Source organism: Lactobacillus sp. UMNPBX12, assembly GCF_002553955.1.
Classification (GTDB): domain Bacteria; phylum Bacillota; class Bacilli; order Lactobacillales; family Lactobacillaceae; genus Lactobacillus; species Lactobacillus crispatus.
This window is the reverse complement of record NZ_PCYY01000006.1, coordinates 1-57,671: the sequence shown is the minus strand read 5'-3', so window position 1 is coordinate 57,671 and position 57,671 is coordinate 1. Positions and strand designations below refer to the sequence as shown.

General features: G+C 36.8%; 53 protein-coding genes, 1 riboswitch and 1 other annotated feature (1 of these 55 running past the window's edge). Of the genes, 18 read left to right on the top strand and 35 right to left on the bottom strand.

Annotation, left to right across the window (positions count from 1 at the left end; translation table 11 throughout):
- Positions 1–596: the 5' portion of a MurR/RpiR family transcriptional regulator gene (locus CP363_RS03780; RefSeq protein WP_089143544.1), read on the bottom strand. It extends 214 nt beyond the left edge of the window; the window shows 596 of its 810 coding nt (coding positions 1–596); its start codon is at positions 594–596; its stop codon lies off the left edge, out of view.
- A 61-nt stretch (positions 597–657) separates the two neighbouring features.
- Complete coding sequence (locus tag CP363_RS03775; RefSeq protein WP_005724271.1) at positions 658–2,538, bottom strand: alpha-glucoside-specific PTS transporter subunit IIBC; 1,881 nt, start codon at positions 2,536–2,538, stop codon at positions 658–660.
- A 609-nt stretch (positions 2,539–3,147) separates the two neighbouring features.
- Here CP363_RS03775 and CP363_RS03770 point away from each other — a divergent pair.
- The gene (locus CP363_RS03770; protein ID WP_098035862.1) at positions 3,148–3,954 is read left to right on the top strand and encodes a Cof-type HAD-IIB family hydrolase; all 807 of its coding nucleotides are present in this window, start codon (positions 3,148–3,150) and stop codon (positions 3,952–3,954) included.
- 55 nt (positions 3,955–4,009) lie between these two features.
- Here the strand turns inward: CP363_RS03770 and CP363_RS03765 are convergent, their stop codons facing one another.
- Both CP363_RS03765 and CP363_RS03760 read right to left on the bottom strand, forming a co-directional pair.
- Entirely contained in the window at positions 4,010–4,858 is an 849-nt protein-coding gene (locus CP363_RS03765) for a patatin family protein (RefSeq protein WP_098035861.1), read from the bottom strand.
- Between the two features lie 67 nt (positions 4,859–4,925).
- Positions 4,926–7,325 carry a phosphoketolase family protein gene (locus CP363_RS03760; RefSeq protein WP_098035860.1) on the bottom strand — a complete coding sequence of 800 codons (2,400 nt, stop codon included), beginning with the start codon at positions 7,323–7,325 and terminating at the stop codon, positions 4,926–4,928.
- 300 nt (positions 7,326–7,625) lie between these two features.
- On the opposite strand from CP363_RS03760, the gene CP363_RS03755 reads away from it, so the two are divergent.
- The 3 genes from CP363_RS03755 to CP363_RS03745 all read left to right on the top strand — a co-directional run bounded on the left by CP363_RS03755 (position 7,626) and on the right by CP363_RS03745 (position 9,704).
- Complete coding sequence (locus tag CP363_RS03755; protein WP_023487972.1) at positions 7,626–8,390, top strand: DeoR/GlpR family DNA-binding transcription regulator; 765 nt, start codon at positions 7,626–7,628, stop codon at positions 8,388–8,390.
- 5 nt (positions 8,391–8,395) lie between these two features.
- The gene (locus tag CP363_RS03750) at positions 8,396–8,755 is read left to right on the top strand and encodes a bacteriocin immunity protein (protein ID WP_005721528.1); all 360 of its coding nucleotides are present in this window, start codon (positions 8,396–8,398) and stop codon (positions 8,753–8,755) included.
- A gap of 121 nt (positions 8,756–8,876) precedes the next feature.
- Positions 8,877–9,704, top strand: coding sequence for a Cof-type HAD-IIB family hydrolase (locus CP363_RS03745; RefSeq protein ID WP_098035859.1), 828 nt, complete (start codon positions 8,877–8,879; stop codon positions 9,702–9,704).
- A gap of 93 nt (positions 9,705–9,797) precedes the next feature.
- On the opposite strand, the gene CP363_RS03740 is transcribed toward CP363_RS03745, so the two are convergent.
- The 6 genes from CP363_RS03740 to CP363_RS03715 all read right to left on the bottom strand — a co-directional run bounded on the left by CP363_RS03740 (position 9,798) and on the right by CP363_RS03715 (position 16,183).
- Complete coding sequence (locus CP363_RS03740) at positions 9,798–10,523, bottom strand: GntR family transcriptional regulator (protein WP_089143549.1); 726 nt, start codon at positions 10,521–10,523, stop codon at positions 9,798–9,800.
- Positions 10,523–11,449, bottom strand: coding sequence for a nucleoside hydrolase (locus CP363_RS03735; protein ID WP_098035858.1), 927 nt, complete (start codon positions 11,447–11,449; stop codon positions 10,523–10,525). Before CP363_RS03735 ends, CP363_RS03740 begins: the two co-directional genes overlap by 1 nt.
- Positions 11,450–11,530: 81 nt before the next feature.
- On the bottom strand, positions 11,531–13,540 hold the full coding sequence (locus tag CP363_RS03730) for a KUP/HAK/KT family potassium transporter (RefSeq protein ID WP_023487970.1): 2,010 nt from the start codon (positions 13,538–13,540) through the stop codon (positions 11,531–11,533).
- A gap of 131 nt (positions 13,541–13,671) precedes the next feature.
- Entirely contained in the window at positions 13,672–14,364 is a 693-nt protein-coding gene (gene rpiA / locus CP363_RS03725) for a ribose-5-phosphate isomerase RpiA (protein WP_023487969.1), read from the bottom strand.
- Positions 14,364–15,290, bottom strand: coding sequence for a ribokinase (gene rbsK, locus CP363_RS03720; protein ID WP_089145883.1), 927 nt, complete (start codon positions 15,288–15,290; stop codon positions 14,364–14,366). The genes rpiA and rbsK overlap by 1 nt, the downstream gene beginning before the upstream one ends.
- A gap of 89 nt (positions 15,291–15,379) precedes the next feature.
- Positions 15,380–16,183, bottom strand: coding sequence for a DUF4931 domain-containing protein (locus CP363_RS03715; RefSeq protein ID WP_098035857.1), 804 nt, complete (start codon positions 16,181–16,183; stop codon positions 15,380–15,382).
- A 163-nt stretch (positions 16,184–16,346) separates the two neighbouring features.
- Here CP363_RS03715 and CP363_RS03710 point away from each other — a divergent pair, with 163 nt between their 5' ends.
- The gene (locus CP363_RS03710; RefSeq protein WP_065989025.1) at positions 16,347–17,651 is read left to right on the top strand and encodes an extracellular solute-binding protein; all 1,305 of its coding nucleotides are present in this window, start codon (positions 16,347–16,349) and stop codon (positions 17,649–17,651) included.
- 62 nt (positions 17,652–17,713) lie between these two features.
- Here the strand turns inward: CP363_RS03710 and CP363_RS03705 are convergent, their stop codons facing one another.
- Positions 17,714–19,114: a hypothetical protein gene (locus CP363_RS03705; RefSeq protein WP_098035856.1), complete on the bottom strand. Its 1,401-nt coding sequence runs from the start codon at positions 19,112–19,114 to the stop codon at positions 17,714–17,716.
- 151 nt (positions 19,115–19,265) lie between these two features.
- Here CP363_RS03705 and CP363_RS03700 point away from each other — a divergent pair, with 151 nt between their 5' ends.
- Positions 19,266–19,763, top strand: a complete 498-nt coding sequence (locus CP363_RS03700) for a hypothetical protein (RefSeq protein WP_013085996.1) — start codon at positions 19,266–19,268, stop codon at positions 19,761–19,763.
- A gap of 259 nt (positions 19,764–20,022) precedes the next feature.
- On the opposite strand, the gene CP363_RS03695 is transcribed toward CP363_RS03700, so the two are convergent.
- From CP363_RS03695 to CP363_RS03665, 7 genes are all read right to left on the bottom strand, one after another.
- The gene (locus CP363_RS03695) at positions 20,023–21,306 is read right to left on the bottom strand and encodes an RNA-guided endonuclease TnpB family protein (protein WP_023488285.1); all 1,284 of its coding nucleotides are present in this window, start codon (positions 21,304–21,306) and stop codon (positions 20,023–20,025) included.
- Complete coding sequence (locus CP363_RS03690) at positions 21,303–21,917, bottom strand: IS607 family transposase (RefSeq protein ID WP_098035855.1); 615 nt, start codon at positions 21,915–21,917, stop codon at positions 21,303–21,305. Before CP363_RS03690 ends, CP363_RS03695 begins: the two co-directional genes overlap by 4 nt.
- Before the next feature lie 69 nt (positions 21,918–21,986).
- Positions 21,987–22,916 (bottom strand): DUF2974 domain-containing protein, encoded by a 930-nt coding sequence (locus CP363_RS03685; protein WP_057726756.1) that lies wholly within the window; start codon positions 22,914–22,916, stop codon positions 21,987–21,989.
- 75 nt (positions 22,917–22,991) lie between these two features.
- A complete protein-coding gene (locus tag CP363_RS03680; RefSeq protein WP_005724282.1) occupies positions 22,992–23,645 on the bottom strand; it encodes an amino acid ABC transporter permease in 654 nt (217 codons plus the stop codon).
- Positions 23,646–23,662: 17 nt separating this feature from the next.
- The gene (locus CP363_RS03675) at positions 23,663–24,304 is read right to left on the bottom strand and encodes an amino acid ABC transporter permease (protein WP_005720819.1); all 642 of its coding nucleotides are present in this window, start codon (positions 24,302–24,304) and stop codon (positions 23,663–23,665) included.
- A complete protein-coding gene (locus CP363_RS03670; RefSeq protein WP_013085992.1) occupies positions 24,304–25,122 on the bottom strand; it encodes a transporter substrate-binding domain-containing protein in 819 nt (272 codons plus the stop codon). Before CP363_RS03670 ends, CP363_RS03675 begins: the two co-directional genes overlap by 1 nt.
- Positions 25,123–25,133: 11 nt before the next feature.
- Entirely contained in the window at positions 25,134–25,874 is a 741-nt protein-coding gene (locus CP363_RS03665) for an amino acid ABC transporter ATP-binding protein (protein WP_005720821.1), read from the bottom strand.
- Positions 25,875–26,107: 233 nt separating this feature from the next.
- Positions 26,108–26,355 (bottom strand) — a binding site (T-box leader).
- Between the two features lie 157 nt (positions 26,356–26,512).
- On the opposite strand from CP363_RS03665, the gene udk reads away from it, so the two are divergent.
- The 3 genes from udk (at position 26,513) to CP363_RS03650 (ending at position 27,999) form a co-directional block, all read left to right on the top strand.
- The gene (gene udk / locus CP363_RS03660; RefSeq protein ID WP_013085991.1) at positions 26,513–27,142 is read left to right on the top strand and encodes a uridine kinase; all 630 of its coding nucleotides are present in this window, start codon (positions 26,513–26,515) and stop codon (positions 27,140–27,142) included.
- Positions 27,143–27,304: 162 nt separating this feature from the next.
- Positions 27,305–27,598, top strand: coding sequence for a type II toxin-antitoxin system MqsR family toxin (locus CP363_RS03655; protein WP_068813670.1), 294 nt, complete (start codon positions 27,305–27,307; stop codon positions 27,596–27,598).
- A 17-nt stretch (positions 27,599–27,615) separates the two neighbouring features.
- Positions 27,616–27,999, top strand: a complete 384-nt coding sequence (locus CP363_RS03650) for a helix-turn-helix domain-containing protein (protein WP_068813671.1) — start codon at positions 27,616–27,618, stop codon at positions 27,997–27,999.
- 60 nt (positions 28,000–28,059) lie between these two features.
- Here CP363_RS03650 and CP363_RS03645 read toward each other — a convergent pair whose 3' ends face one another.
- From CP363_RS03645 to CP363_RS03625, 5 genes are all read right to left on the bottom strand, one after another.
- Positions 28,060–29,451 (bottom strand): MFS transporter, encoded by a 1,392-nt coding sequence (locus tag CP363_RS03645; protein WP_098035854.1) that lies wholly within the window; start codon positions 29,449–29,451, stop codon positions 28,060–28,062.
- Positions 29,452–29,557: 106 nt separating this feature from the next.
- Positions 29,558–30,136 (bottom strand): ECF transporter S component, encoded by a 579-nt coding sequence (locus CP363_RS03640; protein WP_057726755.1) that lies wholly within the window; start codon positions 30,134–30,136, stop codon positions 29,558–29,560.
- Between the two features lie 53 nt (positions 30,137–30,189).
- Positions 30,190–30,280, bottom strand: a riboswitch (TPP riboswitch).
- Positions 30,281–30,316: 36 nt separating this feature from the next.
- A complete protein-coding gene (locus CP363_RS03635) occupies positions 30,317–32,086 on the bottom strand; it encodes an ABC transporter ATP-binding protein (protein WP_098035853.1) in 1,770 nt (589 codons plus the stop codon).
- Positions 32,087–33,820, bottom strand: a complete 1,734-nt coding sequence (locus CP363_RS03630) for an ABC transporter ATP-binding protein (protein WP_098035852.1) — start codon at positions 33,818–33,820, stop codon at positions 32,087–32,089.
- Positions 33,807–34,259 (bottom strand): MarR family winged helix-turn-helix transcriptional regulator, encoded by a 453-nt coding sequence (locus CP363_RS03625; protein WP_005720830.1) that lies wholly within the window; start codon positions 34,257–34,259, stop codon positions 33,807–33,809. The genes CP363_RS03630 and CP363_RS03625 overlap by 14 nt, the downstream gene beginning before the upstream one ends.
- A gap of 177 nt (positions 34,260–34,436) precedes the next feature.
- Here CP363_RS03625 and CP363_RS03620 point away from each other — a divergent pair, with 177 nt between their 5' ends.
- Complete coding sequence (locus tag CP363_RS03620; protein WP_005724289.1) at positions 34,437–35,255, top strand: transporter substrate-binding domain-containing protein; 819 nt, start codon at positions 34,437–34,439, stop codon at positions 35,253–35,255.
- 41 nt (positions 35,256–35,296) lie between these two features.
- Here CP363_RS03620 and CP363_RS03615 read toward each other — a convergent pair whose 3' ends face one another.
- Positions 35,297–35,965 carry a type 1 glutamine amidotransferase gene (locus CP363_RS03615; RefSeq protein ID WP_005720832.1) on the bottom strand — a complete coding sequence of 223 codons (669 nt, stop codon included), beginning with the start codon at positions 35,963–35,965 and terminating at the stop codon, positions 35,297–35,299.
- 160 nt (positions 35,966–36,125) lie between these two features.
- On the opposite strand from CP363_RS03615, the gene CP363_RS03610 reads away from it, so the two are divergent.
- Both CP363_RS03610 and CP363_RS03605 read left to right on the top strand, forming a co-directional pair.
- Positions 36,126–37,457 (top strand): APC family permease, encoded by a 1,332-nt coding sequence (locus CP363_RS03610; protein WP_061204516.1) that lies wholly within the window; start codon positions 36,126–36,128, stop codon positions 37,455–37,457.
- Between the two features lie 226 nt (positions 37,458–37,683).
- Positions 37,684–39,003, top strand: a complete 1,320-nt coding sequence (locus CP363_RS03605) for an APC family permease (protein ID WP_061204515.1) — start codon at positions 37,684–37,686, stop codon at positions 39,001–39,003.
- Here the strand turns inward: CP363_RS03605 and CP363_RS03600 are convergent.
- From CP363_RS03600 to CP363_RS03585, 4 genes are all read right to left on the bottom strand, one after another.
- Positions 39,000–39,803: a helix-turn-helix transcriptional regulator gene (locus tag CP363_RS03600; RefSeq protein WP_061204514.1), complete on the bottom strand. Its 804-nt coding sequence runs from the start codon at positions 39,801–39,803 to the stop codon at positions 39,000–39,002. The genes CP363_RS03605 and CP363_RS03600 overlap by 4 nt on opposite strands.
- Before the next feature lie 94 nt (positions 39,804–39,897).
- The gene (locus CP363_RS03595) at positions 39,898–40,818 is read right to left on the bottom strand and encodes an aldo/keto reductase family oxidoreductase (RefSeq protein WP_005720836.1); all 921 of its coding nucleotides are present in this window, start codon (positions 40,816–40,818) and stop codon (positions 39,898–39,900) included.
- Positions 40,819–40,905: 87 nt separating this feature from the next.
- Positions 40,906–42,528 (bottom strand): ABC-F family ATP-binding cassette domain-containing protein, encoded by a 1,623-nt coding sequence (locus tag CP363_RS03590; protein WP_068813824.1) that lies wholly within the window; start codon positions 42,526–42,528, stop codon positions 40,906–40,908.
- A 93-nt stretch (positions 42,529–42,621) separates the two neighbouring features.
- The gene (locus tag CP363_RS03585; protein ID WP_065990494.1) at positions 42,622–43,704 is read right to left on the bottom strand and encodes a M42 family metallopeptidase; all 1,083 of its coding nucleotides are present in this window, start codon (positions 43,702–43,704) and stop codon (positions 42,622–42,624) included.
- 101 nt (positions 43,705–43,805) lie between these two features.
- Here CP363_RS03585 and CP363_RS10920 point away from each other — a divergent pair, with 101 nt between their 5' ends.
- The 3 genes from CP363_RS10920 (at position 43,806) to CP363_RS03570 (ending at position 46,883) form a co-directional block, all read left to right on the top strand.
- On the top strand, positions 43,806–44,390 hold the full coding sequence (locus tag CP363_RS10920; RefSeq protein ID WP_202401247.1) for a hypothetical protein: 585 nt from the start codon (positions 43,806–43,808) through the stop codon (positions 44,388–44,390).
- A 164-nt stretch (positions 44,391–44,554) separates the two neighbouring features.
- On the top strand, positions 44,555–45,691 hold the full coding sequence (locus CP363_RS03575) for a hypothetical protein (RefSeq protein WP_233187128.1): 1,137 nt from the start codon (positions 44,555–44,557) through the stop codon (positions 45,689–45,691).
- Positions 45,684–46,883 (top strand): multidrug efflux MFS transporter, encoded by a 1,200-nt coding sequence (locus CP363_RS03570; protein ID WP_098035851.1) that lies wholly within the window; start codon positions 45,684–45,686, stop codon positions 46,881–46,883. The genes CP363_RS03575 and CP363_RS03570 overlap by 8 nt, the downstream gene beginning before the upstream one ends.
- 35 nt (positions 46,884–46,918) lie before the next feature.
- Here CP363_RS03570 and CP363_RS03565 read toward each other — a convergent pair whose 3' ends face one another.
- Positions 46,919–48,388 carry an MFS transporter gene (locus CP363_RS03565; RefSeq protein ID WP_089145942.1) on the bottom strand — a complete coding sequence of 490 codons (1,470 nt, stop codon included), beginning with the start codon at positions 48,386–48,388 and terminating at the stop codon, positions 46,919–46,921.
- A gap of 285 nt (positions 48,389–48,673) precedes the next feature.
- On the opposite strand from CP363_RS03565, the gene pyrR reads away from it, so the two are divergent.
- The 3 genes from pyrR to CP363_RS03550 all read left to right on the top strand — a co-directional run bounded on the left by pyrR (position 48,674) and on the right by CP363_RS03550 (position 52,263).
- On the top strand, positions 48,674–49,201 hold the full coding sequence (gene pyrR / locus CP363_RS03560; protein WP_065990500.1) for a bifunctional pyr operon transcriptional regulator/uracil phosphoribosyltransferase PyrR: 528 nt from the start codon (positions 48,674–48,676) through the stop codon (positions 49,199–49,201).
- An 11-nt stretch (positions 49,202–49,212) separates the two neighbouring features.
- Positions 49,213–50,544 (top strand): solute carrier family 23 protein, encoded by a 1,332-nt coding sequence (locus CP363_RS03555; protein ID WP_005720845.1) that lies wholly within the window; start codon positions 49,213–49,215, stop codon positions 50,542–50,544.
- Between the two features lie 186 nt (positions 50,545–50,730).
- Positions 50,731–52,263 carry an RNA-binding domain-containing protein gene (locus CP363_RS03550; RefSeq protein WP_098035850.1) on the top strand — a complete coding sequence of 511 codons (1,533 nt, stop codon included), beginning with the start codon at positions 50,731–50,733 and terminating at the stop codon, positions 52,261–52,263.
- A gap of 52 nt (positions 52,264–52,315) precedes the next feature.
- On the opposite strand, the gene CP363_RS03545 is transcribed toward CP363_RS03550, so the two are convergent.
- The 6 genes from CP363_RS03545 to CP363_RS03520 form a co-directional block, all read right to left on the bottom strand.
- Positions 52,316–52,588: a hypothetical protein gene (locus CP363_RS03545; RefSeq protein WP_005728568.1), complete on the bottom strand. Its 273-nt coding sequence runs from the start codon at positions 52,586–52,588 to the stop codon at positions 52,316–52,318.
- 81 nt (positions 52,589–52,669) lie between these two features.
- Positions 52,670–53,506, bottom strand: a complete 837-nt coding sequence (locus CP363_RS03540) for an aldo/keto reductase (protein WP_098035849.1) — start codon at positions 53,504–53,506, stop codon at positions 52,670–52,672.
- A gap of 128 nt (positions 53,507–53,634) precedes the next feature.
- Complete coding sequence (locus CP363_RS03535) at positions 53,635–54,366, bottom strand: hypothetical protein (protein WP_057726171.1); 732 nt, start codon at positions 54,364–54,366, stop codon at positions 53,635–53,637.
- On the bottom strand, positions 54,366–55,964 hold the full coding sequence (locus CP363_RS03530) for an ABC transporter ATP-binding protein (protein WP_098035848.1): 1,599 nt from the start codon (positions 55,962–55,964) through the stop codon (positions 54,366–54,368). The genes CP363_RS03535 and CP363_RS03530 overlap by 1 nt, the downstream gene beginning before the upstream one ends.
- Before the next feature lie 81 nt (positions 55,965–56,045).
- On the bottom strand, positions 56,046–56,867 hold the full coding sequence (locus tag CP363_RS03525; RefSeq protein WP_089145938.1) for a helix-turn-helix domain-containing protein: 822 nt from the start codon (positions 56,865–56,867) through the stop codon (positions 56,046–56,048).
- A gap of 88 nt (positions 56,868–56,955) precedes the next feature.
- The gene (locus CP363_RS03520; protein WP_005720850.1) at positions 56,956–57,426 is read right to left on the bottom strand and encodes a GNAT family N-acetyltransferase; all 471 of its coding nucleotides are present in this window, start codon (positions 57,424–57,426) and stop codon (positions 56,956–56,958) included.
- Positions 57,427–57,671 lie beyond the last annotated feature (245 nt).

The following is a 57,671-nucleotide window of genomic DNA, read 5'->3' as shown; positions in this document are numbered from 1 at the left end:
TATTTGAATTTATCATTCACTAGTTCCAACTTAGTGATTTCCTCATTGATCGTTTTATTATCACCCGTAAACGAGATAATAAACAAAACATCGCCTTTTTGAGCAAAGCGTCCCGCAGCTTTTAACTCCTCTAATGCTGATGGCAAAACAGTTGCATGCTTGCCAACTACAAACAATTCATGAGCCAAATATTGTGCGATTAACTCTTGTTGCCAACCAGTAGAGTAAATGTAAATTGTCTCTGCATTATCTAAATCGCGATACAAGCTATTGAAATCACGTTGTTTGAAATACTTCAACACGTCTGAATTTACTTTACTAAGTTCCCGCGCAAAATTATTTTCAATTTTGATTGGTTTTTGCTTCGATTCGGCTAATTCAACCAAATCAAATTTAAGCTCACTGTAGCCACTTAGTCCTAGCTTTTTACATAACCGGAAAATTGCGGATTCGGATACATAAAGCTTTTTAGCTAATTTGGCTAAGCTTAATTTGCTACAGTCTCTCGGATTATTTAGAACATATTGAACTATCTGTTTTTCAGAATCGTTCAATTTATGACTATTGTCATAGACCATTGATCTCAAATTTGCCATAATACCTGTGCCCTTATCAATATATAATTTATATATTAATGATAACACAAGCGCTTTCAGATTATAGCAATTGTTTCATTTGATCAACAACTTGATCGGCATCCAATCCGACAACGATGTCAACCTCGTTGTTATCTTTATGTTGTACTTCGTAAGAATCTGCGATCTTCTTGAATTCTGAATCTGGAGCGACCTTCTTAGGATCAACGACATGAGTTCTTACTCTAGTTGAGCAAGCAATGACATCTTGAATGTTGGAGTCACCACCAAGCAAGTCAACGATACCAGTAGCTCTTTCAATATAAGGATTATCTTGTTCAGTTGATACCTTAGCGTCGCCACCTTGTTGTTGCATTAAAGTGTTCATTTCATCAAGAACTTGAGGTACGTCCAAACCTACGATAACTTGGATAGCCTTACCGTGGTGTACGACATTGACAGCCTTGTTTGCTTTAAATGCGGCATCTGAAGCAACTTTATTTGGATCGGCAACAGATACACGTAATCTAGTAGCACATGAACTCAATTCTGTAATGTTTGAAGGACCACCTAATAATTCAAGGTAAGCAGTTGCTCTTTCAATGTAAGGGTCATTAGCGTCCTTACCAGCAGCTTCTGCAGCTTTCTTAGCCTTGTATTCTTTCTTTGAAAGAAGGTGAACATCTTGATCATCGGCTTCACGACCTGGAGTAATGTAGTTGAACTTCTCGATCATGATCTTGAAGACGAAGTAAGTGATAATACCGAAAATAATACCAACGATAAATTCCATGACGTAGGTCTTCCAGTGGTTTTGCCAAAGTGGAATCCAGTTCATTGAAGCGATACCGATCGCACCATCTGACATGAATCCTCTTAAACCAAAGGCCCACATAACTGTGTTCATCGTGGCTGACAATACTGAGTAAACTACCCAAAGAACTGGAGCAGCAAACAAATAAGTAAAGTCGATAGGTTCAGTAATACCAGCTAATACTGAGGTTAAAGCAGCTGGGATAAGCAAAGCTGAAGTTTGCTTCTTCTTGTTCTTCTTAGCAGTTGCGTAGAAGGCAAGACAGATAAATGGTACTAAGAATACCTTTTCGTTACCGTAAAGTTGGAATCCTTCAACTGAAGCGATTTGTGAAAGTGGTTTAGTACTTGCAGCGTATTCAGCAAGGTGTTTCAACCAGTATGGTTGCAAACCGCCGGCAACAACGGCTGGACCGAATTGGAATGGAATGTATACCAAGTGGTGAAGACCAGTAGGAATCAATACACGGTTCAAGAATTGGTAAATCCAAACACCGATAAATCCACTATCTACGATGAAGTGTTGCATGCTGGTGATACCCATTTGAACTTTTGGCCAGCCCCAGCAGGTAATGAGTGCTAAAGGAATCATTACGAAGAATGCTAAAGCGTAGACATAAGTTGAACCTTGGAAAGTACCAAGCCAGTCTGGCAACTTCTTGTCAAAGTACTTGTTGTGTAGCCATACAACAATCAAAGCAACAACCAAGGCACCTAAGATACTAGTGTCAAGAGTCTTGATACCAGCAATGTTAGTTAAACCGTGGTTAGTAGCGTTAGCAACAATTTGAATCTTGTCAAAGTTAGGAATACCAAATGCTGCACCCCAGTGGGTAAGCATTGCACCGATGAAGTAGTTGTAAGTCAAGTAAGCAATAACTGCTTCCATGGCTGCTCTACCTCTAGCCTTGTTGGCTAAACCGATTGGCAAACCTACAGTAAACAAAATACCTTCTTGGTTGAATACTGTCCAACCACCAGCTGAAATTGTGTCCCAAACTGAGTTCCATGTAGTTCCCGGGTTGGCAATTGAACCAAACAGAGTCGGGTTATTGAACAAACTACCTAAAGCTACGACAATACCCGCAAACGAGAACAGCATAACTGGGACGAACATAGCGGCCCCAAACCGCTGTATTTTCTGCATCATAATCGTTTACCTCTGAAGAAAAAAATTAAATCAATAACTTATTCTTACATCTACACCTGCATCTACATCTTTATTTCATCAGATCAAGTCAACCGCAAGGTGCTCATACAATTGACTTTTGCCATTTGTGCTTCACACAAATATTTACTCCTCAAAAATGTTTTAAGATAAAACGTCCAGTTGATATCAAATTCTGAACTTAACTCTATCTTAGTAGCTAGCTTACATTTTTATTTATACCATAGTTTTAAGCTAATGTAAGCGCTTTTTAAAACTATGACTTATTGTTTCATAAAGTTAAGATAGTATTTCATTCGCTGAAATTTATTTCAGCCCTTCAATGATGTATATACCAATATTTATACCCCTTTATTTTGCTTGTCGCGCCTATGTTTAATCATTTACTTTACATACAAAAATAACATGTCAAGAAATATGCTATAGACATTCTCTATTTATACACATAAAATCCTCTGCAATATATTTCATTTCATGAAACGAAACAAGTGATAAAACCTTTTTCCTTTCCAAGATGAACTACTTTGCTTACTGAAATAACACAAAGTCTGGCATAATTAACGGTAAGTTAAATGCACAGGAGGAATTATCATGACAATCAAATATATTGCACTTGATACCGACGGTACCTTGCTTAATTCAACAGGTAAGATTTTGCCCAGTACAAAAAAGGTAGTTAAAACAGCTTTAGACCAAGGAATAAAAGTTGCTTTATGTTCTGGTCGGCCAATCGCAGGATTAAAACATTTTATGGACGAATTAGGAATTATTGGACCTGATCAATATGCTATCACTCTTAATGGCGCAATTACCCGCACAGCAGATGGCAAGATAATGACTAAAGATCTAGTTTCTAATCGACTTTATCGTAAAATGTATGCTTTTGCTAACGAGCATCATTTACCTTTTAACGTTGTTTCCCCTGATTCAAAAATAATTACAGGAGATCATGATGTTGATTTAATGGTTTATACTCAAGCTTACGAAAATAGTGCGACTTTATACATTAGAGAGCCAGATGAATTGCCTAGTGATTTTGAAATTGCTAAAGGTTGTTTTGCCACTAAAGCTAAGTTGTTAGACCAATGGGAGGATAAAATTCGCCAAGAATTTGGTCAAGAGCTTTATATTGTTCGAGCTGATGATTGTTTCCTAGAATTACTTCATCCTAATGTTAATAAAGGAACCGGATTAAAAGAATTAACTGAAAAATTAGGTATTAAGCCTGATGAAGTCATGGCAATTGGTGATGAACGGAATGATATTTCCATGTTCGACTTTGCTGGAACGACTGTCTGCATGGGTAATGGCTCCGAAGAAGCGAAAAAGCATGCTGATTATGTTACCACTTCAAATGACGAAGATGGCATCAGCAATGCTTTTGAGAAATTTTTATAATCAACCTAAAACAAGTATCTGAGAAGTGATTAATCTTTCCTAGATACTTGTTTTATTATTTGTTCAAATATTCACGCAAAGCTGGCAAAACTTTCTCCGCCTCAACTCGTCCGACCTCATACACTCGTCGCATCTCTTTTTTATCTGTTTCTAAAGTGCCAATTTCAAGCGGAAACGGTGGACGAATAATAAAAGCTTGGTCAGCAGCTTCATCTTTTACCATCTGATCAAGCACCGCATTATAATCCTCAGCTCTAGTAGCCAATTTTTTTACTACTGCGGGGTATTTCCTTAAAATTACTTTTTCCAGTGGATAGAGCTTACTCTGCTTTTTGCGATAAGACTTCGGCTGTGTAGCAATGACTACCTTTTTATCACAGTTTTGCTGCTCTAAAAAATCATACGGAATTGAATCAGATACACCGCCATCAAAGTAATAATGCCCTTGAATTGCAACTGGATGAGCAAAAAATGGAATCGACGACGAGGCTCTAATCCACTCTAAGTCAACATAACCTGCATCATGTAATTGATGATAAACCGACTCACCTGTTGCAGCATCAGTTGCAACACACCAAAAGTCCATTGGATTAGTCATAAATTTTTCTTTATCAAAAACATCCAACTTATCAGGCAAAATATGGTAACAAAAGTTAGCCGCATACAAATTGCCTGACCGCCGCCATGACTTCCAACTAGCATAATATGGTTTCCCCGCAAAGCGCATGTTGTAGCGCAATACTCTTCCCTTTTGCTCCGACTTCAAGTTTACGCCAAAGGCAGCACCGGCTGAAACGCCAATTGCTAAATCAAAGGTTATGTCATTTTCTAAAAACACATCAATTACGCCAGCTGTAAACAGCCCACGCATTGCTCCACCTTCAAGTACTAACCCACTTTTCATATTTTCCCTCTTTATCAAAAAAAGACCTACGCTTTTCGCATAGGTCTAATTTATTCTTATTTTAATTTTACTTCAAGCCCGACCATTGCCATTCAGTTACTTCTGGCATATCCTTACCATTGTCACGAATGTATTGATGGTGCTTTTCAAGCAAGTCATCCATGTGACTGATGAAGTCCGCATTCTTGCCCTTCAAAGCTGGGATGCTTTCTACGGCATCCTTAGCTAGGTCAAAGCGATCAAGATGATTCAATACCCGCATGTCAAATGGGGTAGTAATATCACCATTTTCTTCATAGCAGTGAATATGAACATTGTAGCGCTTGCGAGCAAACCAGATGGATTCCATCATGCTCTTGTAGCCATGCCATGCAAAGATTACTGGCACATCCTTAGGGAATAATCTGTCAAATTCTTCAGTTGAAAGACCATTCTTGTTGTCCTTAGGATCCATTAACTTCATAACATCAACTACGTTAATGTAGCGAATCTTGAGATCTGGGAACTTCTTGTGCAAGATATCGATTGCGGCTAAAGTTTCAATAGTTGGTTCAGTTTCAGTTGAAGCAAAGACAACGTCTGGCTTAACGCCCTTGTCAGTTGAAGCCCAATCAATGTAGCCTAAGCCCTTGTCTACCAACTTCTTGGCTTCTTCAATTGAGAACCATTGTGGACGAGGCTGCTTAGAAGTTACCAAGACATTGATGCATTCTCTATCTTTCAAGGCCTTATCGCCAACTGCTAAAAGCGTATTAGTATCTGATGGCAAGTATTCATGAACAAGATCTGGACGGTTCTTTTCATACAAGTGAGTCAAGATACCTGGATCTTGGTGAGTGTAACCATTGTGGTCTTGTTGGAATACAGTTGAAGTTGCGACAAAGTTAAGTGATGGATAATCATGACGCCAGTATTGTTCCTTAGCTTTTCTTAACCACTTCATGTGTTGCGTGAGCATGGAGTCAACTACTCGGCCAAAGGCTTCATAAGTAGCGAAGAAGCCATGACGACCAGTCAAAACATAGCCTTCAAGGAAGCCCTCATCTTGGTGTTCTGACAATTGTGAGTCAATCACACGGCCACTTGGAGCCAGGTTTTCATCATTTGGTTCATGAACTTCTGGTTCCCATTGGCGCTTTTGATCATCAAGTAATTGGAACAAGCGGTTTGATTTAGATTCATCTGGACCAAAGCCGCGGAAAGTAGTTGGGTTGAGCTTAGCAACTTCATCTAAGTACTTAGCCCATTCAACCATGTCTTGGGCTTCAACTGAACCTGGCTTGTCAAACTTCAAAGCAAATTTGCGGTAGTCTGGCAAGTTAAGCCGCTTAGGATCAAGACCACCGTTAGTAATTGGGTTCATTGCCATTCTATGGTCGCCCTTGGCAGTGTTTTCAGTTACGATTTCCTTAGGTGAACCGTCTTCATTAAACAATTCTTCTGGCTTGTAGCTTTCCAGCCAATCAGTAAGCATATCAGCGTGTTCCATATTGCCTTGAGCAACTGGAATTGGAATTTGGTGAGCCCGGAATGAATTTTCAATTGGGTTGCCATCCAAGTCCTTCTTTGGACCAGTCCAGCCCTTAGGGCATTGGAAAATAATCATTGGCCAATGTGGCAAGGTAGCATCATTGTTTTCACGGGCATGCTTTTGAATAGCCTTGATTTCTTCAATGACTTCATCCATGGTCTTAGCCATTTCTTCGTGAACCTGCATTGGGTCCTTTTCACCGTCAAAACGGCCACCCTTAAAGACTGAAACAAAGTGAGGATCCCAGCCCATGCCGCGGAAGTATTCGGTTAATTCTTGATCGCTCATGCGAGAAACAATGGTTGGGTTAGAAATCTTAAAGCCGTTGATTTGCAAGATTGGCAGAACTGCACCATCTTTAATTGGGTTAATGAACTTGTCACTAAACCATGAAGCAGCTAAGGGACCAGTTTCAGCTTCACCATCACCAATTTCAACAGCGGCAATAACATCTGGATTATCCAAAACAGCACCAGTACCGTGTGAAAGTGAGTAGCCTAATTCCCCACCTTCATGAATTGAACCTGGAGTTTCAGGAGCAGCGTGAGAAGCAACACCACCTGGGAAACTAAAGCGCTTGAATAGCTTAGCCATCCCCTTTTCGTCCTGGGTAATCTCTGGGTAACGTTCAGTATATGAACCATCAAGATATGAGTTAGAAACCATTACCTGACCACCGTGACCTGAACCCTCAATATAAAACATGTTCAAGTCATACTTCTTAAGCACACGATTCAAGTGAGCATAAATAAAGTTTTGTGGTGCAATCGTGCCCCAGTGACCAATTGGCTTAGGCTTAACGTCTTCTGCCACCAACGGAGTCTTGAGAAGCGGATTCTTCATCAAGAACAATTGACCAACTGACAAGTAGTTGGCTGCGCGCCAATATGCATCAACGCTCTTTAAATAGTCTTTTGAGTCATAATCAACTGCCATCTTATTCTCCTTTGAGCATTTAAGAGTGCTCTTGTTCATTTGTTCTTTTGTTTACACTTATATCATACCAAATTATCTAAAAAGTTCAACTATTTTTATAATTGGATCCTACCAATTTAAAAAATAAGTATTTAATTTAAAATTGCATCCCTTTTTTGTTGCTATATCAACCTTTTAATGCTTTGATATAAGTATTTAGCTGCTTAAATACTGATAAGTACAGATAAACAAATATCAAATACTGACATAATCAGTGCAAAATTATTCATTCATGTTAGATTACTAAATGGAGGGCATGAGATGACCCAAGAAGAAAGATTAATACAAATTAAACAGTTACTTGAAAAAAAGCACCAATTATCAACTAGACAGATTGCAGCTCACTTCAATGTATCATTTGATACGGCAAGACGAGATGTAATTCATCTAACTGAAACTGGTCAAGCAATTAGAGTTCATGGTGGTTTGATGGAAATTAATTGCAACAGCGTACCTGATTTTTTAGCAAGAAATCAAGTACAATCACCGGTTAAGATGAAAATGGCTAGAATGGCAAAGAGATTTGTTCATCCAGGTCAATGTGATTTCATCGGTTCATCAACTACGTTAAAGCAGCTCTGTCCAATGCTTAATGGTATTGACATGCAGATCGTCACGAATTCAATCGACAACGCATTAAGCTTATTAGCAACAGAAATCCCATCAGTCAGATTGTTGGGCGGCGTTATCAACAAAAAGCAGCGTTTCATTTATTCTGAAACAGCATTAGAAACATTGCGTCAAATCCATTTCAATACTGCATTTATTGGTGGATCTCGAATCAGAGATGACGGCGTATATACACCAAGCATGGCTGATTCCAAAATTGTCGAAACCGCCGCTAGTCGCGCTAATCAAGTTGTATTAGTTGCCGAAAAATATAAATTTACTAATCAATCCTCTTCGCCATACATGTCTGTCCCCCTCAATCAGATCGATGTCCTTATTACCGACACCCCATTGCCTGAGGAATTAAAGCATCATTTTAATCCAAAAACGCAAATTATACCTGTTTTAAAGGAGTGATAGTTATGTTCAGTCTCTTTAACCAAAAGAAACAAAGCGAAAGTCGTGAAGTATACCAAGATTTGAAGAATTTTTATAATAGTTTTTTTAGCAATATCTACAATGAAATGAATATTGGTCGCTATCGGCAGATTCGCGATGCAATTGGGCTTGTTCTTAATAAGTTCGACAGTGGTGATCATCCTCTTGAATACACTAGCAAATTGGTCATGTATATTCAGGCTCGAATTGCCATGAATCACCTGCATCTAACTCATGAACAGCAAGACCTAATGAAAAAGCTAAGTGACGCTACCAAATATGTAAATCTTTCTTATGTTTATCTGAGTCCGCTCACTTCGGTAGAACAATTTGTTAATATTTAAGTGTATCTAGAACCTGCTCTAGATGAAAAAATGAATCCAAAAAGACCGAGTAGCTGATCTGCTCGGCCTTTTTATGCAATAATATTGTTAAAAGATATAGATTTTTTCAAAGGAAATAATTATGACAAAATTACCATTCAAAGTTGTTGCTGTCGATATGGATGGCACTTTCATGCATGATGATCAAACTTTCGATCACAAGCGCTTTAACCGCATCTTAACAGAATTACACAAAAAGGGGATTCACTTTATCGTTTCAAGTGGGCGCCCTTATACCAGATTACGCAAAGATTTTGCTGGCTTTTTAAACCGAATCGACATGATTGCTGACAATGGCTCGCTTTTGCTTCAAGATAATCAAATTATTAGCACTCATTTGCTCACTTATAAAACAACCTTAGATCTAATAAGTTTTATCAAAGAGCATTATTCCAAGAGTTCAATTATTGTCACTGGGATCAACAATTCATATACAACTATTAATGCTTCTCCTAGTTTTAAGCAGACGATGAACTTCTATTACCCCGATCGAATTGAAGTTACTGATTTAGCAGCGGCTATCAATCCGCAGGATATGATTACTAAAATCACCTTAAGTTATCAATATGATTTTTCCGCGGAATTAGAAAAAGAATTCAACCAAACCCATGCCGAGAAGATTCACTGTACTTCTAGTGGTTTCGGTTTGCTTGATATTGTGCCTTACAGCGTTAATAAAGGGAGCGCTCTAAAATACTTCTTACGCTATTTTGGTGCTAAACCCAATGAATTAATTGCCTTTGGCGACGGAATGAATGATGCTGAGATGTTAAAACTAGCCGGTTACAGTTATGCGATGGCTAATGCAGAAGATCAAGTTAAGAAAATCGCCAAGTATGAGGCCCCGAGTAACAATGATGATGGAGTTTTAGAGGTGCTTGATTCATATTTAGCTAAAGTAGAGAAATAATAATTACTGTAAACTAAAACCGTCTGAATGAGCAAAATAAAAAAGTAGCCAAGTTTTCTTAAACTAATTGACTTAAGAAAACACAGCTACTTTTTATTTACCCAAATTAACAAAGGTATTAAAGTTCATATAATGATAATGCACGCGCATATTTGATACTTCAAACGGCGTCCCATCATCCAAGAAGAAGATCCCTTCCATTACACCAACAGGTTCAGTCGGCTTCAAATTTAGCTTCTGCTGATCTTCTTCATTCGATGGTTCAACAGTGATATTCAAGAATGACTTAGTAACGGTCTTTCCCTGTTCATCTTCCAAATAGTTAAACAAAGACTTTTGTAAAGTCTCTGGCTTTAATTCCGGCACAATTTTAATCGGCAAATATCCAGTCTCAATTAAAAATGGTTGTTCATCTAACAGCCGCAGACGCTTGAATTCATAAACAAAATCATTTTCATTTAAAAATAAGTCTTCCGCAATTTCTTTAGTTGCCTTAATCACATGAAAATCAAGCAACTTAATTTGTTGTTTTTTACCAGGGACTTTAAAAGAATCAGTGATTCCAAGATTCGATCCATCATAACGAAACATTGCCTGTTTGCGCAAATATAGTGGATTAATAAAAGTTCCACTACCTCGCTTTTTAAAAACGATCCCTTGTTGAGCCAACAGCTCCAGCGCACGCTTCATTGATGATCGACTTACCTGATAGTGTTCGGCTAGACTGCGTTCATCAGGCAGTCGCATCCCCTCATACTGATTATTCAAAATATTCTGTTTAATGTCATGCATAACTGTCCGATAAACATAATCTGCCATTATTCTCGTCCTTGATCTGCCTTTTTAATACTATCAATAAACCAAGTTGCAAACTTATCCAAGTCCACATCTGTCGCAATCTCCGCATTGGCATGTTCTTGGTCCATAAAATCCATTACGCTGGCACCATAAGTATATTGCCCGCGCAATTCAATATTCAAGTTTGCCTTTTTCATTGTAAACATTTCCGGATGAAGCATAATTCCAACTGCAGTCGGATCATAAATCTTAATTCGCGGATCACCGTCTGGTTCATGAATGTTAGAGAAAAGTGAATACAACATATTACCCACTTCACCACATGTCTTAACTTTATCCATTTGCTCTGGTGTTAAATGGGCCTTATTTCCAATTTCAAGTGGAGCAACCTTAACTAGCAATCCACTATGAAAAACTACCTGCGCTGCTTCCGGATCTCCCGCAATATTATATTCCGCAAATGGGCTATGATTTCCGTGACCAATATTACCACCCATAATTACAATTTCCGCAATATTTTCTTTAACTTCAGGATATTGCTTAAAAAGTAAGGCAAAGTCAGTTAATGGTCCAATGCCCATCAGAGTTATTTTTTCTGGACTACTTTTAATTTCCTTAGCCATCAACGTTGCAGCAAGACCAGGTTCAATTAAAGAATCATCAGCTTGTTCAAATTCAAAGCCGGCAATCCCTGTTTTACCATGAACCGAAGCAGCACTAATCATTGGTGCCACCAGTGGTTGATTAGCACCCACTACGACAGGAACCTTAGTATGCAAAAACTTTTCTAAATTTAAGGTATTTTGCAAGGTATATTTCAGTGCCACGTTACCCCAAGTAGGCACAATCATGCGCACATCAAGTTCTTGTGCAAAAAGACTAATCGTCATGGCAGCAATGTCATCAATGCCAGGATCAGTACTGATAATTAAAGGTCTCTTGTTCATAAAATTATCCTCTCGTATTAAGTACTTTTATAATAGCAAAAAACCAACCAATTAAGAAAGTGGTTGGTTTTATTCTAATAATTATTTTTCTTTTTTGGGTTTAATACGTTGAATGTGTTCTTCTTCATGGTCACCTAATACTAATGGCACACGCTCAACCACAGTATCGGCATACTCCAGTCCGAACCAAGATGCAGGGTTAGAAGATAAATTCTGCAGCCATACTCTTGCTTCAACCATGAACTTTTCATAGCCTGTCAATTTAGTTAATGGACTAATTACGTCGTTAACAATTACAAAGGCGAAGTCCCCTACATCACGACCCGGTGTAGTAGTGAATTGTTGTGGTTGAGCTTCAATCGTTCCATCAGCGATCAAATCATGAACAATTTGCCGCAAATAAACATTTACACTGGTTTGTTTTCTAAAACCTAAATACAACTGAACGTTAATTACATTCTTAGTACCATAAGTATTGACCGCGTATTCTGCAGTATATGGCTCGTTAGTAACATTAACAGTTACAAACCAGTAAGCCTTAGCCCGTTTAGGTCTCTTATCCAAAATTGAATAAAGCATTTCGCGCTTAATGAATTTATTATACTTAACCTTAGCCATATAAACTACATTCGTAGCGTAAACTGGATAATCATCACAGTGGCTCAACTCAGTCAACATATCTGTATATTCATCTAAGCGAACATAAGCATTCTGCTCCTCACGCTTATCACGGATCTTATTGCCATAGAACCACACGTACATGATTGCCAAAATAAAACCAGCAATTAAAACAGTGACGTAACCGCCATGCAAAAACTTAGTTAAGCTTGAGAATAAGAACATCCCTTCAATAAAGGCAAAGACTACTAAGAAAATGCATCGTATTGATAGCGCGGTACCTTTTTTACCCAGATATTCAAATAATAAGATAGTTGTCATCAACATGGTAACCGTGATGGCCAGACCATATGCTGCTTCCATATGATGTGAAGTTCTAAATAAGAAAACAATTGCAACTGTAATGACACAGATCATCTTATTAATTGAAGGAATATAAATCTGTCCCTTCTCATTTGAAGGATAGATAATATTCATTCTTGGTAAAAATTTTAAACTACTTGCTTCAGCTACTAAAGTGAATGAACCCGTAATCAAAGCCTGAGAAGCAATAATAGCGGCAATCGTAGCCAAAGCAATAGCAAACAATCTTAGACTACTTGGTACTGCTTCAAAAAATGGATTGAAATCACCATTACCAGCATGATAATTAGCATTTTGTAAAATCCAGACGCCTTGCCCTAAATAGTTTAAAATCAAGCAAACAAACACATAAGGCCAAGAGCCCATAATATTACTTTTCCCGACATGTCCGACATCTGAATAAAGAGCCTCAGCACCAGTAGTTGCCAAGAAAATTGAACCTAAAATCAAAATACCCACTTTATTAGCAGGACTAAATAAAATACGCAAAGCATGAATTGGATTAATTGCATCAAGCAAACTCCAATCATGGCTTAAGTTCATAAGTCCAATAAGCCCTAAAAAAGTAAACCACAGGAGCATGATTGGACCAAAGGCCTTACCAATCACACTCGTTCCCATTCTTTGAATTGAAAATAGTAAAACCAGGATAACAATAGTAATCAAGATAACCATATCTTGCGACGAAACTGGAATTACATCACCAAAGCGCATATTTTTCAATCCTTCAATTGAAGTTGTAACAGTCACAGCTGGAGTTAATGTCCCATCAGCTAACAATGCTGCTCCACCAATTAAAGCTGGGATAACTAGCCATTTAGCCCTCTTTCTAACCAATGCATAAAGAGAGAAGATCCCTCCTTCACCATGATTAGTCGCCTTCAAGGCAATTATCACATATTTGACCGTTGTCAATAATGTAACAGTCCAAAAAATCAACGAAATGGAGCCAACAATTAGTTCACGGTTAACATTACTAATTCCACCATTTTCAGTCACAATCGACTTCATAACATACAAAGGACTAGTACCAATATCACCATAGACAATGCCGATAGCAATTAAAAGGCCAGCAAAAGACACCTTTTGCTTACCAGATATTTTATTCATAAGTTTTTATCCTCTATTTCACTTAAAAATTAAAATTTTTACTAGTATAGAAAAAGTCTAGATTTTTTGCAATAAAAATATATCTTTTAAAAAAATAAAAAAGGAGATGAAATCTCCTTCAGTCACTTAATTTACTTTTTCTTATCTTCGATGGTGCCATCACTATGAGCAATAATTACTTCGTCACACATATCCAGGAACAAGCCATGTTCAACTACGCCAACAGTATGATCAAGGTAATCAGCTAAACCATGAGGTGCTGGAACAGGATCTGCAGCCAAATCAATAATATAATTTCCATAGTGAGTCACATAACGTTGATTGCCTTCCATACGCCACCGAGGCTTTAATCCTTCTTGTTCAAAACGTTTAAAGTTTTGTTCACAAGAAATTGGTAAAACTTCAACTGGTAATGGGAAGCCGCTTAAACGATGCACTAATTTTGATTCATCAACGATCCAAATGATCTTCTTAGAATTGATTGCTACATTTTTTTCTAAAGTTAATGCACCACCGCCGCCTTTGATTCCATCCAAGTTATTGGCAACCCGATCAGCACCATCTACAGTTAAATCAGCTTGATCAATATCGGCCAATTCACTAACTTTAAAGCCTAAGCCCTCAAGTTGTTTTTTACTACGGTTACTAGTAGTTACGATAGCCTTCAGTTTTAAGCCGTCTTCATCTTTGCGCTTACCTAAAGCATCAATGAAAAAGGCAACGGTTGAACCTGTACCAACGCCCAATACCATACCTGATTTAACCATGGCAGCTGCTTTTTCTGCTGCTTCTTTTTTCAAACGATCTTGTTCTTGCTTGTTCATTATTCATCATCCTCCATCGCCTGTTTAACTTCCTGTTCAGTTGGAATTGAAGGCTGAGCACCTAAACGTTGTACGGCAATTGAAGATGCACGACTTGCAATTTTAGCTGCTTCTTCAAAGTTAGATAGGTCAGAATTCAAATTGCTTACCAAATATCCAATAAAGGTATCTCCTGCACCAGTAGTATCGGCTGCTTCAACTTTATAAGTTGGTATTAATTCTTCAACATCGGGAGTTGAAATATACGCACCCTTATCACCATAGGTAATAACCACGTTTTTTACACCAAGCATGTGTAGTTTTTCTGCATTAGTGGCCAGCGTTGAATTATCTTTAATTGCAATGCCAGTGATCTTGGCACTTTCAGTTTCATTCGGTGTAATGATATCAGTATATTGCAGTAATTCTTTAGGAATCTCATCAACTGCAGGAGCTGGATTTAAAATAGTGATTTTTTTGGCCTTTTTAGCAATCTTAAATGCTTCAAGCGTCACATCTAGTGGGATTTCGAATTGAGCAATTACACAATCCCAACTCTTAATCAAATCACCAGCTGCACGGATATCTTCCACTGTCAGTTCATAATTTGCGCCGTGATCAATAATGATGTCATTTTGCCCAGCTTCATTCAACGTGATATAAGCATGGCCTGTCTTTGCTCCCATTGTGGTTTGCACATAAGTTGTGTCCACGCCATAACTCTTGAGCTGATGCGTGATAAAATTTCCTTCACTATCTTCACCTATACGGTTAATAAAGTAAGTTTCAGCTCCACTTTTAGCAGCTGCAATTGCCTGATTAGCACCCTTACCGCCACCAGCAGTAGTAATGTCTAGCGCATTAATTGTTTCACCAGGCTTAGGAAAGTCTTTTACATGTAATGTTGTATCAACATTACTTGAACCAATAACTACAATCTTCTTCATTATGAGCATCCTCTTCTAAAAATGGATTTATTCAACCTCAATTATAACAAAAAACGTATTCAAAATATTGAACACACATTTTTGAAATCTTACTGTAAAATACCACCATTAACGAAGCCTTTTAAGCGCTCAGCTTCCCACTTCAATGTATTTGAATCGTCAACTTGCGAGATCTTATACCCAACGAAATATGGTGAAGCATAGAATCGTGGAATAATCTTGCAACAAGTACCTTGACCATCATTAATTGGATAGAAAAATAAGTTATAAGAATCAACACCATGTGACAAGACTGAACGCACATATTGTGTGCCCTTTTGAATCAAATCGGCCCAAGTATCCAAATTAGTATTATCATGTGTCAAAATATTTACTTCTTGGTAGCCTTGAACTGGACGCGCAGATAAGTTCATTTCAACTGAACCCGAACGCCCGACTTCAAATCCTTTAAAGTTATCAGCGCCAATATCGTGATAGCCATCTTTATGATATAAGCCCACGATCTGCATATGTGGATGAGTTAAAGAACCATCAGACTTGGGACCAAAATTTTTATACCAAAGCACACTCTGATAACGGCCTGAATTATTCATTTTTTGAAAACACTTCAAGCCAAACTTCATCAACTCTTGATTATCTTCACGCGTATAAGTTGAAATATCTCCCTGGTGATCACTTGATTCAATTAAAATTGTTTGATTAGTATCCTTTAACGTAGGGTACTTATTCTTCAACCAAATCTTATCGCCATCTTTTTCATAAATATTAATTAGATGCTGCACATCACAAAAAGGACAGCCAGCATTCTGATTTCCTTGCCGATTACCATAATCATAATCATATGGCTTACGCTTACCAATTGAATATTCATACACTAAAGGATTCTTGTCCATATTTTTCACCTGCTAAACCAAAGATATCATACATTTAACATCATTTTAACAATTTTATCGGTTAATTGTGAACATTTTTATTAATAAAGCTAGGAATAGTACGTCTATCTATGATAAACTACCTTTGTAAAAGAAATACATGATATACATGAGAGGAAGAATCATGAAATTCTATAAAAAATTGGTACTTACTGGTGCCGCAGCTTTAGCTGTTCTAGGCTTGAGTGCATGTTCAAATAATAATTCTAGTTCATCTTCATCTAATAAGAAGATTCCAACTAAGATTAACAAGAAGACTACCGTTACCTTTTGGTATTCACTAACTGGTAATGCGCAAAGCAGTTTGCAAAAATTGACTAAAGATTTTGAAAAGAAAAATCCTAACATTACTATCAAGTTGCAAAGCCAAGGTGGCAACTACTCTGATTTACAATCTAAGTTGGTTTCAGGTTTGCAATCGCCAAAGGATTTACCGACAATTACTCAAGCTTATCCTGGCTGGCTTTACAATGCTGCCAAGAACAATATGCTTGTTAACCTAACCCCATACATTAACAATTCTGAAATTGGCTGGGGCTCATATGCTAAGAGTGGCATTAAGAAAGCTCTTTGGGATGGTGCAAACATCAACGGTACACAATATGGTGTTCCTTTCAACAAGTCAGTTGAAGTACTTTTCTACAATAAGACCTTACTTGATAAGTATGATGTTAAAGTCCCAACTAACATGAGTGAATTGGCTTCTGCATCCGCAAAAATTTACCGTGAAAGTCACCACAAAGTACGCGGTGTTGGATTTGATGCTTTAAACAATTACTACATGATGCAAATGAAGGAAACTTACGGCAAAGACTTCAATAAGAACTTAAACTTTGCTGCCAAGGATTCCGTTAAAGCCATCAATTACTACGCTAATGGAGTAAGAGCCGGCTACTTCATGCAAGCTGGTACTGAAAAGTACATGTCAACTCCATTCAACAATGGTCGCGTTGCTATGTTCATCGGTTCAACTGCCAATGAAGCTTACCTTAAGCAAGGACTTAAGAAGGGTTACACTTATGGTGTAGCTGCTCGTCCAAGCACGATGAACGTACAACAAGGTACTGACATTTATATGTTCAAAAAAGCAACCGCAATGCAAAAGTCAGCTGCGTTTAAGTACCTTAAGTTCTTAACTTCTAAGTCATCACAACTTTACTGGGCTAAACAAACAGGCTACATGCCAGTTAATACTGCTGCTATCAACGACAAGGTTTACCAATCTGCCAAGAACAGCAAGATCCCAGCAATTATTGCCAAGACCTCTAAGAACCTTTACTTCTTACCAGTAACTAAGAATGCTACTGCCGCATATGATCAAGTTAATGCTAACATGCAAACCATTTTAGCTAAGGCAGGTAAAAAGCAATCATGGAATAGCGATATCAAGACTGGTAAAGATAAGCTTGATGCTGCTTGGAAGCAATAATTTTTCAAATAAAATATCTATCAAAAAAAGAAGTTCAGTATTAATTGAACTTCTTTTTTTACCTAATTATTTACTAAAAATGGATATTGAATTTGATCATTATCAGTTACATTCAACTTGTAACGAGCACGATATAAAGCCTTTTCTACCGCTAATTGCCCTGCAGTTGTGGCCATTGCAATCGAATATGACTTGTGTGGTGAATTGATCAGGATTTGACTGATAGAATGCTTAATGTATGACTGGATTAGAATGACATAATTCGATTCCTTACATGCACGTAAAACATTAGAAGCCTGTTTCATCTCGATAATTCGAGCTACTCCATTGTGTGCTTCAATCACCTTAGCCAAGTTAGAGGTTAAGCTCTTGTCTCCTACTACAACGGTAACTCGTTTTTTATCGAGGTCAAAATCAATTCGGGAAGCATAGTTTTCATTTTGCTTTTCAGACGACTGCTTCTCCTTTTTTTCTAATTGATGCAATAAAGACTTGTGTCTACCTTTAGTCTTGTGCTTTTCCGTTTCTTTATTTTTATCCGGCTTTTCCTTCTTTTCTGGAATAGTAACTTCAGCTTCGGCATAACGCCATCTAACCCTAATGAAGGATGGATCACTGACTCGCCAAACAATACTAATCAGGTCATTTTCGTGTAAGTTAAAGTGACTTACAGTATTCATGTCTAAGTATAAAATAGCTTTTTCAGGATTTACTTGACTTAGGTTTTTGCCATTAGAGTCCTGCTTGATGTATAAACCAAAAGAATCACGGTGAACTACCGCTGGACCAAATTCGATAATTTCCTCATCTGGCGCAAAAGACTTTGCATGATGCTCAACTTTAATAATTGGACGATTGCCACTGTCATTTAAGTGATCTAGCAAAGTAACTGTATCACCGTTTTCCAGCTTTTCAATTCTAGTCAAGTGTTCATTAAAATATTGTACTGAATGACCATTCTCATCCACTGCTTCTGCACCTAGCAGCTTACGTCTAATCTCATATTGTTTTTCCTTTGGTTTAGCCACAGGAATTATTTTCTTAACCACAGGCTTAGGAATAGGAATTATGGTCGCATATTTGTTTTTATTCTTTAAAACCGTAGGACTCAGAGCTTTAGCAGCTTCTTCTTTTTTAGCTTTTTCTTTTTCAAGCTCTTTCTTCGTTTTTTTCGGCTTTATTTTTTCTACAGTATTTTCATCATTTTCTTTTTTAGTTTCTATTTCAGTTTTATTTTCTGGCTTATTCTCAGTTTTTATTTCTGGCTCATTTTTTACAGCCTGATCAGCTTTTTCCGCAATTTTAACGACTTCATTCTTATTCTCAGGTGGATTGCCTAGTACTGCCTGGTTATATATTTTACTAATAATTTTCAACGCAATCATTGACTGCTTCAGTGATTGGGGATCGCTCCCCGTCGCCTGCATTAAATCAATAATATCTTTTCTATAATCAATCGTCATATATTTACCTTCTTATTTCTTAAATAGGAATATTATACAAAAATTTTTAATGCTAATCTAATTCTTTATAGATTTTTATATTATTTTTCCTGTAAAACCATTATAATAAAAGTAGTTAAAATATCATTTATTAAATGGGGGGGAGACTACTATGAAAAAGAAACTTTTACTTTTCGTATCCTTTTTAGCCGGTTTATTGTTCTTGGTATCTACATCAACTTATGCTAGCAAGCTTCCTAAAGGCTATGGTATTGCTAAAACCTTTACCACACCAAAAGCAACCCGTGGCACCTGGTATTATCGCGAAAAGGGTGATAAAACAATTTCTAAGGTAAAGATCACTGCTCATAGCGTAGATGGTAAAAAGCTTTACGTACCTTCACAAAAGTTCTTCGAGAAAAATGTTTACAACGTTTCAGCTAAGAAGCGTAATCAGTTCATCAAAAAAACTGAAAATATTTATGCTGCAGCTAACTATAAAAAGGGCTTCAATGTCAACAATTGGGTTAACTTAGCTGGTGATGGTGAATACTACATCCCTGTTACTAGAACTGTTAACGGCAAAAAGGTTAAGGCATTAAGAATAGCTACTGGTGCTGGTCCTTATACTGCTGCATATGCATACAAAACTAAGGCATTGGTTAAATAATCATTGTCTAACGAAAAAGCAAATTAGCATAATTTGCTTTTTTCTTTTACCGATTTTTACCTTTCCGTATTTCTGCTATATAAAATGTAGAAAAGCATGGAAGAATGGTATTTTCCATACTTCAAAGGCTTATATTTTTCCTTTCCATTTTACATTCGCCACCGTTAAAACGCCGGTATTCTGATATTCCAACTAGGGAGTAATCGCATTGACCAACTATGATGGCATCGTTATCGGTCATAGCCTGACCGTGGATAATTTATATTGCTTTATTTAATTCTGGATGGCTGATTAACAGCGTCAAGTTCTTCATGGCATTTTCATCGCGATCAACTACTTTGCCATAATTTGGGCAGTCCGGATTATAACAAATATATTCATTATGCTTAGTGCCATGCTTTTGATTACCCTTTAAGGTGACTTTTTCATCACCTTTTTTGACCATACCACAAACTGCACATCTTTGTGTTGACGGATAAAGCTTATTAGCCAAGATCAGTTCTTTATCATACCAATCACACTTATAAGCCAATAGCTGTCTAAACAGTCCAAACATTGATCGATGCATACCTTTTGAAGCAACGTGACTCATAAGCATGCCTTTTACGTCTAAGTTTTCAATTACTATTTGGTCATAATCATTAACCAGTTTGGTTGTAAACTTGTGCATCAAGTCGTGCTGAATATTGGAAACACGTTCATAACAAGATTGAAGCTTGGTTTTCGTCTTCAAATACTTATTACTTTGTGTCCCCTTGATTCTGCCATTAACTGTCCGCTTCTTAGCTAAACGCTTTTGATAAAACTTGATTTTCGCATAAAGCCTCTTTAGTGACTTAGGCAAGACTAAACACTGTCCATCTTGATAATTAAAGTGCCCTACATTAATATCAACTCCTGTACCTTTGCCAGTTTTAGCCTTGGGTAAAGGCTTTTCTAGCTTATAAGGTATAGAAGCATAATACTTATGGTTTACTTTAAAAATTGAAACTACACCAATTTTACCCGATAAAGGCTTATTTGAAAGTTCGATCCCTGCCCAACGATCCTTATATGGGGTATCTCTAGGCATTTCTAACCAAAGTAGTCCATCCTCTATCTTTGCTCGATCAGTTTTAAAGCCTTGGCGCGGATTTTTCTTAGAGCGGAACTTAGGCTTGCCCCAATCAGGCTGTGCTTTATTAAAGAAATTTTGCCATGCTTTGCCTAAATCCTGTACCGCTAACTGTAAAGTGCGAGCAGAGTAGGCATACTGCCAATCTTCCTTTTGTTCAATCATTAGATCTCTTACTAAACGCCAATTAGGACTAGGATTTAAGTGATAATCTTGATGAGTCATGCGCCATTTCTTAGTCTTTTTATTCTGCTTAGGAATAAAGGTAGTGGCAACTACTTTATCAAAAATAGTATGTGCCATATACAAGTCTTGCCATAAAGCCAAGGCTTGATTCCAACAGTATCGACGGTAGTTACACCAATCGTCCAAAATTTGCTTCATCGCCTCATCTGGTTTTAGACGGTAAACGCGTGTTTTTACTATCATTTATTAGTCAACTCCTTGTCTTCGCTAATCTTATGCTTGTATTTACGTAAGCCGTAAAGACGACAAGAAAAGACGTGTAAAATACTTAAGACATCTTGAACCAATTCTTCATTAGGTGACGTTTCTCGATTGTTTAAGACTACTATTTTGGTGCCATTTTGATTACATAGTTTTTCAAACCAATCATAACCAAAGCGGATAAAACGATCTTGGTAAGTAATGTAAATTGTTTTAATCTTTCCTTGCATTACTTCATCAAGAAGCTTATTCCACTTTTTGCGCTTATAATTCAGACCGCTACCAATATCGGTGATCATTTCATCAAGAATAATCCCTTTAGTGTTGACAAATTCGCGTATGAACTCTTCTTGATCTTTTAAATCATCCTTTTGATTAGCAGTTAAAACGCGTGCGTAGCCAACTACCTTGCGCTTATCCTTCTTAGGATCAGAATTATTATTAATGTACTTAAGATAATCCTGTTCAGTATAGTAGCGCTTATTTGTTGGAGTACGATGTGCTGGAAAAATTCCTTTACGATCCCACTCCTGTAAAGTGCGCACTGTCACACCCAAGCGTTCAGCCATCTCTTTAGGTTTAAGAACTGCCATAATCTTCATCTCCACATATTATCTTTAGTAAAGATTAAAGCATTTGCTTCTACTAAATTCTATAAATTTCTATTTCTTTCTATGGCTTAATTTATCATTTCTTTCTCCTTCAAAAAGAGCGGCCAATTTTGCCAAACTCTTATGATCAGGATAGCGTTGAACTAATTGCTCAATTTTATCGGTAGCTAATTTTTTTACTTCTTCGGCTGAGCCCATTTTCTCTAAAAAATCTGCCAAATCACCTGAACGAGCAAGTAACTTACGCTCACTACGACTTTCTGCCAGAAAAGCTTGATCAACCTTACGTAACTTCAAACTACCATCTGCATTAAAGTTATATCCTCCCCACATATGCTGCTTAATTGGTTGCATCGGTTCGCTATCCACATAACACAATTTTCCTACCATATGGTGCGTCTCAGTAATTCCTAACGTAACCGGGTCATAAATATCGACATAGTTAAAAATTTTCTCCCGCATTTTAGCCACCTGACGTCGTTCAGCTGGCGTCAGTAAAAGCCAAATATTGGTTCCTTCATACAGATAAGCAGCTGCAATTGCTTCTGGATGACGACAATTAGCTAAAGCAAACTGAGCATTAATTGAACCTAACGAATGACCATAAATATAAATTCTACTACCTTTAAATTGATTAATTGTCTGATTCAATAAGTGAGCAGCTGACTTTAATTGGCTAGGAATCGTCCGTTTTCGTGCAAGCAGTGCTTTTAAAATTGGTAGATTAGTTTTAATCCATTCATCACGCCAAGTTTGTGGAGTCCCCTTTTTAAAACCATATGATCCTTTAAATAAGATTGTTATTTCATTCGGACTTGAAATGACGAAGGCTCGCATCCCATCCTTAGCATAAACATTACGACAAACAGTTCCAAGATAATGTTGATCTATTTTGATAGTATCACCCAGCTGCAATTCATCATATGCCTTTTTAGTTAATTCAACTCGTTCACGATCTGTTAACTGTGCATTTACACTCATAATTTTTCCTAAAATAAAAAACTAACTCTTACTATTATGTTAGCATGAGTTAGTTTTTTTGGATAATTTGAGCCTTTAATCATATTTTTTCTGCAAGTAATTTGCAATCGTTGACAAGCAGAAACAGACAATAAAGTACATGATTGCAATAATCACATACATTGGAATTAAGTAAGTCGTGTTCTGACTGTAAATAATTTGTGCGTGGTATAAAAGCTCTGGCAAAACAATGATAGTTGCCAATGAAGTATCCTTAACCAATGATACAAATTGTGATAATAATGCCGGAATCATATTGTGCAAAGCTTGTGGCATAATTACATGATACATAGCCTGACCATACGACATCCCGTTGGAACGGGCACCTTCCATTTGACCCGAATCAACTGAGCCAATTCCTGAACGAACAATTTCTGCTAGCATTGCACCTTCAAAGATGACTAACGCTGCAATTGAAGCTGTCGTTGGATTCGTTACAATACCTAATTGAGGTAAACCAAAATAGGTAAAGAAGATGATCAACAATAGCGGCAAGTTTCGAATAATATCAATGATAAAGCCTACAATTGCAGACACATACTTAATTTTCATGTAGCGAACTAATCCTAAGATTAATCCTACTACGAAGCTTAATGCAATTGAAATTAATGAAACATAAATCGTTACCCAAAGTCCTTGTAATAAGAAGCGGATATCGACCCATGAATATGCATGAATAAAAGTTTCCATTCTCTATCCCCTTCCTATTAGTTGACTAATTTTTTCTCTAAATGACGCATGTAGTAACTAAGCGGCAAAGTCAAGATCAAGTAGAACAATCCAACAATAATATAAGTATCAATTGTTTGGAACGTTGAGAACGCAATCAATTGTGCTTGATACATCAAGTCAAAACCGGCAACAAAGGCCAAAACTGAAGAGTTTTTAACCAAGTTGACAAACTGGTTGCCTAGTGGTGGAATCACTATCTTCATCGCTTGAGGTAAGATGACATAACGCATGGCTTGCACATAGGTCATACCGTTGGAGCGAGCACCTTCCATTTGACCAGTTCCAATTGAATTAATTCCCGCACGAACGGTCTCTGCAATAAACGCTGATGTATAAAGCGTTAAACCAATTGTCCCCGCTTGAAATCCTGACAATTTCACAATATAACGTGGAACGATCAAATAAAAGATCATGACAATTACCAGCAAAGGTATATTTCTAAAAATCGCAATATAGATCTTCGCGATCACTTGGCCAAATTTAGATGGTGCTACCTCAAGCAAGGCAAAAATCACGCCTAAAATCAAACTGAAAACTAGAGCAATAATACTACTTAAAATAGTATTCCAAAAACCTGTTAGGAAGCTGCCCCAGTTGTTAGTAATAATTTGCCACATTATTTCAAAACCCCCTTTAGACTAAAACCAGGAATTCCAGCAAACCACTTTTTAATCAAACGGTCATAAGTACCATTCTTTTGTAATTCATTCAAAGCTTGGTCGATATGATCAGCCATTTGTTTTTGTCCCTTATTAACAGCAATTCCGTAAGGAGCATTACTATAGACGCCGCCGACTAACTTATAACCAGGATTTTCTTGAGCGATACCGGCAAGCAAACCATTGTCAGTAGTTAATGCCACACCTTGGTTAGCCTTCAATGCAGACATTGCTTGACCATAGTCATCATATTGCAAAATCCGCGCTTTAGGGGCATACTTATGTACATCATCAACTGCGGTAGTTCCTTTAACGGCCAAAACAGTTTTGCCTTCCAGATCCTTAACATTCTTGATCTTACTATTATTAGGCACTAACAAAGATGAACCGGCTGGAAAGTATGGCTTAGAGAAGGTTACTTGCTTGGCACGTTCTGGTGTAATAGTCATTGTGGCTAAAACAGCATCAACATTTCCATTTTTTAAAAGTGGGATTCTAGTGTTGGCAGTAGTAGTAACAAAATCGGTTTTAGCATCTTTACCTAGCATTTGCTTAGTTAAAGCCTTAGCCAAATCGATTTCAAACCCTTCAATATGTCCTGTCTTAATGTTCGTTAAGCCAAACAATCTAGTATCTGCTCTAACGCCCCAAACAATCGTCTTGCTCTCTTTTACTTTTTGATAAACATTGCTACTAGCATGCTGACCACAAGCTGTTAAGGTAAACGCTAATAGAATCAGCAAAGGCAAGAAAAGAAATCTTTTTATCTTTTTCATGGCGTGTCACCTTAATCTTTAGAAATAACTTTGCTTAAAAATTGCCGAGCACGTTCAGTATCTGGATGAGCAAAGAATTCTTCTGGCTTGCGATCTTCTAAAATATGACCATTATCAAAGAAAATTAAGCGATTGCTTACTTCTCTAGCAAAACCCATCTCGTGGGTAACCACAACCATAGTAATGCCTTGTTCAGCAACATATCTCATAACTTCTAAAACATCTTCAATCATTTCTGGGTCAAGGGCACTAGTTGGTTCATCAAATAAAATCACCTTAGGGTGCATTGCTAATGATCTAGCAATCGCTACTCTTTGTTTTTGTCCACCAGATAATTGACGAGGATAAGAGTCAATTTTATCGGCCATACCTACTTTTTCAAGATATTGCATCGCTACTTTACGGTTCTCATCATCAGGACGCTTTAGCACAATCTTAGGCGCCAGCATAACGTTCTCTAACACAGTGTGATTATTGTAGAGATTAAAGTGTTGGAATACCATCCCAACATTTTTGCGAATCTTATTAATATCGGTCTTTTTATCAGCCAAATCATACCCAGTTACAATTAATTGACCGCTATTAATTGGTTCCAAGCCATTCATAGTTCTAATTAAAGTACTCTTACCTGAACCAGATGGACCAATAATTGAAACCACTTGGCCTTCATCAATCTTTAAGTTAATATCTTTCAATGCATGGAGCTTTCCGTAGTACTTATCAACATGCTTAAATTCAATAATTGCTGTCATGGCTTCTACCTTTCTTTCCTTTGTCTACACAATATAATTATTTTACTCTTCTTAAAGCTAAAACTAAATATTTTAGCAATTCAAAATAGTATAATAGCCTGCTAATCTTATAAATTTATTCGGTTTTAGCAAAATATATTTGTATTTAGCTAGATTAAAATAATCATATTAACGCTACTTACGAATTTATCAACTACTAACTTTTAGGATAAAGAAAAAGTCCCTCATCCCTAAACTGGGACGAAAGACTTCTTTCCGCGGTACCACCCACATTGCCTATTAGATATAGACCTACTCATGAAGCACTATCATGCTTCACCGGTGTGGTAACGTACCGGAGACGTCTCAACCTACTCTAAGAATTGTTATTTCGGTGAGCTGCTAAAAGTGTTTTTCAATAGTTCAGGGTCTATTGGCTTTTCACTAGCACCAACTCACTGTTAGAAATAAACTATCTACTTGTCTTTTTCATAGCCTTTTAATTTATTTATATGTATTTAACCTTATTTTGGGATAAAAAGCAAGCAAAATTTCTTATACTTCAAAATGAATCCGTTTTTAATACAAATAAATGCTGTTAATATTCGGAAAATAGCTTAAAATATTTAGTGATATATTGAAAAACAAAGGAGTTTGAAATGGGAAAACTTGAAAAACCCGTTATCATTGGAATTGCTGGTGGTTCTGGAAGCGGCAAAACTACCATCGCTCATGAAATTGCGGATAATATTAATGATCAAGATCGCATTATGATCATGACCCAGGATTCTTATTATAAAGATAATACTGGTGTATCAATGGAAGAAAGAATGAAAATTAATTATGATCATCCTGATGCTTTTGATATGCCGCTACTTGAGGCACAATTAAGTCAGTTAATGCACAGAAAACCGATTGAAATGCCAACTTATGATTTTACCGCTCATACTAGAAGCGATGAAACTATTCATGTTGAGCCGGCCGATATTATTATCTTAGAAGGAATTTTAGTCCTCTTCAATGAAGATATTCGCAATTTGATGGATATTAAAGTTTATGTTGATACCGATGATGATATCCGTTTTATTCGCCGACTTGAGCGCGATATGAAGGAACGTGGTCGTTCACTTGACTCTGTTATTAATCAATATTTGGGTACAGTTAAGCCAATGTACAACCAATTTATTGAACCAACCAAGCGCTATGCCGATATCATCGTACCTGAAGGTGGGGAAAATGATGTTGCAATTGACATGTTAACTACTAAGTTACAATCTGTTTTGAAATAAGCAGCAAAACACTTCTCTAAAAAATTGGAGAAGTGTTTAATTTTTTATAAAGATAAGAAATTGCCAAAAAATAATGTCTCTATCTTACGTAATTAATACTGAAAGCATTAATCAAAATGCTATGATTTCATATCAAAATTATGTAAAATGGAGGTAAATTAAGTGGAACCTATCTTTTCACTAATTAGGTTAAAAAATCTTGTTAAAAATGAGCAATTTGTCTTGGTTAACAGAAAGGCAAAACATGCAACTCCTGTGACCAAAGAATTGGTTAAGCTAATTGTTGCAGATCTTTCAATAAATGATTTTGTCAAAGTAGATAAGGATAGAGCTTTTCCAAGTGAATATGTCTGGGTCTATGAAACTACTTTTGGCGTTAAGTACTACATTAAATTCAAATTTAAGAATGATTATACATTGGTTCTATTCATTTCCTTTCATGAAGCATTATATTAATTAGGGAGGGTCTACCTATGTCTTACATTGCAAACTACACCAACAGCTATGATATTCGTGGTCACGAAATTGAAGTAACAGCTCCTGCTCGTTTTGATGATCAAACTCATCAAGTAATTCCTGATTTAGAATTAGATGATCAGGCAGCCAAGCTAGCACTACAAAAATTCCGCAAACAATACGATGTTGTATCACCTCATGACATCAAACAATTACGCAAGAAATGGAAATTAAGTCAACGAAAACTAGCCCACATTTTAGGCTGGAGTCCTTCAACAATTGCCCTTTATGAAGCTGGCGCCGTTCCCACCAACGGCAATAATCGTTTACTAAAAATTTTGATTAAAGACGACAAAATCATGTTAGAGTTCATTAAAGATAGCGAAAAAATTGAAATGTAGCAAAAGACCTGATAATCACAAAGCGAAGATTATCAGGTCTTTTCTTTATTCTAAATTATCTTAATTTTGATTATCATCTTGTGCATTAGCTGTGTCCAAAATTCGGTTATACTTCTTGGCAAAGAAGACCAAAAGCAAGACACTAGCAATAACATAAATTACTGCTGCAATGTAATAGGCATTTGCATAACCATCTTGGGTAGTAAATAAGTAAAATTCGGTGAAGAGTCCATCAATGACACCGACAACAGCATAAGCAATCTGAACTACTCCAGTAAAGGCTGGACGCAAGTCCTTATCAACAATAACCATCTGAACTTCTTGTTGAATTGGCATTGTGGCATTGGCTAATCCTGTTCTTAAGAAGAGCAAAAGGCCGACAATTACAAACAAAACTGTCCCGCTACCTAAGCGACGACCGTTAGCTAGCAACAACATAACTGGCACACAGGTCAATGTACCTGCAGCAACAGAAACAATCGCCCCCATCTTCTTTTCCAAGAATGGCGCAAAGAAATATCCAATTAGCATCGCTGCTTGAACAAAGGTGTTAATGGTAGAAGTAACATCACGTGGAATGTGCAAATAACTATTCAAATAAATCGGCACATAAACAGCAACTAAACGAGCACCAAGTTGAATACCGGCAATATAGACAATCCACATCAATGTCTTCTTGCTCAAAAGCTTTTTATACATAGCCATCTTCTCTGCTCTGCTAGGCTCCTTGTCATCTGCAGTAGAACGATAATCACGTGGCACATCATGAATAAACAAAGCCAAAACAAAGGCTAACATGGTTACGGCAGCCGTAATGTAAAGCAGGATTCTGTATGAATTTGTATAATCTGCTAAAGTTTGACCAGTTAACATCTCTGACTTACCAGAAAGAACAGATGCCTCATGATAAGGAATGCCTCTAATCAAACCAAAGAACCAAACGACAGCTTTCCCACCTAAAAACGTACAGATCGTTTGTGTAATCAAATTAACAATCATTACTGTTGAGAACATCTTAGTTCTAATTTTTCCCGGAACATATGAGGTCCACATTAATGGATACATCAAATCATAAACCCCAATTGCTGTCCAAGAAATAGTATAAGCGATCATGATGATAATTTGATTGGTTGTGATACAGGTTAAGGCCATAAAAATTGCCGTCATTGGTGGCAAGATCAGCAAAATCTTTCGATAGCCCCATTTATGAACCGTCGCAATCATGACTGACATCAAAATTGCTGTCGCCGCATTAAAAATGTTTAAACCTGAAATCAAGTGTGGCGCTACAATCTTGTAGTAAGACAAGGCTGCATCATTCGTAATCCCAGTTACTGCACCTAAAATACCATAAATCCATAAGTAGACAATGACATTGTGTTTATAACGTGGATTCCAATTTTTAATCGCCTCAGCCTCAGCTTCCTTTTCCGCATTGCTTCGTCGAGCCATATAAGTCCCCTTTTTTTGAAAACGTATACAATACATCTAACCTTATTTTATCACTCAAATGGTATTAATAAAGTGTGTGTATACGAAAAGGTATGGTTTATAGTTTCTAGGCAACTTTAGGTTTTAATGCTTTATCGAAAAGATTGGTAATCAATTTCACTAGGACACCATCAAACAGTAATGATGAAATCATACTTACAATAAACATCAAAATTTGTACATTAACCTGATAATGACTCCAACCAAACAAAAAGTAACTTGGTATAAAACCACCTAAATTAGCAAAGAAAGCACCAGTCAAAACGCTCTTCCATGAGAACTTTTCATAGCGTTCTTTTTTAGGGAAAAAGCCGATCTCGTTCATTGCTCCTTGAATTAACCCCTCAAAAATAGTCAAGGCTCCCCACTGGCCACCGATCGCCATCTCAACCGTGGCAGCCAGCAATTCACCGATAGTTCCAGCTCCCTTAGTTGGTACAAAATACATCGCTAAAGGAGCAGCCATATACCATAAGCCAGTAAAAACGTTGTCAACAACCGGTGCATAACCGGTGGGTAAAAAGCTTAATTTTACTAAGTTATACACATTGTTAAAGCCATAAGTGTAAATCACACCCATGATGATCCCGATTAAGGCAACTAAAATAACTGATTTTACATTCCATTTTGACGATCTAGTAAACATAAAAAATGCTCCTTACTAACATACTGTCAGTAGGAGCACACAAATAAAAGTTAATTCTCTTGTTAGCACTTTCCCTTGCGCAAGTATTATCTTGTTCAGGTTCGAAGGGTATTATCTCAGCATTCCGCACCCCTAGTGACATTTCATTTATTTATCAATTAAGTCAAGTATAGCACATTGTTAATCAAATACCATTTGATCTGTGTAAAGTTTGTAATAAAATCCCTTTTCTTTAAGCAGTGCCTCGTGACTGCCTTCTTCGATCACATTACCATCTTTTAACACAACAATCTTATTAGAATTCAAGATCGTCTTTAACCGGTGAGCAATCACAAAGCTTGTTCGTCCAGCAATCACAGTATCCATTGCCTTTTGAATCTTTTCTTCTGTTACCGTATCTACGTTAGAAGTTGCTTCATCCAAGATTAGGAATGGTGGATTCGTTAAAATTGTCCGAGCAATTGACATTAATTGCTTTTGCCCAGTTGAAAAGATTGAGCTAGCATCGCTAACTTGAGTATCGTAACCATCAGGCAAAGTCTCAATAAAATCATGGATATTAGCCTGCTTAGCCGCTGAAATCACTTCATCCATTGAAGCATTCGGCTTACCATAACGAATATTGTCCGCTACAGTACCAGTAAATAAGACAGAGTCCTGCAGGACGATCCCAACATTATTTCGCAATGATGTTAGTTGAATATCACGTACATCTGTCCCGTCAAAGGTTACTTTACCTGAATTAACATCATAGAAGCGATTTAATAGGTTCATAATCGTAGTTTTACCTGAACCGGTTGGTCCGACCAGAGCCACTGATTGGCCCTTATCAACCGAAATATTTACTCCGTGCAAAATTTCTTTATCTTTATTGTAGCCAAAATGAACATTTTCTAGCTTGACACCATGATTCAAACCACTAATGACCTTACCATTTGGCACTTCGTTTTCATCTTTTTGTTCTTCAACTGTAGCTAATCTTCTTGCCCCAGTTAAAGCTAATTGAATCATGGAATAAATTGAAGTAATTTGTGTCAAAGGTTGGAAATAAACTTGTGAATATTCAACGAAAGTTACAATCAAGCCCAATCCAATAGCCTGAGAAATTTGACCGGAAATAATCATCCAAGACCCCATAGCGATGACAATTGCCAAATTAAGTAAGTTCAATCCGTTCATCAATGGGAATAGGATTCCCGAATAAAATTGCCCCTTAAACAAAGCGGTTCTTACTTTATTGTTGTAGACCTTGAAGCCATCAACCGATTCTTGACGCAAACCATTGGTAATAATCACCTTTTCACCATTGATCTGTTCGGTAATATAACCATTTAAATCGCCAATTTCATCTTGCTGCTTATCGATATAAACGCGAGCTTTTTTCATTAAAAGGACACTAATAATCAAAATGAATGGTGTTGTCGCAATCGTAGTCCAAGCCAAAGTACTATTAATCGTGAACATCACAATAATTGTTCCCACGAACATAATTCCCTGGGAAATAATTTCAAAAATCGCATTGTTCATTGCGTTGAAAATATTATCCAAATCGGAAGTAAATAGCGATAAAAGTTTACCATCCTGATGAGTATCAAAGTAGCGCACTAACATCCGTTGAAACTTGGCAAATAGATTCTCACGCATGTCATTAGTTGAATCCGCATTGAACTTGGACATTACCATCCAAGCAATAAAAATCGCTATCTGGCTCAATAAGTAAAACAAGAACATCGACCATAACGCGCTATAGAACGTGTTCATGGATGCTGTACCCTTTTTTAAATCAACCAAATAAGTAGTTAAAGCGGTAACTGAACGGCCTAAATATGTAGGTGCCATAACCTGTGCACCACTCGAAATCAAAGAAAGGATAACCACAATAGTGATTCCCTTCCAATAAGGCTTCAAATACTTAGCAAAATAGCGCAATGCCTTTTTCGTATTACTCATTTATTCATTTCCTCCTTTCTTACCTTTTTGTGTCTTGAAGATTTCTTGGTAAACCGGCGAAGTCTTAAGCAATTCTTCATGCGTACCTTGTGCCACTAATTTACCGTCATCTAACACTAAAATTGTATCGGCATTAATCACTGAAACAATCTTTTCCGCAATGATAAAAGTAGTAGTATCAGGCAGCTCATGCTCTAAAGCTTGCTGTACTTTCTTCTCACTTTCCGCATCCAGAGCAGAAGTTGAATCGTCCAAAATCAAAATTGGTGCTTTAGCAATCAAGCCACGTGCAATAGATAGACGTTGCTTTTGCCCACCGGAAAAGTTAGCAGAACGCTCCTCTACTTCATGATCGAAAGAATCGTTATAACGCTCAATAAATTCTGATGCTTGCGCCATATTGGCAGCACGCTGCAATTCATGTAATTTAGCCTGAGCATTACCTTGACGCAAATTAGATGCTATTGTACCTGAGAAAAGAACTGCTCGCTGCAGCACAAAAGAAACAGTTTTGCGTAATGCAGCTTCAGTTACATCCTTAATATTTTGACCGCCAATTTTTACTTCACCCTTAGTTGGATCATATAAACGAGCAATTAATTGGGCCAAAGTTGATTTACCAGCACCTGTTGCCCCAACGATACCAACCATTTGACCTGGCTTAATCTTAAACGAAATATCCTTTAAAGTAGGATCATCCCCATCAGGATAAGTAAAGGAAACATGATCAAACTCTACGCTACCGCTAAGAGGTGCAACCGAACCACTTTCCACAAACTTGACATCTGGTTCAGTCTCCAATACCTCACGAATACGTCCAAGAGAAATATTAGCTCTTGAAAATTGCATTAAGGTCATTCCGGCAATCATGATCGTAAATAGCAGGGTTAAAACATAGTTCACGAATGGACTGACTACCGCAATATCACTTGGATGTGCCGTAATATTTTTACCAATTAAATAAACAATTAAAGCAATTACGGTATAAGCGATCATCTGAAAAGCTGGCATAATTGCAGAGAACCAGTAACCAATCACAATGTTGTAGTCATTCAATTGGTCCGAAGTTTGATCAAACTTTTTAATTTCTTGTGGACCTTGATTAAATGACTTAACCACTCTCACACCTTGCAATGTTTCTTGTGCTTGATTAGAAATTCGGTCCATCATTTCTTGGAATTTGGTAAACAAACTATTCATTTGTCTTAAAACGTAAGCGCCAAAACCAAAAATAAGTGCAACCATGACCACTGGTGCCCACCAGAAGCGCGGAATAATCACGATACAGAAGATAAATGAACCGACAATTAAAATCGGCAACCGCAACATCTGCATAAATAGCTGCATCATCATGTTCATTACCTGGTTCATATCGTTGATCAACCGTGTAGTTAGAGAACCTGCTGAAAATTTCTTAATATTACCAAAAGAGAACGTTTGAATCTTAGCATAGGTATCTTCACGTAGATCACTAACTACTCCTTGTGCAATTTTCGCTGCAAAATAAACGTTAAAAATACCCGAAATAATTGCAATTATACCTAGGACTACTAGCCAGATTCCATCAGACAAGACTGCTTGCTTCTGATTCACCATCAATGCCTTTTGAATATTTTCCAATAATTTAGGCTGATATAATCCAGAAAACGCTGAAACTAAGATAGCAATAATTGCACAAACAACATCTTTTTTATAACGCTTTAAGTATGGAAGAATTATTTTAAAGTTTTCCATTTTTACTCCTTTCTTCACTTAAAAAATGCCAAAAAGTAGTGCTCCATTCTTCTGAAAGCTTAGCTAACAATTTCATTTTGTCAGTTCCCATGGCTTGAGCCGTTTTTTCCTCTAACTCAAATAGAGGACGCAACCTGTCATAAGCATATTTCCGCCCTGCTTCGGTAAGCTGGCAAAATCGAACTCGCTTATCGCTAGGATCAACAGTCATCGTGATATGATCATGATCACGCAGAATCTTAATTCCTTTGTTAATCGACTGCTTGGGTAAATCACTCAGATTTACTAATTCTCTTTGTGTCAATTTTCCCCGAATCAGTAATTCATACATGATTACCACTAAATAGTCCGGCAAGTCATGATCCTGCTCCCATTGGCTATAAGCACGGCTGCCATGGATAATTGATAGATTTAATTTTTCTGTCTCACTAATTTTCATTACTTCACCACCATATTTAGTCTACATGCATGCCAAATATATTAGTATGCACATGGACTATTGTCAAATCATTTTGTCAAAAATAAGACTATAATTAAAGTAAAGAAACAATTTTTGCATCTAAATTTCAAATTGGTATAATAAAAAAATCATCAAGTAAAACAAGGCAGGGATTATATGCGTAAAAAGTTTTTATTAATAATTTCAATAGTGGTCCTATTTGCTTTGCCATTAAGTGGCTGTAAGCAAAACAAAAAGCAAAACGTTTATCAAGCAGTTAAAACTAGTAAAACCATTAACTGGGGCGTCAAAGCTGACACGCCATTATTCGGCTCAATAAATATTAAAACAGGCAAACTTAATGGCTTTGAAATTGATTTAGCTAATGCATTAACCCATGAAATGCTAGGCAAAAATGCCAAAGCCAATTTCATAACAACAACGGCCAACACCAAGATTCAGCTTCTAAAAAACACGAATGTCGACGCCGTCATTGCAGCAATGACCATTACGCCTGAACGTAAAAAACAAGTCGAATTCAGTCACCCTTACTTTCCTGCTGGACAGTCAATTATGGTTGCTGACAGTAGCGCCATTAAAAATGCTAAAAATTTGAATAACAAGAAAGTGCTTGTAGTTAAAGGAACTACTGCCGCCGATGCTATCCATCAAGTTGCTCCTAAAGCGGAAATTTTACAATTCGATGATTACGGCCAAGCTTTTGCCGCATTAAAAGCTGGACAAGGAGATGCCTTTGTAACTGATAACGGAATTTTAGCTGGGATTTTGCGTGATAGTTCCGGCTATAAATTAGTTGGTGGCACCTTTACCAACCAGCCATATGGTATTGCAGTTAATAAGGGGCAAAATGACATGCTCAAGCATATCAACACTGCATTAGCAAAACTAGAAAAGAATGGCACATATAATCACCTAGTTAAAAAATGGTTTGGCAACATTCCTGGTATGAACATTAAAGAACTAGAAAAGAAGTAAGAAAAAGGCTAAGATCAAAATTTTGATCCTAGCCTTTTCGCTTATTTAGCAATGAAATCAAGTAAAGTAAACATTACATCTTTATTTTTCTCAGGCACACCATGATTAATAATCTCTGTAGGCGTTTGATGTAAATCATTATTTTCTAAAGCATATGCTCCATCATTAATAGCAATCTCACGCACATTATCAATTTGCGGTTCAAAGTGGAACTGCAACCCAATTACATTATCTCCCAGTAAAAAGCCTTGATTCTTAACTAGATCACTAGAGAATAATAACTTAGCTTCGGTTGGAATTTCACTCATTTGTTCATGCCAATGAAGAGCTGTTAACTTATCCGGAATTCCTGTAATAGTCTGATCTTGCAAATAAACTGGTGCCCAACCTACTTCCTTAGCGGGTGCATCAAGTACCTTATAGCCCAAAGTTTTAGCAATCTGCTGGCTACCAAAACAAATTCCCAAGATCGGCTTGTGTTGATCTAACATTTGTCTAATCAACACACGTTCATTTTTGACCCAATCAAGATCATCATTAGGACTGTTTGGACTGCCTAGGACTACTAATAGATCTGTTTCATCAACAGTTGGCAAAATACCAAAATTCCCTGGATGGTAAACGAACATTTCGTTATCTCTAGCATGGCACCAGGCTTGAATAGAACCAGGTCCCTCATTAGGTGCATGCTGTAATACATTAACGCGCATGAAATCCCTTTCTCACTCAACAATATTTTTGTTTTTCATTTTATACTCAATTCTAGTGGTAAACAAGAAGAGTCAATTAATCTTTTATCGTATTTTTAGAAACTATATGTCACCTTATATGATATAATGTTATACATATTTTTACATCTGGAGGACTTTCATGGACAATCACCTTAAACGCAGTATTGGCTTAGGTTCTGCACTTTCAATTATCGTTGGAACCATTATCGGTTCTGGAATTTTCTTTAAACAAGCTTCAGTTTTAGATAGCGCAGGCTCAACCTTTATGGCACTTTTAGCATGGATTTTAGCTGGGATTATCACATTAACCGCTGGCTTAACGATTGCGGAAATCGGTGCCCAGATGCCTTATACTGGTGGACTTTACGTCTATATTGAAAAAATTTACGGCCGCGTTTTAGGTTTTATGGCTGGTTGGATGCAGGCTATTGTGTACGGTCCTGCTATGATAGCTGCAGTTACCGGTTTTTTAAGTATTATGGTGACTAATCTCTTTGGCATCGGCACCGAATGGCGTATTCCCATTGGTTTGATCACTATCATCGCTATCGGCGGTTTAAACTTTTTAGAAAATAAAGTCGGTGCAGCCTTTGCTATAATCACTACAATTGCTAAGATGATCCCTATTTTTGCAATTATCTTCTGCGGCATCTGCTGGGGTGAGCAAAACGCTGTCGCCCAAACTGTGACTGAGCTGAATCGATCAACAGGTGGTCTTGGCGTAGCCGTTCTCGCTGCCCTTTTTGCCTATGACGGTTGGATCTTTATTGCAAATTTAGGTGGTGAAATTAAGAATCCACAAAAATTATTACCCAAAGCAATCATCATTGGAATCACTACAGTATTAGTAATTTACGCGTTAATTACTATTGGTATTTTTAGTTTCATCCCTGCCGATAAAATTCATGCATTAGGTCAAAATTCAACCACTTATTTGGCTGACGCTATTCTTGGTCCAATTGGCGGTAAAGTTCTATCTGTCGGCATTATTATCTCAATGCTAGGCACTCTCAATGGAGAAATGCTCACCTTTCCTCGTATTATTTACGCTATGGCTAAGCGCGGGGATTTGCCTTTCTCAAGATTTTTATCATACGTTACACCTAAGGGAAAAGCACCAGTTATGGCTACTATGCTCTTAATTACCTTAACTGGAATTATGATGACTTTCTTCGATCCTGATTACCTATCAAATCTCTGCGTCTTCACAATTTATAGTTTCTATGTTTTAGCATTCTTTGGCTTATTCATTTTAAGATACAAAAATAAGGACCAACGTCCTTTCAGCGTGCCATTTTATCCCCTAATTCCTTTAGTAGCAATTGCAGGCGGGCTCTTCGTTTTAGTCAGCCAATTCTTCAATGATCCCGCTGGCGTTTTGCTTTTTACTGGAATTACCGCTGTCGGCTGGCCAATTTTCTTTTTAGTTAAAAAGATGAGCAAAGCACAGAATACGATTATCGAAGACTAAAAATCTCAAATTTTTCTTGTTCATTTTTAATAATTATGATATTCTAATTAAAATTAATTTAGGAGATTCAATTATGATTTATCAAGACACCACATTGGCATACTCATCTAGCTCAAGTTCCAACTGAACTTGAGTGATTTTGGTGTACGTAAATCAGCAGCCGGATTCACTCAATCGTTTCTAGACGATAAGGTGAATCCGGCTATTTTTGTATAAAGGAGAAAAAATGGACAACAAGCTTAAACGCAGTATTGGTTTTGGCTCAGCTTTTTCAATTGTAATCGGAACTATCATCGGCTCTGGTATCTTTTTTAAGCAGGCTTCTGTTCTTGACAGTGCAGGTTCAACTACAATGGCCTTACTAGCTTGGATTTTTGGTGGTCTAATTACCTTGGCTGCAGGTCTCACCATTGCCGAGATAGGGGCGCAAATGCCCTACACTGGTGGTCTTTATGTCTACATTGAAAATCTCTATGGCCGCATTTTAGGCTTTATGGCTGGTTGGATGCAGATCATCGTGTATGGTCCTGCAATTATTGCCGCCGTTGCTGGTTTTATGAGCATCATGATGACTAACTTTTTTGGTTTGAATCATTCATGGCGCATTCCTTTGGCTTTAATCACAGTTTTAGCAATTGGAATCATGAATTTCTTTGAAAATAAGGTAGGTGCAATCTTTTCGGTCATAACCACGATTGCCAAAATGATTCCGATCGCTGTAATCACCATTTGTGGAATCTGTTGGGGTCAACAAGATGCGATTAACCAGACTGTAGCAGAGGTTAGTCAACACACTAGTAACTTCGGTGTTGCTGTTTTAGCCACTTTATTCGGCTACGATGGCTGGATTTTAATCGCTAATTTAGGCGGCGAAATGAAAAATCCCCAAAAATTATTACCTCGAGCAATCATTGCAGGAATTACAGCTGTTTTGGCTATTTATACCCTAATTACAATTGGGATTTTCCGCTTCATCCCCGCTAATCAAATTCACCAACTAGGCGAAAACACTACTACTTATCTAGCTAACGCGGTTTTCGGTGCAATCGGAGGTAAAATTCTTTCCATTGGCATCATCATTTCAATAATGGGAACATTAAATGGGAAAATGCTAACCTTTCCTAGAATCGTTTATGCCATGGCTAAACGAGGAGATTTACCTTTTTCTAAATACTTAGCCTATGTTACTCCTAAAGGAAAATCTCCCGTTGTTGCTACTTTGTTTATCGTCCTTTTAGCCCTTTTAATGATGATTTTCTTTGATCCAGACCACTTATCAGATCTTTGCGTCTTTACAGTTTATTGCTTCTATCTTTTAGCCTTCTTTGGAATTTTTATCCTAAGAAAAAAGAATAAAGCAGAGCGTCCTTTCAGTACTCCACTTTATCCTTTTGTGCCTATAATTGCTATTTTAGGCGGTTTGTTTGTCTTAATCAGTGAATTAATTAATGATCCAGCTGGTGTTTTACTTTTTGCTGGAATTGTCATTATTGGATTACCAATTTTTTACGCCGTTAAGCGCATGAGCAAACATCGTTTGCATTAAAGCGACCTTTCTACACTGTAGCTTGCTCGCCACAACTCTTCCATTTTAGCTAAACGATGCCAATCCCCTTTTTGACACATTGTATATAAAGCATGTGCAGGATCATAGGCAATTGGATTACCTTCTGTTTCCTTCAAATAAGCTCCAACAATGTTGATTAACATCATCCGAAAGCGTTCAATCTCATTTCGGCTAAAGTAAGTTTCAAAATACTTGCTGGTTAAGCAATCAACCGTTGCTTGCGAGGCCTTATGCAAAGAAGCCGGATTCTTACGATAGTTATATAAAGTATAGGTTGAAATTCCTGTTGCCTTACTTAAACTAGTAATCTTCACATTGCGATCAGTTACCAATTTTTCTGCTCTTTGTACATCGGTTAAAATTTTCGGATGCTTAATGTGAGGAAGCATCGGAATACGTTTGCTTAACTCTGCGATTACTTTTTCAGCAGCTTCCCTCATTTGCTGAGTGGCTACTGTCTCACTTACCTTGTCATCAAGCAATTCTCCTACAACGAAAGTATGATCAGTCACTTCATACCTTCTAGTAATTGCATTGTAAAAATGGCCTTCAACCCCTGTGATCTTAACTGCATCAGTTCCAGCTTTCTCATAGTCAAAAAAGATGTGTTGTTGATCACCAGTTAATGGTGAAAATGGTAAATTATCTAACGTAAAAACTTGTACATTTAAAGTATAATCTGAATGAACGGAATCTTCTGCATCACTACGATACATTTTCACTTCCCGATCATGAATAAAATCTTCAAAAATAAGATTTTTTCCATATTTTTTTTTCATTTCTTAATCCCCTTTTATATAGTCCTATTATCCATTATAAGCAAAAAACTAGCTTTTAAAAGCTAGTTTTTGTTTTTATTAGAAAATATTCGGTTTAGGGCAAATAATTACCAGCAGCTAAGTATAAATCGTACCACTCTTGTCTAGTCAATCGAATCTTGGCACCTTTAGCAGAATCCCTAATGTGTTGCGGATTCATTGATCCAACTAGCATTTGAATATTTGCAGGATGACGTAAAATCCAAGCTGCAGCGATCGCATTTTTACCTACCTCATACTTATCGGCCAGTTTTTGCAACTCTTGATTCAACTTGGGGAAGCCATCATTATCAATGAAGGTCCCTTCAAACATGCCATACTGGAATGGTGACCAAGCCTGCACAGTAACTTTGTGTAGACGGGCATAATCAAGAAATTGGCTATCACGATCAACTGATGGTTTATCTACCATATTCATATGCATCCCAAAGTCAATCATTCCTGTATGTTTCAGGCTAAATTGTAATTGATTAAACATCAAGCGCTGGCTCAAGCAACTTTGTAACAATTTAAATTGAGCCGTATCAAAATTAGATACGCCGAAAAAGCGCACCTTACCTGCTGCCTGTAGTTGATCAAAAGCCTCAGCTACTTCTTCTGGATCCATCAATGCATCTGGTCGGTGAAGTACTAATGAATCAAGATAATCTAGTTGCATTCTTTCCAAAATTTCATCAACACTATGCAAAATATGTTCTTTAGAAAAATCATAACGTTTTCCTGGAACAATTCCTGTTTTAGATTGAATAAACATCTCTTCACGCTTGATCTGCATTTGGCTAAAAGCTTGACCAAAAATCTCTTCTGATTTTCCACCGCCATAAATATCAGCAGAATCAATGAAGTTGATCCCAGCATCATAGGCGGCTTGAATTGCCACTTGAGCCTCTGGAACTGATTTTTGATTCATTCGCATAATGCCAAGTGCCATCGCTGGAATGCTTAAAGTAGTACATCCCATTTTAATTCGTTTCATAATGTAAGTCCTTTCATTCTTTATTTACCTCACATCATGAACCAAAAATAGCTAAGTTTCAACCACAAGAAATTCAATAATCTTTTATTAATATATCTTAGCTACTGCCGATTGAATTGATTCTTTATCTAAAAATTCATCATAACTCGTATCTTGGCGACTAACAATACCTTTAGGTCCAACTTCGATAATGTGGTTAGCAATAGTCTGAATAAATTCATGATCATGTGAGGTGAATAAAATTGAGCCAGGATATGACACTAATGCATCATTCAATGCAGTAATTGATTCCAAATCTAAGTGATTAGTTGGATCATCCATAATCAATACATTAGCTGATTCCAGCATCATACGTGACAATTGACAGCGAACTTTTTCACCACCAGAAAGCACTTTGATCTTCTTCTCAATTTCTTCTCCACTAAAGAGCATTCGACCCAAGAACCCACGCAAGAATGTGTTATCATCTTGTTCCTTAGTCGCATATTGCCGTAGCCAATCTAAGATTGTGAGTTCATCATTATTAAAGTTAGCATTCAAATCGCGTGACATGTAGTTAAAGGCCGTTGTTTGACCCCATGTAACGGTACCAGTATCTGGCTTAAGCTTACCAGCAACGATATCAAGCAGCGCAGTCGTTGCTAAAGCATTACGTGATAAAAATGCTACCTTATCACCAGGACGCACGATGAAAGACACATTATCCAGAATCTTTTCACCATCAACTGAATAAGAAACATTTTCTACCTTAACTAGGTCATTACCTAAATCACGGTGCATTTCAAACTTTACAAATGGATACTTACGACTAGATGGCTTAATATCATCTAAAGTAATCTTATCAAGTTGTTTCTTACGAGAAGTTGCCTGACGTGATTTAGATGCATTAGCAGAAAAGCGGGCAATAAATTCTTGCAATTGCTTCATCTTTTCTTCTTTTTTAGCATTTTGGTTAGCAGCTAATTCATTAGCTAGTTTGCTTGATTCATACCAAAAGTCATAGTTACCCACATAAAGCTGAATCTTACCACGATCAACGTCACACATTTCAGTACATACTTGATTTAAAAAGTGTCGGTCGTGAGAAACAACAATCACAATGTTAGGGTAATCAGCCAAAAAGTCTTCTAACCATTCAACGGTATGAACATCCAAACCGTTAGTCGGTTCGTCCAATAGCAAAATATCAGGATTACCAAACAAAGCTTGGGCCAATAAGACCTTAACTTTTTCGCTTTCAGGTAAATCCTTCATCATCATTTGATGTTCTTCTTCAGGAATCCCTAATGATTGCAGCAGCTTAGCCGCATCCGCTTCCGCATTCCAACCATCAAGTTCTGCGAACTTGCTCTCTAATTCAGCTGCCTTAACCCCATCTTCATCACCAAAGTCAGGTTTGGCATAAAGAGCATCTTTTTCTTTCATTACTTGATACAGTTCCTTGTGCCCTTGAATTACTGTGTCCATGACAGAGAAGTCTTCGAAAGCAAAGTGGTCCTGGTTCAAGCTGGACATGCGCTCATTGGGATCAATTGAAATTGAACCTGTTGTTGGTTCCAGTTTCCCCTCTAACAATTTAAGAAAAGTTGACTTACCGGCACCATTGGCACCAATTACGCCGTAGCAGTTGCCTGGAGTAAATTTTAAGTTAACGTCTTCATAGAGTGTGCGGCCACCAAATCGTAAACTAACGTCGGATACTGTAATCAATCTCTTTACCTCGCTTAAAATATAAAATTATGTTTAAGTATATCAAAAAAGATGGTCCCTTATAATAGAGAATCCATCTTTTTAAGCAATTTATTAAAACTTTTTGAAGCTATCTAGCTTTTCTTGGGTAATATCACGAATAATTGCAGTAGCTAAATCAACTGAAGCCTTAAAGTCCTTATAACTACTGAAACAATATGGTGAGTGTTCATAGCGCACCGGAATACCGATGACAATTGTTGGCGCACCATTTTCGTAGTAAATTGCAGCACCATCCTGACCGCCACCGGTTCTAACTGAACGAGTATATGGAATATTATTTTTATCAGCTAAATCACATGCATATTGTTGGAACTTAGGATTTGGTAAAAATGTCGTATCCATATCGCGCAACATTGGGCCACGTTTTAGACCAGTTTGAGAAAGCCAGTCAGGCGTAAAAGTATCATCAGCTGGACAGCTTTCGAGTACCAGACAAAGATCTGGCTTAACTTTTCTAGCCGTTACATAGGCGCCACGCAAGCCAACTTCTTCTTGACTAGAAAGTGCAGCCACCACGTCAAAGTTAGTTTCTTCACCCTTCAAATTATCAAGCACATCAACCATCGCACCAGCACCAAAACGATCATCAAAGTCTTTACCGAAGAATAAACCGGACTTTTCATGATATTCACACTTAACATCAACAAAGATAGGGCAACCTGTATCAATCTTGTAGTCCTTGATTGTCTCCTCACGGCTAGAAGAACCAACATCAATTGACATATCTGCCACATCAGGTACATTATTGCGCTCAGCTGCTGTCATGAAGTGAGGCGGCTTAGTTGCTACAACGCCAGGGATATATTCTCCATCACGATTGCGCACTTTAACGCGCAAGGCTGGAATATTATATTTTACCCAACCACCAAGTGGAACAAACTTAATTAAACCATTAGGGCGAACAGCTTGCGTAATGAAGCCTACAGCATCTGAGTGCGCATCAAGTTGAATTACCGGTCGATTTCCCTTATTTTCTTTCTTGGCGGCATAAACATTGAGCATCCCATCTACCTCAATATTTGCCGTTTTTTCCGCATAACTAGTAAACAGCTTAACGAATTCTTCCTCAAAGCCCGAAGTTGAATTGGCATCTGAGAATTCTTTCAACATTTGGATTTCTTGTTCTTTTTGCATAATTTTTCCTTTCTATAAAAAACGCTTAATTTAATTTTACCGAGAAAAACAGTCAAAGTAGACTATAATTAAAAATAATTATTGCAAAGGAAAAATAAAATATGAAAAATAAATTTTCAATGATAATTCTTTTACCCCTGCTTTTTAGCCTATCAGCCTGTTCCAACCGTTCTAGTCGTCCCGCTACGGTTAACGAAACAGTAAGCAGTTCTGCGACACATAAAGCATCCAAACAGGCAAATGAGTTTAAGCCTAATTTAAAAAAGAAATATCCTGGCTTTAAGTTAACCAGCATCCCCGAACAATTTCGCGGTACCTGGTATCGTAGCGATCCACTGAGCAAATCAGCTCGCAAATTAATTATCAACAAGCATACAATTGGTGACTCAGTAGTTTATCGACAAGTGGATAAGTCCATTAAATTAGATCATAATTCTGAGCAAAAGAATAAAACCTATTCTGGTGGTGATTCCATGATCGCCATCGAACAACATCAAGGGCAGACTTGGATGCGCGTTCGTGAGTTTTTAACACCTGTAGATATTATTTATATTACTGGTCAATTTAAAGGACATCCTTGTTTATATCTTGCATATTCTTCCGGAGATATCCACAACGCACTTTTCAAAAACAAAGCACTAGCAATTAAGTATAAAAACTATGACTTTTCTAAAATTAAATCATGAAAGATATTAACAATCTACTACAACAAAAAAGTAACTTACTCTTAAAAATTAGCTCGTTACCCTTAAACCTATTCCCTTATTTAGTATTCAGCTTAATTATTAAACAAAATACTGCAATCAGCGTGCTGCCTTTTGCACTCTTCTATGCCTTTCGGCGCACAACATTGTTTCTATTTAAAGGCGGCGAAAATGAAGATAATGTTATTGGCTGGTTCGGTTTATTGGCAGCTTTATTAGGCTATTTCTTAGGGATTTTCGGCATCTTTTTACCAGCCCTTTACTGCATTAGCGCATCCCTTGCCGGAATAGGCGCCGCATGTTTCCCTAGCGTTCAAAAACAAATCGCTATTCAAAGCGACTATCATCCAAGCAAAAATGATCTTTTTGCTTATTTCGGCGCAATTTTAATTTTACTAGCAATAGTTGTCTTTGTTGAACCACATCTGCCAACAATTTCATTTATCGCAATGCTCATTTATACGCTAATTGCTATACTCGGCTTTAAATATTCTCCATTTAGAGCACATTCACGGGAAATTGTATTGCAGTGGCAAAATGTCTGGTTAACTCTTGGTTTGCTACTGGCTATTCTCTTAATTCGAGAAGGTTGGAACTCGGGAAAAGACATCTTCTCTATTTTTGGCATTATCGTTTCAGCAGTAGTCGTTATTAGCTATCTGATCAAATTAGCTTTAAGCCAAAAACATGGTAAATTATCTCGCAAAATGCAGTATCGCCTGACAATCGCAGGCCTCTGCCAAGACTTTACCACTATCTTTTCAGCCGTTTATATTTCTGTTTTATTTGGTGCAAAAAATTACTACTGGTTATTTGTCATTATCTTAATCGCCAGCTTTATCAAACGTCCATTATTAAAAACGCTACGTGAATATTTACCATTTGATGACTTCACCATTCAAAGTTGGGGCATTGTTCTCGGTCTAGTTATTACGCTCTTTAGGCCAACATACTTTGCAGGGATTTTTTTGATTCGAATTTTCTACAGTTTACAAAATACTGACACCTTAGATCTTATCCGTGATCATGTCGATACAAATATTTATATGATCAACTATCGTTTTCGCACTGCTGGAGGCTTCTTAACTCAATTAATTCTGTGGGGTGGCTTGCTTTTATTCAATGGACCGCACATCTTTGAGCAAATCTTTAACTACCATATTAATAAAAGCGTTATGAATTCTAGTCAGCCCTTATTTTTAACTCACTTAATCTTGGTGCTATTCATAGTCAGCTTTACAATTTATACTTTAAAACTTAACAAAGGGAATAAAAATGAATGAAAAACCTATTTGGAAAAAGAATTTACTTGTCTTATCTACTGCGGTCTTTATCGCTGGTATCGCCTTCTCTGAAGTAATGCCGTTTCTGCCATTATATATTGATACACTAGGCAATTTTACCCATAAGCAGTTAAACTTTTGGTCTGGCTTTATCTACTCCGGTACTTATTTTGTATCGGCGATAATTTCTCCCTGGTGGGGAAAACTAGCAGACAAAAAAGGCAGAAAGCCGATGACATTACGAGCTTCATTGGGAATGGCTATCGTCCTTGGCTGTATGGGGCTAGTTACCAACGTTTATCAATTATTTATTTTAAGAATGTTACAAGGTATTTTTGCAGGCTTTGTTTCTAATTCCAATGCTCTAGTTGCGACTGAAACTCCGAAGGAAAAATCTGGACAAGCACTTGGCACTATGGCGTCTAGCTTTACTGCTGGCAACTTACTCGGGCCATTTATTGGTGGAGCCTTAGCGTCTATTTTCTCCTATCGCGTTACCTTCTTTATTACAGGTGGTCTATTATTAATTGCATTTCTTTTGTCATTGTTCTTTGTCCATGAAACAGACTTCAAGCCAGTAACTGAAAAGAAACTTGATAAAGCAAGCGGAGTAATTAAAGAATTACGCTCACCGCAATTAATCTTTGGCTTGCTTTTAACTACTCTAATTATTCAAGCTGCAAATAATTCGATTAACCCGATCGTTTCACTCTATGTTAAACAATTGATGGCTAACCACGGTAATGTCGTCTTTATTTCCGGGGTAATAGCTGCTTTGCCAGGAATTGCTACATTCCTTGCGGCATCGCGCTTCGGTGCATTAGGAGACAGAATTGGGACACACAAAATCATTATTGCCGGATTCATCGGTGCGACTATTCTTTTCTTTTTAACTGCTTTCGTGCAAAATACAGTCGAACTTGGAATTTTACGCTTTCTGGTTGGCTTTACTGATGCTTGTTTATTCCCACAAGTGCAAACCTTGCTTACCAAAAATACGCCAGCAAAAATTACAGGTCGAATCTTTTCTTGGAATCAGTCAGCCATGTATGTCGGTAATATCTTTGGGCCGCTACTAGGTTCAACTATCTCTGGATTAACTAATTACAGTACTGTTTTCATCTTCACAGCAGGTATCGTAATCTTCAATCTAATTTTGTTTAGAATAAATGTAATTCGTAATTTGAAATAAAATAAGCGTTTGAGACTTTTCCTCAAACGCTATTTTTATTCCGCTGCTTTTTTAGCTTCATGATGGTTATAAACAAAGTTTACGATATATCCACAAATTATTAACAATAGAGAAACTATCATAATTTCTCTGATTCCAGTATGAAAAATAGTTCGCATTGTTGGCATTAACGCCCTAGGCAAACTTTTTGCGGATTCCACGTCACTTAATTTATTCATCATGGTCATTGTAATATTATGGTGACCAGCAATTCCACGTGCCAAAGCTAGATTCATGATCACACCATAGACTGCAGCCATCACAGTCTGAGCCAGGATTCTAATCAAAAAGCTAAGTGACGTAGCCGGCGCCATATCCTTTTCGCCAGCATCAATCTGCACTTTTATCTGAAGAATAACAAAGATTGATCCTACGCCTAAACCAGATAAAGCCGCAATTGACATTAAAACCTGATATGGCGTGCTAATCGGTACAACGATCAATCCGATTACCGTTATCGCAATCAATGAAAGATCAAAAATTAATAGATGATAGTTATTAAAACGTCTGAGTAAATGTGGTGTACTCTGCGAACCAGCTATATCAAAAATTGAATTAGGAATTAAAGTCATCCCACCGATTAAAGCAGATGTTCCTAAAATTGCCTGTGACCACATTGGCAAATAAGTGTTTACCGCAATGTAGGCGCCCCATGCAAAGGCAAAAAGAATAAAATCGCCTACTAATGCTTTATTAGTAAAAACAGAAAGTGGCACGATCGGACTCTCTGCCTTCTTTTCAACCAAAATAAACCAGACTAGCATAGTAATTCCAATAATTATAAAAAGCGCTACTAAAAGATTGCTTGCTAAACCCAACATCTGAATTCCGATTAAAAAGCAAGTTAAACCGCCAATTAAAGTAAATGCACCTAATCGATCAAAAACTGTATTAACATTCGGCTTACGAATGCCACGATAAAAAATAAAACTTAGAATAATCGAAACTAATCCAAGTGGCACATTAATATAAAAGACCCAGTGCCAAGATAAGGCATCAACAATCCAGCCACCAACTAATGGTCCAGCAATACATGCAGCAGAAAAACTAGCAGCAATATAGCTCAAAATTACAGTTCTTCTTTTAATATTAGGATAAATATAACCTACAATTACGTAAGGAAGAGAACCCATGCCACCAGCTCCTACTCCCATGAGGACTCGCGAGACGAGGAAAAAGTAAATATCTGGTGCAACACCTTCCAAAACTGAGCCTAAAATAAAAAGAGCTAATGATAATTCAAAGGCAAATTTGTTGCTCATTCTTTCGCCAATCTTACTCCAAATTGGCACTGAAACTGATATTCCAAGTAAAAAGCAAGCAACGATCCACCCCATATATTGAATCCCGTGAAGATCAGATACAATAGCAGGAATTGCTGTGTTAATGATGGTTGCATCTAGCCCTGACATAATATTAGCCAGCAACAAAGACAAAGTAACCATTGATATTTGCTTCTTAGTCATTTAATCCCACCTTTTTAACTCTAAAAACTACTATTACTCATAGTATGCAAGATTTAACTAGCAAAATAAAGCACAATATTTTTCCACTAAATCTTGACAATCTGGGTTTTTCCGAGTTAAATATAAAGAAAATAATAGTGATGACCTTTAAAGTTAGTCCCGTGAGGCTAAGAAGGAAATCTGCACAAGCTAATACTTTTTGTCGTTAGCTAATACAGAAGGACCATCTTGAGCCCAGCGCTCTTGGTGGTCTTTTTCTTATTGGTCATCCAGAAAGGAAAATATATGGCAAAAGAAATAATCGATGCTTTAGGCATGAAACGTGCCTTGATGCGGATGACCTATGAAATTGTCGAACGCAATAAAGGTACTGAAAACCTTGTATTAGTCGGAATTAAAACTCGCGGCTGGTACTTGGCTGAGCGAATCGCCAAAAATTTGAAAAACTTGGAAGATGTTGAAGTCCCTGTAGGGGCAATTGACATTTCTCAATACCGCGATGATTTACCAGAGGCTGAGAAGGAAAAGATGATCCACAGCCAACAACTTGACTTCGATATCACCGATAAAAACGTTATCTTAGTTGACGACGTTCTTTTCACAGGTCGGACAATTAGAGCTGCACTTGATGCATTAATGGATCAAGGCCGTCCAGCTAAGATTAATTTAGCTGTCCTAGTTGACCGCGGTCATCGTGAATTGCCAGTTCGTCCTGACTTTATTGGAAAGAATATCCCAACGGCAATGAACGAGAAGGTCAAAGTTGCAATGACTGAAGTCGATGATAAAGATAGTATCGAAATCGTTAAATAGGAGTTTTTTGAATGAATAAAAAAGAAAAGTACAGAAATCCGGAGGCCGTTTTAGACGTCTATGAAAAGCCGGAATTCGGCCAAGGCGTACTGCTATCCTTACAGCATATGTTTGCTATGTTTGGTTCTACCGTTTTAGTGCCAATTTTAATTGGAATTAACCCAAGCATCGCTCTACTTTCATCAGGAATCGGTACCTTGGTCCACATGCTCTTGACCCACTTCAAAATCCCAGCATACCTCGGATCAAGTTTTGCCTTCGTTGCTACAATGCAAGCCTTAATGAAGGCTGATGGCTACCCGGCAGTTGCCCAGGGTGCGATCGCTTCTGGTTTAGTTTACGTAGTTGTTGCGATCATCATTAGCAAAATTGGTTCAGGCTGGGTTAACAAAGTTTTACCACCAATCGTAGTTGGACCAATCATCATCGTTATTGGTTTGTCACTAGCAACTACTGCCGCTAATGACGCTATGATGAATAATTCTAAGTATGATTTGACTTACTTCGGTGTAGCTATCTTCACTTTGGTCATGACTTTAGTTTTCCAAATGTGCTTCAAAGGCTTCACCAGTTTGGTTTCAATTATGCTAGGAATTATCTGTGGCTATATCTTATCCTGCTGCCTCGGAATTGTTGATTTCTCTGGCGTGGAAAAAGCAGCTTGGTTCACATTGCCAGCACTTGATGTGCCTGGAATCAGTTACCACTTCAAATGGTATCCTGCCGCTATTTTAGCCATGGCACCAATTGCCTTCGTTACAATGACGGAGCACATGGGCCACATTATGGTATTGAATTCATTAACTAAACGTGACTTTTTCAAGAATCCTGGCTTACACAGAACGATGATGGGTGACGGTCTTTCAACGATTATCGCTGGTTTCATCGGTGGGCCTCCTACCACTTCATACGGTGAAAATATCGGTGTGTTAGCTATGACTAAAGTTTACTCAGTTTGGGTATTAGCCGGTGCCGCTGTTTCAGCAATTATCTTCAGCTTTGTCGGTAAACTTGCCGCATTGATCGAATCAATTCCAATGCCAGTTATCGGTGGGATTTCCTTCTTACTTTTCGGAACAATTGCATCTAATGGTTTAAAGATCTTAGTTGATGATCAAATTGATTTTGGTGAAAAGCGCAATATGTTGATTGCTTCTGTCATCTTGGTTATCGGGATTGGTGGAGCTTACTTACAACTGGGCAATTTCCAACTTACCTCAGTTGCCCTTTCCACCATCATCGGAATGCTTTTAAACTGGATTTTGCCTAAGAAAGCAGCTAGTGAAAAAGCTCAAGAAGAAAAGATTAAGCAAGAAAAACAAGAAGGTAAAATTTACCAATAGATAGAATAAGCCATTCAAAAACCCGTTAGTTATCGCAATGATAGCTAGCGGGTTTATTTTTTACTCTCACTTTGCGCACACAATGTTGTAAGTTGCGCGAAAGTTGGCGAAAGTTAGTGTAAGTTACGAGAGCAATAGTATATAATTTATTTACACAAATAAATTTAAGTCATGAGGTGATATTAAATGGACTTTTTAAACTTCAAAGCAATTACACAAACTGGTAATTTTAAAACACCATCTGAAAATGAAAACATCGAATACAAAGAAGCTAGTTGGAAATTACCTAAATCATTTTGGGAAACTGTTAGCTCTTTTGCTAATACTTCAGGTGGAATAATAGTATTAGGCATAGCAGAAGATAAGAGTAAACATGAATTTAGTATAACTGGTGTAGACAATGTTGAAGACATTGAAACACAAATTTTCAATGATAATAACAATATTTCATGCCTTAATCGACCTGTAATCCAAAATAATGATGTTCAGATTTCTTTTTTTCAAAATAAAACTATTATTCAAGTAATAATTCATCCAGAACCCTTTAATACTCGTCCAATAACTGCATTCGGTAAAGCATATATTAGAACTGGTGACGGAGATCAAGTAGCTACTAAAGAGCAACTTAAATATTTTACAGTTGAAAGTCAAAGCGAGATTAATACTCACTTACTCCCTTCGACCTATACAATAGAAGATCTAGATGCAGAAAGTATCAAAGAATATCGCAAAATAATTGAAGAAAAAGGTATTATTAATACTAATTCTCAACTTAGTGATCAAGATTTTTTATATTCAATTGGTGTTTTCAGAAAAGACCGATTAAGTAATTCAAATGAATATCATCTTACAGATAGTGGTCTCCTTTTCTTCGGAAAATATATTTCGATAACAGATCGTTTTCCACGCTTTCAATTAGATTACCAGCAATATAATAGTGATAATTCCACTAACTGGAATGATAGAGTTTCTGCAGGTGATATGAATTACCCTACTTTAAATATCTTTTCTTTTTATAATTTAGTTTTAGCTAAAATAGAAACAAATATACCTGATCCATTTATTCAAGGTAATGACCTTAGTAGAACGTCCTACCATAACGATTTAATCATTGCAGCTAAAGAAGCTCTAGTTAATTGTTTAATGCACTCATATTATGATGGTATGGTAGGTGTCAAAATTGTGGACAGACCTAGTTACTTCGAATTTACAAATCCTGGTACTATGCGTGTAAGTAAAGAATCATTTTTACGTGGACAATATTCTTCTATTAGAAACACTGAAATCGCTAGTTTATTTAGACGAATTGGTGTCTCTGAAACCGCAGCTAGTGGCGGCCCTAGAATTCTTAATACTGTATTGCAAAATAATTTAAATGATCCTGAAATTAACATTGATTATGAAATCAATACTACTCGCATTCGTATTTTTAAGACTTTTGCAATTGATAATCAAGAAAAACTAACTGAACCAGAGAAATTTATTATGTCGTTTGCTAGAAGAAAATCTAATTTTTCAATAAATGATATTGTTAAGGATCCTCAGAATCACTTTGGTAAACAAACCACTATTAGAAAATATGTAAATTCATTAGTGGAGAAGCATTTACTATTCAATGAGAAAATTGGCAAAAAATATATCTACAATTTACAGAAAAACAATGATTATCTAAATCGCGTTAAGCACCTTAAACATCTTGAAGATAATTTACTCAAATAGATCATTCAAAAAGCTCAACCTACAAAATTCATGCAGATTGAGCTTTTTCATCTTATTTATCTTCAAATATTCTAGGCTTATCGTCATCAAGTGAAACATGCGGAATTTCGGTGTTATTTGTCTCAACTTGATCCTTCTCAGACAATTCTGCCTTCATTAACTCACTTTTGGCTTTACTAGAAGTATTGCCTAAAAGTAAAGTTTTCTCCTGCGGCGTATTCACCATTGCCTGTTTTTCTTTGAATTTTTTATAAACAATCGCCGCTACTGCACCAATAGCTCCAGCAACACCGATAATTGTGCCGATTAATCTCATCTTTTTCATAGGGATCACCTCGTATTTTGAAATCACTTTCTTGTTCTTAATTATATCTAATTACGAGGCTGAACACATTTTTAATGCCTACTACCGAAAACTTTCCGCAATTTCCGGATCCATCTCATCTTCTAAAACACTGTAGCCTTGATCCAAAGTCTTGATCAATGCCATATCCTCATCATCTAGTTCAAAGTCAAACACATCAAAGTTTTCCATTAATCTGTTTTTATGAATTGACTTAGGAATCACCACATAATTTCTTTGTAAAAACCATCTCAACATTACCTGAGCAGTAGTCTTATGATGCTTTTCTGCAATCTTTTGCAAGACAGGATTAGTGAAAATGTGGTTGGCTCCTTCCGCAAATGGTGCCCAGGCTTCAGGTTGCACGCCCTCTTTTTCCATATATTGCTGTGATTTCCATTCTTGATTCCAGACATTAGTCTCAATCTGGTTCACAGCCGGCTTTACATCATTAAAAGTAATCAAATCAGCTAAGCGTTCATTCCAAAAACTACTTACACCAATTGCCCGAATGCGTCCCTCTTTATATAAACGTTCTAATGCTCGCCAAGTGCCATAGTAATCGTTATATGGCTTATGAATCAGATACAAGTCGATATAATCTAACTGCAACTTTTTCATTGAATCGTCAAAGGCTTGCAAAGTCTGATCATAGCCATACTTATCGACCCAGATCTTGGAAGTGACGAAAATATCCTCTCGTGGGATGCTGCTATGCACAAGTGCATCTCCAACCGCCTGTTCATTTCCATAAATTTGGGCAGTATCCACAAGTCGATAGCCAACTTCTAAGCCGTTTTCCACAACTTGTTGAGTTTGAGCTAAATCATCAATTTGATAAACACCAAAACCCAAGCGAGGCATTTTGACACCATTATTTAAAATTACATAGTCTTTCATATTTCTTCTCGTTTTCTAGTTAATTATTGCATTTTCATTTTATTTTAACATACATCATACAGTTTAGATTATATCCTATTCAAAAAACTTAGTTAGCAATCTTATGAGAATCACTAACTAAGCTTCTTTCAATTTTTATTATCATGTTTACGAAAATAATCTACTGCCATCTTGCTTACATATAGTCTAGCTTCAATAGGGGCGTGCGTATCAAAAGCAAAAATAGTACACATCTCGGTCTTAGTTTTGAAGTATTCAAAACAAGACAAAAATTCATTCCAGTTTACACACATGCTAAACTTTTTTTCTAATAAATAAATTGCAATAAAATCAGGTAGAAATTCTCTATAAACTTGTTTTAAATTCAAAAATATTTTTTTCTTATCAGTCCTTAGATTTATTTGACTATACTTTTTTCCTAAATAATAAAAGATATCTTGTATCATCTTTATTTTATAGATTTGAGGTGAATTTTGATCTAAAACAGCATGTCCTAATTCGTGAAACAGAAAGAAGTTAAATATCTCATGGTCTAATATGTTATTACTACTTTTTAATAACATAAATTTATACGGTAAAATTATCTTATTCTTGCTTACCACATAAAATGGTGTTACTGCCTCAGTATCAAAATCAATTTCGATTTTAACTTTAAAATTAAAATTAATTTCAAGAAATTCTTTTAGCCATTTTACTGCTTTTTTATTACACAAATTTTCCATTTCTTGAAGTTCACAATACGTATACTTCACATTTAAATTTTCAATTTGATTATGGATTAGTTTTACAAATAATGATATATGGTGTTCTTTGTTGTTTACTAAAACATCATTTGCATAAAAAAGTGCCCAATCATTCATCAACTTAATCCATTCTTAGTTAATTTTCGGATTTCAATACCATACTGCTTAACTAACTCGGCATCGATATTGTGTGCAACCTCTACAGTCATGATTGGTAAAGTGTAAATCAGCTTTCTGATCGCATGCGAATTTTCTTTATCTAAGCTTGAAGTAATCTCATCAAGCAAAAATAATCGTTTATGTCTCAATAATCCTCGAGCAATTGTTAGTCGTTGAGCCTGTCCACCTGACAAATTGCTTCCTTCACTCTCAATTTTAAATTGTAGTGGTTTATCTCCTAATTCATCCCAAAGATGGACCTTTTTCAAAACTTCTTCCATTTCTTCATCAGAAAAATTTTCATACAATGAAAGATTATCAGCCACGTTTCCAGCAAATAACCATGACTTTTGAGAAACCAAAATCGAATCCCCAAGAGAGATTGACCGGTTGCCAAATTCTACTTTACCTTTGGTTGGCTTTAGTTGACCTGAAATAATATTCAGTAAAGTTGACTTACCTACTCCTGAATCACCATTGATAATGACTTTATCACTGTTCTTCAATTGTAAGTTTACATTTTGAAAAATTTCTTTATCATCACGATCAAAAGCCACATCTTTTAGAGTTAAGCTATTTTCGCCAACTTCTGAAGCCTGAACGCTATTCTTATCTTCTTCAATTCCAATATCTCTAATACTCTTAGTACTACTAATTTGCGTTTGGTAACCAACGATTTCACGTACTCCACCCAAAACATGGTCAGCAGTTAAGGTTAATGTCACAATTGTCCCGATCTCAACACCACCAAAGTGGTTGACAACCATCAATAATCCAATACCCATTGGTATTACATTTGCTAGAACTGCACAAACCCATGCACAAAATTGAACTGTAAACTGAACTTTGTTTAATTGAAAATAATTTTCTTCCTCAGTATTTAACGAATTGGAGAATTTTTTGAAGAAGAGATTCTTAACATCAAATTTTCTAATCTCATTTTTCCCTTCAAAAATGTCTTTCATGATTGTGACTAAAGATGAATTAGATTGACTCCAATTGTCTGTTTTTTGATTCATCTGTTTTTTACCAAGCTGGTTAGGAATCATACTTAATGCTGAAAGCAATACATATATCATACCTAATAACAGATTGGTCTCTAATACTACAAATGTTGTAGAAATGACCGTCATAATGGCTTGAATCAAATAAAACAAAGGCTGGAAATAATGTCCTTGAATTTGATTGGAAATGTTCGTCACATTATTAATTACATCAGAAGAATTTGAATCAGCTTGATTTTCTTGATAAAAGCTAGAAGCAAAAAAAGCAAATTTTAATTTTTGATTTAAAATTTGAATTGCCTTTTGATTCGTTAGCAAAAATAAATACGCCGAAACATAGGTAATCAAATAGGCTGCTAAAACCAATAAAACAAAAGTCCCAACACCAGCGAAATTATTAAAAGCAATGTTAGTCATTTGTCCCATAACATACCCATTGATCACTCCCTCAAATGAACTAGTGATTGATAAAACTATAATCGCAATTGTAAACCTAACGGGCAAAACTGATAGAACCCATCTTAAATTAATTTGTATTTTCTTTTCATTCATCAGGTAGCCACCTCCAATTAAATATCCATAAATTTATCATAAAAACAAAAAAATAATTTAATCGTGGTCAAAAAACCACAACTAAATTATCCATTTCCTAGCTATTTCATATCCAATATCAATTAATTCTCGTTTTATTTGCTCAGCTCGCTCTTTATCCCCTCGTATCGCAGCCAAACTTAATTTGACTAAGCCTTTATACACGAGGAAAGATGTATCATTAATCTTCATAATATAATTTTCAATTTCCAGCATAGAATCATTTAAAGGGATTTTTCTTTCATAGCAAGCTCTCAAATAATTGACACTAGCAATTGCAAATCTTTTTTGATCCGAAATTGACACGTCATTTCTTTTAATAATTTTTGAAATATAAATGTGCATTAAGTAATTCAACTGCTCGTTGGTAAACACTGGCATTGTATTTGCAAACAGCTTAATCGCCTCAATATTATTGCTCAAATCATCATTCTTATCTAATTGATCAAATATTGCCTTTTTAGTTTGTTCGCTCAAATTTTCAACGTTATTTTTTAAATACGCAATTGCGACTATAGCTCTTAGCTTAAGAACAGGCTTTCCTTTAAGCTCTTGAATTTTCCTACATACTTCTTCTGCTTTCTTAAGATCGCGCTGGTTAAAAGCCACTCGCATCTGCTGATCTAAGTATTTCTCACGTACAGTAAATGCAGGCGCATAAGAATCCTCTAATTTGGAGAAAAATTCATTGATATCTATGTTATGCAAAAACAATAGTCTGACTAGTGCATCAGATCCGATATTTCGCATCCCTTTTTCCACCTTATTATATGAAGAGGGATCAATAATATCTCCTACCATTTTTCTAATTGATAATCCTCGCTTAATTCTTTCTTCTTTCAGAGCTTCTCCTATTGTCATCATATGTGCCTCCCTTCTTTGTTAAGTTCAAGAATACCGCAATAATCAAAAAAAGCCTAGCCAGCAATCTGATCTGCTAACTAGGCTTCTTTTATTTTTCAACTTTTGCTTGATAAAATCCAAAGCTCATCTGCTTCAACATTCTAGTAAAACTATCAATGTCTAGCTTTTTACCGGTAGTCAAAGCTTCAAATTCACCATCAGGATCAACCAATTTGCGGTCAGTCCTGTGAAATCCATTTCTTTCATAGAATTTCAGGCGACTAACACGCTGCTTATAATTTTTCGCCTTCTTGGTAACTGGCTCAATATCAATGACAATTTGCTTATCAGGGAATCGATCCTCTAACATCATCAAGATCTTGGAACCATAACCTTGTCCTCGCAATTTTTCATTAATGGCTAAATAGGTCAAATAGACTGTATTATCATTCTCAGCATAATAAGTAATGCCGCAAAACTGACCATCATTATAAATTGCGTGAAACTTAACATTTCGGTGTAATGACATTGCTAAAAGAGAAAACATGGAGAATCTTTCCCAAGCTGGAAAAGCCTTCATATATAACTTCTTAGCGTCACGATATGCTTTTGTGCCCCATCGGGCGGGTTTAGAGTCTAAAATAGTATCCTTCTTTTCTAATTAAAAATTGATTGTTAATAACTCTGAATAACACTATTATACACAAAAAATTTGATAGTTTCTTAAAATTATTTTATACGTAAATTGCAATAATAAATTGAACACTTACGCTGTTTGATAGATTTTATCTAATTCTCTTTCGAAGATTTCATCTGGTGTGTGAT

Excerpts from the sequence above, each read along its gene's own strand:
- CP363_RS03775 (WP_005724271.1), bottom strand. The coding sequence starts at position 2,538 with ATGATGCAGAAAATACAGCGGTTTGGGGCCGCTATGTTCGTCCCAGTT.
- CP363_RS03770 (WP_098035862.1), top strand. The coding sequence starts at position 3,148 with ATGACAATCAAATATATTGCACTTGATACCGACGGTACCTTGCTTAAT.
- CP363_RS03765 (WP_098035861.1), bottom strand. The coding sequence starts at position 4,858 with ATGAAAAGTGGGTTAGTACTTGAAGGTGGAGCAATGCGTGGGCTGTTT.
- CP363_RS03760 (WP_098035860.1), bottom strand. The coding sequence starts at position 7,325 with ATGGCAGTTGATTATGACTCAAAAGACTATTTAAAGAGCGTTGATGCA.
- CP363_RS03755 (WP_023487972.1), top strand. The coding sequence starts at position 7,626 with ATGACCCAAGAAGAAAGATTAATACAAATTAAACAGTTACTTGAAAAA.
- CP363_RS03750 (WP_005721528.1), top strand. The coding sequence starts at position 8,396 with ATGTTCAGTCTCTTTAACCAAAAGAAACAAAGCGAAAGTCGTGAAGTA.
- CP363_RS03745 (WP_098035859.1), top strand. The coding sequence starts at position 8,877 with ATGACAAAATTACCATTCAAAGTTGTTGCTGTCGATATGGATGGCACT.
- CP363_RS03740 (WP_089143549.1), bottom strand. The coding sequence starts at position 10,523 with ATGGCAGATTATGTTTATCGGACAGTTATGCATGACATTAAACAGAAT.
- CP363_RS03735 (WP_098035858.1), bottom strand. The coding sequence starts at position 11,449 with ATGAACAAGAGACCTTTAATTATCAGTACTGATCCTGGCATTGATGAC.
- CP363_RS03730 (WP_023487970.1), bottom strand. The coding sequence starts at position 13,540 with ATGAATAAAATATCTGGTAAGCAAAAGGTGTCTTTTGCTGGCCTTTTA.
- rpiA (WP_023487969.1), bottom strand. The coding sequence starts at position 14,364 with ATGAACAAGCAAGAACAAGATCGTTTGAAAAAAGAAGCAGCAGAAAAA.
- rbsK (WP_089145883.1), bottom strand. The coding sequence starts at position 15,290 with ATGAAGAAGATTGTAGTTATTGGTTCAAGTAATGTTGATACAACATTA.
- CP363_RS03715 (WP_098035857.1), bottom strand. The coding sequence starts at position 16,183 with ATGGACAAGAATCCTTTAGTGTATGAATATTCAATTGGTAAGCGTAAG.
- CP363_RS03710 (WP_065989025.1), top strand. The coding sequence starts at position 16,347 with ATGAAATTCTATAAAAAATTGGTACTTACTGGTGCCGCAGCTTTAGCT.
- CP363_RS03705 (WP_098035856.1), bottom strand. The coding sequence starts at position 19,114 with ATGACGATTGATTATAGAAAAGATATTATTGATTTAATGCAGGCGACG.
- CP363_RS03700 (WP_013085996.1), top strand. The coding sequence starts at position 19,266 with ATGAAAAAGAAACTTTTACTTTTCGTATCCTTTTTAGCCGGTTTATTG.
- CP363_RS03695 (WP_023488285.1), bottom strand. The coding sequence starts at position 21,306 with ATGATAGTAAAAACACGCGTTTACCGTCTAAAACCAGATGAGGCGATG.
- CP363_RS03690 (WP_098035855.1), bottom strand. The coding sequence starts at position 21,917 with ATGGCAGTTCTTAAACCTAAAGAGATGGCTGAACGCTTGGGTGTGACA.
- CP363_RS03685 (WP_057726756.1), bottom strand. The coding sequence starts at position 22,916 with ATGAGTGTAAATGCACAGTTAACAGATCGTGAACGAGTTGAATTAACT.
- CP363_RS03680 (WP_005724282.1), bottom strand. The coding sequence starts at position 23,645 with ATGGAAACTTTTATTCATGCATATTCATGGGTCGATATCCGCTTCTTA.
- CP363_RS03675 (WP_005720819.1), bottom strand. The coding sequence starts at position 24,304 with ATGTGGCAAATTATTACTAACAACTGGGGCAGCTTCCTAACAGGTTTT.
- CP363_RS03670 (WP_013085992.1), bottom strand. The coding sequence starts at position 25,122 with ATGAAAAAGATAAAAAGATTTCTTTTCTTGCCTTTGCTGATTCTATTA.
- CP363_RS03665 (WP_005720821.1), bottom strand. The coding sequence starts at position 25,874 with ATGACAGCAATTATTGAATTTAAGCATGTTGATAAGTACTACGGAAAG.
- udk (WP_013085991.1), top strand. The coding sequence starts at position 26,513 with ATGGGAAAACTTGAAAAACCCGTTATCATTGGAATTGCTGGTGGTTCT.
- CP363_RS03650 (WP_068813671.1), top strand. The coding sequence starts at position 27,616 with ATGTCTTACATTGCAAACTACACCAACAGCTATGATATTCGTGGTCAC.
- CP363_RS03645 (WP_098035854.1), bottom strand. The coding sequence starts at position 29,451 with ATGGCTCGACGAAGCAATGCGGAAAAGGAAGCTGAGGCTGAGGCGATT.
- CP363_RS03640 (WP_057726755.1), bottom strand. The coding sequence starts at position 30,136 with ATGTTTACTAGATCGTCAAAATGGAATGTAAAATCAGTTATTTTAGTT.
- CP363_RS03635 (WP_098035853.1), bottom strand. The coding sequence starts at position 32,086 with ATGAGTAATACGAAAAAGGCATTGCGCTATTTTGCTAAGTATTTGAAG.
- CP363_RS03630 (WP_098035852.1), bottom strand. The coding sequence starts at position 33,820 with ATGGAAAACTTTAAAATAATTCTTCCATACTTAAAGCGTTATAAAAAA.
- CP363_RS03625 (WP_005720830.1), bottom strand. The coding sequence starts at position 34,259 with ATGAAAATTAGTGAGACAGAAAAATTAAATCTATCAATTATCCATGGC.
- CP363_RS03620 (WP_005724289.1), top strand. The coding sequence starts at position 34,437 with ATGCGTAAAAAGTTTTTATTAATAATTTCAATAGTGGTCCTATTTGCT.
- CP363_RS03615 (WP_005720832.1), bottom strand. The coding sequence starts at position 35,965 with ATGCGCGTTAATGTATTACAGCATGCACCTAATGAGGGACCTGGTTCT.
- CP363_RS03610 (WP_061204516.1), top strand. The coding sequence starts at position 36,126 with ATGGACAATCACCTTAAACGCAGTATTGGCTTAGGTTCTGCACTTTCA.
- CP363_RS03605 (WP_061204515.1), top strand. The coding sequence starts at position 37,684 with ATGGACAACAAGCTTAAACGCAGTATTGGTTTTGGCTCAGCTTTTTCA.
- CP363_RS03600 (WP_061204514.1), bottom strand. The coding sequence starts at position 39,803 with ATGAAAAAAAAATATGGAAAAAATCTTATTTTTGAAGATTTTATTCAT.
- CP363_RS03595 (WP_005720836.1), bottom strand. The coding sequence starts at position 40,818 with ATGAAACGAATTAAAATGGGATGTACTACTTTAAGCATTCCAGCGATG.
- CP363_RS03585 (WP_065990494.1), bottom strand. The coding sequence starts at position 43,704 with ATGCAAAAAGAACAAGAAATCCAAATGTTGAAAGAATTCTCAGATGCC.
- CP363_RS10920 (WP_202401247.1), top strand. The coding sequence starts at position 43,806 with ATGAAAAATAAATTTTCAATGATAATTCTTTTACCCCTGCTTTTTAGC.
- CP363_RS03570 (WP_098035851.1), top strand. The coding sequence starts at position 45,684 with ATGAATGAAAAACCTATTTGGAAAAAGAATTTACTTGTCTTATCTACT.
- CP363_RS03565 (WP_089145942.1), bottom strand. The coding sequence starts at position 48,388 with ATGACTAAGAAGCAAATATCAATGGTTACTTTGTCTTTGTTGCTGGCT.
- pyrR (WP_065990500.1), top strand. The coding sequence starts at position 48,674 with ATGGCAAAAGAAATAATCGATGCTTTAGGCATGAAACGTGCCTTGATG.
- CP363_RS03555 (WP_005720845.1), top strand. The coding sequence starts at position 49,213 with ATGAATAAAAAAGAAAAGTACAGAAATCCGGAGGCCGTTTTAGACGTC.
- CP363_RS03550 (WP_098035850.1), top strand. The coding sequence starts at position 50,731 with ATGGACTTTTTAAACTTCAAAGCAATTACACAAACTGGTAATTTTAAA.
- CP363_RS03545 (WP_005728568.1), bottom strand. The coding sequence starts at position 52,588 with ATGAAAAAGATGAGATTAATCGGCACAATTATCGGTGTTGCTGGAGCT.
- CP363_RS03540 (WP_098035849.1), bottom strand. The coding sequence starts at position 53,506 with ATGAAAGACTATGTAATTTTAAATAATGGTGTCAAAATGCCTCGCTTG.
- CP363_RS03535 (WP_057726171.1), bottom strand. The coding sequence starts at position 54,366 with ATGAATGATTGGGCACTTTTTTATGCAAATGATGTTTTAGTAAACAAC.
- CP363_RS03530 (WP_098035848.1), bottom strand. The coding sequence starts at position 55,964 with ATGAATGAAAAGAAAATACAAATTAATTTAAGATGGGTTCTATCAGTT.
- CP363_RS03525 (WP_089145938.1), bottom strand. The coding sequence starts at position 56,867 with ATGATGACAATAGGAGAAGCTCTGAAAGAAGAAAGAATTAAGCGAGGA.
- CP363_RS03520 (WP_005720850.1), bottom strand. The coding sequence starts at position 57,426 with ATGAAGGCTTTTCCAGCTTGGGAAAGATTCTCCATGTTTTCTCTTTTA.